The following is a 57,671-nucleotide window of genomic DNA, read 5'->3' on the forward strand; positions in this document are numbered from 1 at the left end:
CGTGTACTACGATGAATACGGTATTCCCCATATTTATGGTGAAAGTGAAAAAGATGCCTTTAGAACTTTGGGTTATGTGCATGCACAAGATCGTTTGTGGCAAATGGAGCTGTTGCGAAGAATCGCTAGTGGTGGTTTGTCAGAAGTTTTTGGTGCTGATTTAATTGGTACCGACAAATTCTTTTTATCTCTTGGTATTGCAGATGCTTCTAAAGTGTCCGCCACTAATGCAGATTTAAGTGATGCCGGAGTGATGTTGTCCAAAGCATACTTAGACGGCATTAATCAATTTATAAAGGAAGGACCAACACCTGTTGAGTTTTATCTTACTGGTATAGAAAAGAAAGAATTTGTATTAGAAGATGTTTATAATACTATAGGTTATATGGCTTTTAGTTTTGCTATGGCGCACAAGACCGATCCTCTTTTAACCACAATAAATACAAAACTAGGAGCCGAATACTTGAATGATTTGCACGTTGGCTCAAGTACAGAAACGGAGTGGATAAAAAATTATAACCCGTCGCAGTCAGACTCTATTCAAAATAATCTTACAGCAGCGGTCAATAAAGCATTGGGTGCATTAGATATACCGTTATTTGAAGGAAGTAATAGCTGGGTAATTGCTCCTGAAAAGACAAAGAATGGCAAAGTTATTTTAGCTAATGATCCTCACATTGGCTTTGCTCAACCGTCTGTTTGGTACGAAGCTCACATTGAAACACCGACGTACTCAAAGTACGGTTATCATATTGCGGGTATACCGTTTCCGCTATTAGGGCATAATAGAAAAATGGCTTACGGAATTACGATGTTTGAGAATGATGATGTTGATTTCTATTATGAGCAGAACAATCCAGAAAACGACAATCAATACTTATCTGAAAATGGATATGTAGATTATGAAATTATAACGAAGACCTTCAAGGTAAAAGATTCATCTGATGTTGAGTTTACATTTAAAAAATCAAATCACGGACCAATACTAAATGGAATAGCTGATCAAGTGCAGGGCGAGCGACCAATTGCTATGTCTTGGCTATACACTCAAATGGAAAATAGAGTAATTGATGCTTTATTCGGTTTAAGCCATTCTAATAATCTTAAAGAATTTAAATCTGCTTTACCAAAAATTCATGCGCCAGGTTTAAATATAATGTACGGAGACGATGAAGGTAATGTTGCATGGTTTGCTACTGCCCAACTTTATAAAATTCCAGATTCGATAAATACAAAATTGATATTTGATGTAGGAGAAGGGCTTCCGGTAGATAAAGAATTTATTAGTTTTAATGAGAATCCGCAGGCAATAAATCCCCCAAATAATTATGTGTATTCCGCAAATAATCAACCAGATTCTATCGCTGGTATGCTATACCCAGGTTATTATTTACCTGAAAATAGAGGCAAACGAATTGTGCAGTTATTAGAGCCAAAAAATGATTGGGATTTAAATGCTGCCAGTGAAATGATTACAGACGTTATTTCATCTGTCGATCCGCAAATTGTCACCAATTTATCTAAATATCTAGATGTATCATTATTGAGTGAAAATGGCTTAAAAGCAATTGATAGTTTAAAAATGTGGACGGGTGATTATGAATTATCTTCAGTAGAAGCAACTATTTACAATAGATGGGTGTATTACTTTTTAGAAAATACGTTTGAAGATGAATTGGATACGGAGCTATTTGATCAATTATTAAGTACCCATTTTACAAAAAGATTAATAGCACCATTATCTAAAGATGAAGAGTCTGTTTGGTTAGATGATGTAAATACGGCAGATGTAAAAGAAACCATGGCAGATATTGTGAACACCTCTTTTATGGAGGCAGTAGTTTCTTTGGAAAAAGATTTTGGCAATAATATGGATTATTGGCGATGGGAGCGAGTGCATAGTATTGAACACCCTCATCCTATTGGTCAAATCGCAGCCTTGCGGTCCTTTTTTAATGTTGGTCCTTTTCCGGTGAATGGTACTAGAGAGGTAATCAATAATCTAGCATTTTCTTATGATGAAACCGGATTTTACAAAACCACCTCTGGACCGTCTACTAGAAGGCTTATAGATTTTTCTGATATAGAGAATAGTATTAGTATTTTACCTACAGGGCAATCTGGTAATCCGTTTAGTAAACACTACAGAGATCAAGCGGAAATGTTTGTCAACGGAGAGTTTCGTAAAATGATGATGAATAAGGCTGAAATTCAAAAGAGTAAAGAAATCCTTACTTTTAAGCCAAAGGATTAAAAATGCTTACAAAAGTTTATGGGAGTGCAGTATTTGGTGTAGAGGCCACAACAATCATTGTAGAAGTAAATATCGATAAGGGAATCGGTTATCATTTAGTAGGGCTACCCGACAATGCTATCAAAGAAAGCAATTATAGAATAGCGGCTGCATTACAGAACAACGGTTATAAAATTCCCGGTAAAAAAATCACCATAAATATGGCGCCTGCAGATCTTCGAAAAGAAGGTTCTGCTTATGATCTTACATTGGCTATCGGGATTTTGGCTGCATCAAGTCAAATAAAATCTGAAGATATTGAGAAGTATATCATTATGGGAGAACTGTCTTTAGATGGCAGTTTACAACCTATTACAGGTGCTTTGCCAATAGCTATAAAAGCCCAACAAGAAGGATTTACCGGTTTCATTTTACCAACAGCAAATGCCAAAGAGGCTGCTATCGTTGGAGATTTGAAAGTTTACGGGATTGATAATATCAAACAAGTTTTAGATTTCTTTGACCAAGGCACGCCGCTTGAACAGACGATAATTGATACAAGAGAAGAGTTTTATAAGAATCTAGATTTTCCAGAATTTGATTTTTCTGATGTTAAAGGACAAGAAAGTATTAAGCGCTGTATGGAAATTGCCGCAGCAGGTGGTCATAATATAATTTTGATTGGACCACCAGGTGCTGGTAAGACGATGTTAGCAAAACGGTTGCCTTCTATTTTGCCACCAATGACGTTACATGAAGCTTTGGAGACTACTAAAATTCATAGTGTAGTTGGTAAGATTAAGAACATGGGGTTGATGAGTCAAAGACCATTCAGAAGTCCCCACCACACAATTTCGGATGTTGCTTTAGTAGGTGGCGGAGCTTACCCACAACCGGGGGAAATATCTCTTTCTCACAACGGAGTTTTATTTTTAGATGAACTGCCAGAATTTAAACGAGGAGTATTAGAGGTGATGCGTCAGCCGTTAGAAGATAGAGAAGTTACGATATCAAGAGCTCGTTTTACTGTTACTTATCCGAGTAGTTTTATGTTGGTGGCTAGTATGAACCCTAGTCCGGGTGGGTATTTTAATGACCCCGATGCTCCAGTAACATCTTCCCCTGCAGAAATGCAACGATATTTAAGCAAAATTTCTGGACCTTTATTGGATCGAATCGATATTCATATAGAGGTTACTCCGGTTCCTTTTGAAAAGTTATCCGAAGAACGAAAAGGAGAGAGCAGTGTCGATATAAGAAAGAGGGTTACGGCGGCAAGAGAGTTACAAACCTTAAGATTTGAAAGGATGGATTATGTGCATTACAATGCTCAAATGAATACAAAGCAGATTCGTGAATATTGTAAGTTAGACGATAAGTCTAAAGCCTTATTGAAAAATGCGATGGAAAGATTGAACCTTTCTGCCAGGGCTTATGATAGAATTTTAAAGGTAGCAAGAACTATTGCTGATTTAGCCGGTGAGCAGGCATTGAACGGTAATCATATTTCAGAGGCCATTCAATACCGTTCACTCGACAGAGAGGGTTGGTTGGGGTAAAATTTTGGGTTATAAAGAGGAATTCGTTTAAGAATATAGTTCCTCGTTATTAACATCGTCTTCATTATTTTTTGGTGCTGTAAATATATCTTTAAGTATGTAGCTGGTTACTATGGTTAGACCAAGCGTAAGGGTTGGTATAGAATAATCCCAATTTAATAATTGCATGAGACCACCACAGATAAGTGTAATTACGCCTATCACCATTACAAAATTCCATATAATTTCGGTTGTACTATTCTTGACATCACCATCTTTAGACATGAAATAGGCCGTTCCTTCCATTGCAAACCATACAATGAAGGTAAATGCAGTACCAATTTGAAAAAACAGCGTATGGGTAAAATCTAAAATTGTTAATAGTCCGTTGGTTGTCCAAAAAAGAACCAAAGCCATTTTAATTAAATCAACGGTCTTTTTTTCATCTTTTCTTGAAAAGCGAACTGCATATAAGACTAATATAGCAGCAAAGGAGATAAATATTATTCCTTCAGAAAAAGGCCAGTGAAGTATTCGCATTACCATACCAATCAATAGGGTTGCTATTGCTGCCCTAATGGGGTTTCTAAATGCTTTTTTAGAATTTTCCATGACTAGTTTTTTAGTTAATAACTTTAATGTTGGCTTTTAGACCTTGCATAATTCCGATAATATTGTTTACGGTTTCATTTAGGTAATACCGTACTACAATATGAGGAATTCTAATGGTTGTAAATCCATTTTTAAAGGAATGCATCGCTTCTTCTAAATTATTGATAGCCTCATGTTCGGTAAGCTTATCGTATTCAGAATCTATTTCGATATTAAGCTTTACACGAGAAATGGCGATATCGATAGATTTTTTACCATTCCACCATTCTAGCATTGAATTTACTCCTGCTTCTTTTAAAGCATAGTAGAGCTGAATAGCTTCTAAAGGTGTATTATGCTTATTTATCAATAACTTAATACGTTCGTGATGCTTCATGCACAGCTCAACGCCTGCACTTTCCATTGCATTTTTGTGATCTAAGTAACCGAGTTCTTTTTTACATTCTAAACAAATCATTAATAGGTTAAGTTTAAGGTTTGGGGATAGCTATAACCTAGTTATTTTAGGATTAGTATGTAATCTCGATGAATGACATCCAACTTTTAGACGAACTGCAATTTTTTAGATTAACTGCATTTTGAAATGTTAAAATTGTGGTGAAAATGATTCTGGGTATGGTGAGCAAAGTCATATTTACCAATTATATTTACAAGAACTATAATTTTACTAAATGTTTAAGAAATTAGGTCCGGGAGTACTGGTAGCTGCTGCGTTTATTGGTCCAGGTACGGTTACTGCATGTACCTTGGCAGGGGTCGATTTTGGCTTTAGTTTACTGTGGGCCATGCTGTTATCTATTATAGCGACTTATATTCTTCAAGAAATGTCTGCCCGTTTAGGTATTGTTACACAGAAGGGTTTAGCAGATGTAATCAAACAAGAGCTGCACAATCCTTGGATTCGCAATAGTGTTATTGCTCTTATATTTTCTGCCATAATAATAGGTAATGCATCTTATGAAGCTGGTAATATTGGTGGTGCTACCTTGGGTATGGAGGCATTGTTCGGTTTAGAATATAGTTCTATGTATCCTTTTATACTAGGTGGCTTGGCTTTTCTTTTATTATATCTCGGTAGTTATAAAGCCTTGGAGAAGGTATTCATAGTACTTGTACTTATTATGAGTCTGTCTTTTGTAATGACGGCGATATTAACAAAACCAGATATGTGGGCACTTATTAAAGGATTGTTTATACCTACAATTCCTGAAGATGGTATTCTTACTATAATCGCTTTGGTCGGTACTACCGTTGTACCTTATAATCTCTTTTTGCATGCAGCGCTTGTAAGTGAGAAATGGAAATCGAAGGATGATTTAAAACTGGCTAAGCGAGATACGTTGGTTTCAATCATTTTAGGCGGACTCGTTTCTATAAGTATAATTATATCTGCTGCAGCCATAAATTCATCTGAAGTAAATAATGTAATAGATATGGCTAAAGCCTTAGAGCCCTTGTACGGTTCTGCTGCTTTATATTTTTTAGGAATTGGTATGTTCGCAGCCGGTATTACCTCTGCAATTACAGCACCTTTGGCTGCTGCATATGTGGCGAATAGTTGTTTTGGATGGAATGCAGGTTTTAAAGATTCTAAATTTAGAATGATATGGATGATAATTTTAGCTCTTGGTGTTTTCTTTTTATCCTTCGGTATTAAACCTATTGAGATTATAAAATTTGCTCAGATTACCAATGGCTTGTTATTACCTATTATCGCAGTCTTTTTGTTGTGGGTAGTTAATAGAACGGGTGTGATGGGTAAATACAAGAACAATCTAATGCAGAATATTTTTGGAGCATTGATTATTATACTTTCTGTTTTATTAGGTGCTAAAAGTATACTAACAGTATTAGGTGTTTTATAGATGACGAAACAATTTATTGATATTAATTGTGATGTAGGGGAAGGGGTAGGTAATGAAGAAGAGTTATTTCCTTTGATAAGTTCTTGCAATATTGCTTGTGGTGGTCACGCGGGTTCAAAAGAGACTATTCAGTTGTGTTTAGAACTAGCAAAGAAATATGATGTTAAGGTCGGTGCGCATCCATCATATCCTGACAGGGAAAACTTTGGTCGTGTTTCATTGAACTTGTTCGACGATGAATTAATCCTCAGTATAAAACAACAAATGCAATTGTTCACGTCTATATGTAGTCAGATGGATGTTGAATTGCATCATATTAAGCCTCATGGTGCCCTTTATAATGATATTGCAAAAGACGAACGTTTAGCCATTACTTTTTTAACTGCTATAGAAGAGTTCAAGAAAGGGGTGCTAATATATGTTCCTTATGGTAGTGCTATTCAAAAACTGGCAATTAAAAACGGATTCAAAGTTTTGGTGGAAGCCTTCGCTGATAGAAATTACAACACTGATTTAAGTTTGGTTTCTAGAAAAGAATGTAATGCCTTATTAACTGATGGTAAAGAGGTGCTAAATCATCTTTTAAGAATGTACAAAGAAAATAAGGTAAAAACGGTAAGCGGAGATAACATTCCTATTATTGCAAATACCTTTTGTATTCATGGCGATACACCTTCGGCATTGCAAATTTTGGCGTATCTTTCAAATGAATTACCTCATCATAATCTACTAGTAAAATCGTGAATTCCCCTAAAATAAATATCAAACCATTTGGAGTACATTCCGTCTTAATTGAATGGCCAAATGAGGTCAGTGAAGTCATATTAGAAAAGATATTACATTTTGAACGGTTTTTAAACAAAGAGGTGTTTACGAATAAGGAGTGGGAGTTAGTACCTTCTTATAATTCACTTTTGATTATTAATAGGACAAAACAGATCGATTTTCAGAAATTATCTTCCGATATAAGCAACTGGTATGTACAACTAAAAGAATCTCCAAAACCAGATAGATATTTATGGCGGTTACCTGTTTCATATGATTTGGAATTTGGACTAGATCTTGAAGAGGTCGCAAATCATTTTCATAAAACAAAAGAAGAGATTATAGCCTTACATACGGGTGCTACTTATACCGTATTCGGTATTGGGTTTTTACCTGGCTTTATGTATTTGGGCGGTATTAATAAAGAATTAGAAATGCCAAGAAAAGCAACGCCTCGGGCTAAAGTGGTTAAAGGTGCCGTTGGTATTGCAGGTAAACAAGCGGGTATCTATCCGCAAGAATCACCAGGAGGTTGGAATATCATCGGAAATTGTGCAGTGCCCATTTTTGATGCATCAAAAGAGAATCCATGTTTTGTAAGTGTTGGCGATAAAATAGAATTTTATAAGATTTCAAAAGCAGAGCATGACCTTCATAGAATTGAGGCTGAAGTGGGAATATATAAACCTGAAAAAATTAAGATAGATGCTTAAAGTTCTAAAAGCAGGTTTTTACACCACGGTTCAAGACGCAGGTAGATTTCATTATAGAAATAAAGGGGTACCCGTGTCTGGTGTTATGGATGAAATGTCGGTTTTTAAGGTGAATTCTCTGCTTGAGAATGAAGAGTCTTCTGCCGTGTTAGAAATTACTATGACGGGACCAACTCTCATTTTTGAAAAAGAAACCTCTATGGCGCTTGGTGGTGCAAAAATGTCTGCCACACTTAATAATTTACCTATTCAGAATTATAAAGTCTATAGGATAGAAAAAGGTGATATACTTTCTTTTGGTCGTTTAGAAAAAGGGTTTAGATCATACCTAGCTGTAAAGGGTGGCTTCACATCTAAAGAAATATTGGGTAGTAGATCATTTTACAAACCTATTACCAAAGTCAATAGATTGATTGATAATGATAATGTTCCTTTTTCGCTAGTGGAAGATTTTCAGCCTAAATTATCAGAAATAAAGGTCGCTTCATTTTTAGATGAATCTGTTTTAGAGGTAAACAAAGCACCAGAATTTGATATATTGACGGATAAGCAGTTGGAAGAAATTTTCTCTAAAACATTTACTGTAGCTCATGAGAATAACAGAATGGCATATCAGTTATCAGAAACTATAACACCACATACGAAATCAATGCTTACTTCGGCAACTATACCTGGTACGGTACAATTGACACCTGCTGGAAAATTGATTGTGCTAATGAAAGATGGACAAACAACTGGCGGATATCTAAGGGCTGTTCAATTAACAGATAAGGCAATCTGTATTCTAGCACAAAAGAAGGGCGGAGACGTTGTTAGCTTTAAATTGGTGTAATATGATACTTTTTCAACCGATTTTGTTAAGGCGCGATTAATCACCCATATTTTCAGTACTATTGTAGTATGAAATTATTAAACCTACATATTGAAATAGTCATTGTCATTCCTATTTGAGGATGATATAGCTTTTCATAATATGGAAAAACCTGTATCAGATGTATTTGATGCAGGTTTTTTTATGGAAAAAGAATAATATCAGTCTGATTCAAAGTATTGAATATGGTATATAGTTGTTGTTTAAATATCTGATATACAGTTTTTTAGACATAATTTTGATAAAATGAATTTGTATTGTCAATTATTGTTAAAATTAGAAATTTTTATAAACTTTTATCTTTGATTAAGGAGTATTAAGAAATCAAGATAAGCATACGAGAATTATATTATGGAGTTGAACAAACATAGTAAGAATGTAACCCAAGATCCAACACAACCAGCGGCACAAGCAATGCTTTATGCTATTGGTTTAACTGAAGAAGATTTAAAGAAACCATTAATTGGTATTGGTAGTACAGGTTATGAGGGTAATCCTTGTAATATGCACTTAAATGATTTGGCACAAGAGGTCAAAGTCGGTGTCAATAGCAATGGCTTAGTTGGTCTTGTATTTAATACTATTGGTGTAAGTGATGGTATTTCTATGGGTACATACGGTATGCGTTACTCTTTACCTTCAAGAGATATTATCGCAGATTCTATGGAAACTGTGGTGCAAGCAATGAACTATGATGGTTTGGTTACTGTTGTAGGTTGTGATAAAAATATGCCTGGTGCGCTTATGGCAATGATCCGTTTAAATAGGCCTTCCGTATTGGTTTACGGTGGTACTATAGCTTCCGGTTGTTATAAAGATAAGACCTTAGATATCGTTTCTGCTTTTGAAGCTTGGGGAGAGAAGGTTGCCGGTACTATGAATGAAGATGATTACAAAGGTGTAATTCAGAACGCATGTCCTGGTGCAGGTGCATGTGGTGGTATGTATACTGCTAATACCATGGCATCTGCTATTGAAGCTTTGGGTATGGCTATGCCTTATAATTCTTCTAACCCTGCTATTGGAAAAGATAAGCAGTACGATGCTATAAATTCTGGTAAGGCTTTAAGAAACCTTCTAGAGAAAGATATTAAGCCAAGCGATATCATTACCCGTAAATCTATGGAGAATGCTATCCGTTTGCTGACACTTTTAGGTGGGTCAACGAATGCAGTACTACACTTCTTGGCGATTGCCAAAGCTGCCGATGTTGAATTTACTTTAGATGATTTTCAAAAAATTAGTGATACCACGCCATTCTTGGCAGATTTAAAACCTAGTGGTAAATTCTTGATGGAAGATGTTCACCGTGTTGGAGGTGTACCTGCCGTTATGAAGTTTATGCTAGAAAACGGAATGTTACATGGCGACTGTCTTACTGTTACTGGTAAAACAATTGCAGAAAACTTAGCTGAGCTTCCAGGTTTATTGGAACATCAGCAGGTTATTAAGCCTTTGAGCAATCCTATTAAGGCGACAGGTCATTTACGTATTCTTTATGGCAACCTTGCAACTGAAGGTGCTGTGGCTAAGATAACTGGTAAAGAAGGTTTGTATTTTTCAGGTCCGGCTAAAGTATATAATGACGAGTTTCTTGCCAATGCAGGTATCGGTAGAGGTGAAGTGAAAAAGGGAGATGTTGTGGTTATTCGCTATGAAGGACCAAAAGGAGGGCCTGGTATGCCAGAAATGTTGAAACCGACTGCAGCTATTATGGGTGCGGGTCTTGGTAAAGATGTTGCTTTGATTACAGACGGTCGTTTCTCTGGTGGTACGCACGGTTTCGTAGTAGGTCATGTGGCTCCTGAAGCACAAGATGGTGGTACAATCGGTTTATTAGAAGACGGAGATATTATCACTATTGATGCAGAGAAGAATGAAATATCTGTGGATCTTACAGACGAGCAATTATCAGAAAGAAAAAAGAATTGGAAACAACCAGAATTAAAGGTAAAAAGAGGAAGCTTATACAAATATGCACGTATGGTATCTTCGGCATCTAAAGGTTGTGTTACCGACGAGTTTTAAATAACACCGGCTAGATTTTAATTAGTTCTAGTAGGATTTTAATGTCAGGCTATTGTAACTCTTATATGCAATACTTGAATTTGATTATTAATTATGGAAACAGTAAAAGAGAAGAAAAAAAGTACAGATTCCAAGAAAACTATTAAGATTTCTGGAGCAGAGGCAATAATTCATTGTTTGTTGGCTGAAGGTGTGGAGACAATGTATGGCTACCCTGGTGGCGCAATTATGCCCGTCTACGATGAACTATATAAGTTTCAAGATAAATTAACGCATATTCTTACTAGACATGAACAGGGCGCTACGCATGCTGCTCAAGGGTATGCACGTGTTTCCGGTAAAGTAGGTGTTGCTATTGCAACTTCTGGTCCTGGTGCTACTAACTTAGTTACCGGTCTTGCAGATGCACAAATAGATTCAACTCCTATGGTTTGCATTACAGGTCAGGTTACTAGACAACTGTTAGGTACAGATGCTTTTCAAGAAACTGATATCATAGGTATTTCTACACCGGTAACGAAATGGAACTATCAAATTACCGAAGCTTCTGAAATACCAGAAGTAATGGCGAAAGCTTTTTACATAGCTAAATCAGGTAGACCAGGTCCGGTTCTAGTTGATATTACTAAAAATGCACAAATAGATACCTTCGATTTCTCTTACGAGAAATGTACTGCTGTTCGTAGTTATAAGCCGGTTCCAAAACCAAAAATGAGTGCAATTCAAGCAGCTGCAGATTTAATCAACAGCGCTAAAAAACCATTTATAGTTTGGGGGCAAGGTGTTATTCTTGGTCAGGCAGAACAAGAATTAAAAGCGTTGGTAGAGAAAGCTGGAATTCCTGCTGCATGGACTATAATGGGTGCATCTGCTTTAGATACCGCTCACCCTTTAAATGTTGGTATGGTGGGTATGCACGGTAATTACGGACCAAACTTAATGACCAATGAGTGCGATTTGTTAATTGCCATTGGTATGCGTTTCGATGATCGTGTAACTGGTAGATTAGAAGATTATGCGACACAAGCGAAAGTCATACATTTTGAAATTGATCCGGCAGAGATAAATAAAAACGTTCATGCAGATGTTGCCGTTTTAGGAAATTCTAAAGAAACATTAGGCCTACTATTACCATTAGTAAATGAAAATAAGCACGAAGCTTGGCATAATATTTTTAAAGAGAAATATCAAATTGAGTTCGATACTATTATAAAGAATGATATTCATCCAACCAAAGATGGCTTGACCATGGGTGAGGTGATAGAAGAAATTAATTTAGCTTCAAACAATAAAGCAGTTATCGTTTCTGATGTAGGTCAGCACCAAATGATCGCTTGTAGGTATGCTAAATTCTCTCAGTCTAAAAGTAATATTACTTCAGGTGGATTAGGTACTATGGGTTTTGCTTTACCAGCAGCTATAGGTGCCAAAATGGGCGCTATGGATAGGGAAGTGGTTGCTATCATTGGAGATGGTGGTTATCAAATGACTATTCAGGAATTAGGTGTAATTTTTCAACATAAAGTACCTGTTAAGATTGTTGTTTTAAATAATGAGCATTTAGGTATGGTTCGCCAATGGCAAGAGTTGTTCTTTGAGAAGAGATATGCATCGACTGTAATGGTGAATCCGGATTTTGTAAAAATAGCCGAAGGATATAGCATTGAGGCAAAACGAATTTCTGAACGCAAAGATTTAAAATCTACTATTCAGGAAATGATGGCTTCTAAAGAACCTTATTTCTTAGAAGTTAAGGTGGAGCAAGAAGATAATGTTTTTCCAATGATTCCTTCCGGAGCTTCTGTTTCTGAAGTTAGATTGAAATAATATCAAGAGAATAATTTCATGAACGATACTAACATACAAGACATTCCAAAAATACATACGGAGATTATCCGTAAATCTGAGGAAATCGGATTCACAATGCCGTCAGATTTGTATGTTGGTAGCTTTCTAAAAACCTTGATAGCCTCTAAGCCTAACGGTAGGTTTTTAGAAATAGGTACCGGTATTGGTCTTAGCCTTTCTTGGATGATAGAGGGTATGGATGCCGAATCTAAATTAATATCCGTAGATAATGATCAAGAGTTAATTTCTATTGCCACTAGTTATTTTGGCGGTGATGATAGGGTTGAGGTTATTTGTAAAGATGGTGCAGATTGGATAAAGAATTATACAGGATTAAAATTCGATTTAATTTTTGCTGATGCCTGGCCAGGAAAGTATAGTGAGATCGATGGGGTTTTGGATTTAGTTAAAGTTGGCGGATTTTACATTATCGATGATATGACAAAACAACCAAATTGGCCAGATGGTCATGAAGATAATGTCGTTGAACTGACAGCGTATTTAGAGCAACGTGAAGATTTGCAACTTACAAAAATGAACTGGTCTACCGGTTTAATAATGGCAGTTAAGAAGTAGTATAGAATAATAATAATGACACCATAAAATCCTTCTGTAGAAAGGAATAGGTAATTAAAGCTTATGGAAAATAAATGGTTTACAATATCGGTATATTCAGAGAATAATGTTGGATTACTGAACAGAATATCAGGTATATTTTTAAAGAGACATATTAATATAGAGAGTCTAAATGTCTCTAAATCAGAGATTGATGATGTTTCTAAATTTACGATTGTAGCACATACAACCGAAAAATGGGTGCATAATATCGTTGGCCAGATCGAAAAACAAATAGAGGTTATAAAAGCATATTACCATACTGATGATGAAACCATTTATCAAGAATCTGCTTTGTTCAAAATAGCATCGGGTCTTTTGTTTGACGAACGTCAAATTCAGAATATCATAAAAGATAACAATGCACAGATCGTCACCGTATCAAGAGACTTTTTCGTAATTGCTAAAAGTGGTAGAAGAAATGAAATTGATGAAATGCATGATCAATTAAAGCCGTACGGCATCATGCAGTTTGTACGCTCTGGTCGTATTTCGGTTACTAAAGATGAAATGAAAATTTCAGCGATACTAAAAGAATTTTAAATAAAGAATCTAAACAATAATCAAATAAAGTAAATACAAAATGGCCAATTATTTTAATACGCTATCATTAAGAGATAAATTAACGCAACTTGGAAAATGTCGTTTCATGGATTCGGCTGAGTTTGCAGATGGTGTAAATGCTTTAAAAGGCAAAAAAATTGTAATCGTAGGTTGTGGTGCACAAGGGTTGAACCAAGGTTTAAACATGAGAGATTCTGGTTTAGATATTTCTTACACACTTCGTGATGCTGCTATAAAAGAAAAGAGACAATCTTTTGTAAATGCATCTGAAAACGGATTCACAGTGGGTACCTATCAAGAATTGATTCCTACTGCAGATGTTGTTATTAACCTTACTCCAGACAAGCAGCATACAGCTGTCGTTAGTGCGGTAATGCCATTAATGAAAAAAGGCGCTACGCTTTCTTATTCTCACGGTTTCAATATCGTAGAAGAAGGTATGCAAATACGTGAAGATATAACGGTAATTATGGTTGCTCCAAAATGTCCGGGATCAGAAGTACGTGAAGAATATAAAAGAGGTTTCGGTGTACCAACTTTAATAGCGGTTCACCCAGATAACGATCCTCAAGGTAAAGGATTGGAGCAGGCTAAAGCTTACGCAGTTGGTACTGGTGGAGATAGAGCAGGTGTATTAATGTCTTCTTTTGTTGCTGAAGTAAAATCAGATTTAATGGGCGAGCAGACTATTCTATGTGGTTTGTTACAAACAGGTTCTATTCTTTGTTTCGATAAAATGATCGAAAAAGGAATTGACGCCGGCTATGCTTCTAAATTGATTCAATACGGATGGGAAACTATTACGGAAGGAATGAAATATGGTGGTATTACACACATGATGGATCGTCTTACCAATCCTGCAAAAGTTAAAGCTTTTGAATTATCAGAAGAATTAAAAGATATCATGCGTCCGTTGTTCCAAAAGCATATGGATGATATTATGACCGGTCATTTCTCTAAAACGATGATGGAGGATTGGGCTAATGATGATAAGAATTTATTAACATGGAGAGCGGCAACAGGAGAAACTGCTTTCGAGAAAACTCCTGCAGGTAGCCAAGAGATTACTGAACAGGAGTTTTATGATAACGGCGTGCTAATGGTTGCTATGGTAAGAGCTGGTGTAGAATTGGCTTTTGAGGCAATGACAGAATCAGGAATTATTGCTGAGTCTGCATACTACGAATCTTTACATGAAACTCCGTTAATTGCGAACACGATTGCTCGTAAGAAATTGTTTGAGATGAACCGTGTTATTTCTGATACTGCTGAATATGGTTGTTACTTATTTGATCATGCATGTAAGCCATTATTGACTGATTTTATGAAAGGCATAGATACTGATGTTATCGGTACAAACTTTTCTGAAGATATTGATAATGGAGTAGATAATGCGCAATTAATTGCGATAAACAAGGCATTACGTACACATCCGGTAGAAATTGTTGGTACACGATTACGTGAGTCAATGACAGCGATGAAGCCTATCGTATAGATTTATAATCTATTATAGTTATACCGATTGTCCGGTTGAGTGCATTCTAAAATTTGCAATCCTTTGTGGAATAGCAGTTTTTAAAGAGCTGTACTTAACCGGACAATTTAGGTTTTAAACTAGTTTTAAAATTTTAATAGTAGAATACAATTAATATGAAAGGGACTAAACCGGCATATTTTCCAGAACTAGATGATGTCTTACAGGCAGCACAGACTATTTCTGAAATTTCAGAGGTGACTCCGCTAACAGAAAGTATTCGTTTGTCTAAACAGTATAACTGTCAAGTTCGTTTAAAACGAGAAGATTTACAACGTGTACGTTCTTACAAAATTAGAGGTGCTTTTAATAAAATAAGCTCTTTAACCGAAGAGGAACGAGCAAAAGGTGTCATTTGTGCCAGCGCTGGTAACCATGCACAAGGAGTTGCTTTTGCATGTTTCCATTTAAAAATTAAGGGTACAATTTATATGCCATCGGTTACTCCAAAACAAAAAGTCGAGCAGACTAAACTGTTTGGTGGCGAATGGGTAGAAATCGTTCTGGAAGGAGATACGTTTGATGATGCCTCTCTAGCTGCTAAAGCCTTTGGTGATAGCACAGGTAAAATCTTTGTTCACCCGTTTGATGATCCTAAGATTATTGAAGGTCAAGCTACGGTTGGTCTTGAGTTGATTTCACAATCAAAAACACCTATAGATTATCTATTTGTATGCATTGGTGGCGGTGGTCTAGCATCTGGACTCATTGGTGTTTTTAGTCAGCTTTCGCCAAATACTAAAATTATAGGAGTGGAACCTAAGGGTGCTCCATCCATGAAAACATCTATTGAGGCAGGTAAAGTGGTTGCGCTTGATCATATTGATAAGTTTATAGATGGTGCTGCGGTTAAAAAAGTTGGTAGTTTAACCTATCCTATCTGTAATTATTACTTAGATAATATGATTACGGTAGATGAAGGTAAAGCGTGCCAGACTATTCTAGATCTTTACAATAGAGATGCCATAGTTGTTGAACCTGCCGGTGCGTTATCTATTGCAGCTTTAGATGAATATAAAGAGGAAATTGAAGGTAAAAATGTAGTTTGTATTATTGGTGGAAGTAATAATGATATTACGAGAACAGCGGAGATAAAGGAAAGAGCATTGCTTTATGGAAAACTAAAGCATTATTTTATCATAAGATTTCCTCAAAGACCTGGTGCCTTAAAAGAGTTTGTGGTAGATATATTAGGACCAACGGACGATATTACCCATTTTGAATATTCTAAGAAGTCTAGTAAGGAAAATGCACCAGCTGTAGTGGGTATTGAGCTTAAACATCCCGAAGATTTAAAACCATTGATCGAACGTATGAAAACTAACAATTTTTATGGCGATTATATAAATGATAAACCAGATTTGTTTGAATATTTGGTTTAAACTACTTTTAATATATCAGATTCAATTTCTAATTGTTTTTAGAAATCAATCCTAAGTACGATTATCAATCATAGTGTAAAATTAAAAAGAAATGAGTGATATTAAAATTCCAGAAGAATTTCAGATTACATCAACTATAGATCAAAAAAAGTATTTGGTCAACGGAGAATTGAAGGAGTGGAAAGGTGAAACTACAGCAGTATATTCTACTATTTCTTCGACAAAAGAATATAAGCCAACTTTACTTGGTAGTATTCCAGATTTGCAAGAGGCAGAAGCATTAGATGCCTTAGATGGTGCGTTAAAAGCATATGATAAGGGGCAAGGAGTGTGGCCAACCATGCACGTTAAAGATCGTATTGAATGTATGGAGGTTTTCGTTAAAAAAATGAAGACTAAAAGAGAAGAGGTAGTTAAATTATTAATGTGGGAAATAGGAAAGTCATTACCAGATTCTCAGAAAGAATTTGACCGTACAGTTGAATATATTGAAGATACCATTGAAGATTATAAGCAGTTAGATAGAGATGCAGCTAAATTTACAAAACATGATGGTGTCTATGCCCATATAAAAAGAGGTCCTTTAGGGGTTGTTTTATGTTTAGGACCATATAACTATCCGCTTAACGAAACATTTGCATTGCTAATTCCTGCAATTATAATGGGGAACACCACCATCTTTAAACCTGCAAAACATGGTGTTTTATTGATTACTCCACTTTTAGAGGCTTTTCAAACAAGTTTTCCTAAAGGGGTGGTAAATGTATTATTTGGTCGTGGTAGAACTGTTGCCGCACCAATTATGCAAACCGGTAAGGTAGATGTGTTAGCATTAATTGGTAATAGTAAATCTGCCAATGCTTTACAAGATCAGCATCCAAAAAGCAATAGATTGCGATTAGTTCTTGGGTTAGAAGCAAAAAATCCTGCTATTATATTACCTGACGCTGATTTGGACCTAACCATTAATGAATGTTTGGCCGGTACATTGTCTTTTAATGGGCAGCGTTGTACCGCTTTAAAAGTGGTTTATGTTCATGAAGATATCAGGGCAGATTTCAATAAAAACTTTGCAAAGAAAGTAGACGAGCTAAAGTTTGGAAATCCTTGGGAAGATGGTGTCAAACTTACTCCCTTACCTGAACCTGATAAAGCAGCTTACATACAAGGACTTATTGATGATGCGCTTTCTAAAGGTGCTAAGATCATTAATAAAAAAGGCGGTCAACATTTTGATAATTACATTTGGCCAGCGGTGCTATATCCTGTGACCAAAGAAATGCGTGTATATCAAGAAGAGCAATTTGGCCCTATTATTCCTATCGTACCTTTTACGGATATTGAAGAACCTTTAGATGACATGGCAGAAAGTAATTATGGTCAACAAGTAAGCTTGTTCGGTAAAGATGTGTATGCACTTTCTCCGCTGATAGATACCTTGGTGAACTTGGTATGTCGTGTTAACTTAAACAGCTCTTGCCAAAGGGGACCAGATGTTTATCCGTTTACCGGAAGAAAAGACTCTGCCCAGGCAACTTTAAGTGTGCATGATGCCTTACGCTCATTTTCAATAAGAACATTCGTTGCATTTAAGGATAACGAATTAAATACCGATATTATTGAAAATTTATTAGAGGCTAAACTGTCCAATTTTGTAAGTACAGACTATATCTTATAAGTTACCTTAATTGATTTATTTTAAGGAAAACCTCTTCTAATTTTTAGGAGAGGTTTCTTTTTTGCATTCTGTGGAAATGGCTTTTGCTCTTTCTAAACCAGAATATGGGTAGTAAGGTATGGTTTGTTCTTCTGCTTCAAATAATGTGATGGCACGTTCAATATCTTTACAAAATGGAACTGTTGATTTGCCAAAGAACTTAGCTGCGCCCATGTCCCATTCGGTTTTGCTTAAGACCACTCTTGGATTGTTTGGTGCAATACTTAAAGCTTTTTGATAAATTGCTGCATTCTCTCCAGACAAGGTCATACCATACTTAGCACCGTCAAAAGCTATATATGCTGTATTTAAGAGCGCATAGGATATCATGATTTCTGGATTGTTTTCTGAAATTGCCGATGCTGTATCTAAAAATTCTTTAGCCCTTGTGAGTTTTGTGGTCAATACCGTTTCATCCTTTAGCCCAAAGCTACTTACAATTTCAATTAAACCTGCATAATATGGTGGCAACCAATTATCGGTTTCTGCAGCTGAAATTCTTTCAAAAAGTTGAGATGCTTCGGTATTCTTTTGTTGGTCCCATAAAGCAAAAGCTTTGTTCATACCTTTTTCGTAAGACGTTTGTGCGGTAATGTTCATTGTGAAAATAAAGGTGATGACTAATAGTAAGGTTCTCATGGTATAATTTTTATATGTTATTTATTGTTTTCAAATATCTTTCTATTTAAATGTTATTAATAAAATAGATGACCCAGTTGTAGGTTATGGGTATTGAGTTGTAAGTATTAAAGGTTGTCTAGCTGGTTGTCATTTTTATTTTTACTGATTGTCCAGAAGAAACCAATGAAAAAGAAGCGGTCTGCGGCGGGTGTAATTGTTCTTCGGTCGAATATACCATCAGTATTTGGCTGATCCGTATATTGGTAACCATTTTTGTTTTTTGTACCCAGTACATTACTAACGGATAAGTACAATATTTTCTGCGGACTTATCAAATAGGCGTAGTTGAAGTTTAGTGAGTTGAAACTTTTGGCTTTTTCCGTTAAAAAACGGCCTGTGTTTGGGTCTGTATAACTACGACCGGATGCATAGTTGTAGCTGAATCCGATCTGACTTTTCCAATCTTCAACCCATCGTTTTACCACTAATGATGCATTATGCTTGCTGGCAAAATCTGGTGTAGCTTGGGTTGGGTAATTTTGATAATTTCTTTTCGTATCTAAATAAGAATAAGACATCCAATATTCTGTATTTTTTAATGTTTTGTTGTCTCTCCAGAAAATGTCCAATCCTTTTGCAAAACCATTACCGGTATTGTCATAAATTGATGTGGGTAAAGTGAAATCGGTATCGTACTTTACTAAACTACCATAGTCTTTGTAATACGCCTCGGCTCTAAAAATCTGTTTGTTTTTTACATATTGATAGTTGGCTATATAATGGGTAGTCTTTTCTGCGCTAAAATCAGTGTTGAATTTTAAATATTCATTCTTAGGATTTTGAAAGAACTCTCCGTATGCTAGAGAAAATTGTGCATTTTGCCCAGCTTTATAGGCTAGAGAGAGTCTCGGAGATAGATTAAATTCTTTTAATAATTGTGAATATTCACCTCTAAGACCCACTTTTGTCGCTAGATTTTTTGAGAAGAAAATATCTGCTTCGGCAAAGCCGCCTAAAAGGTTGTTGTTAAACTTGTATTCATTTTCAATAGTATTCGCAATGTAATCTTCTTTGAAGTCGGTTATAAAATATTCAGCACCAAAGTTTAATTTGTATCTACTGGAAAAGTATTTCTTTAGTGCTAATTTAAAATGGGCAGAATTTTCGGTGTCCGTAATATCTGCTGTGTCTAACTTTATTTTCGTTTGATCGCTAGCAAAGCTTATTCCTGTTGAAATACTCCAATCCTTTTCCATAAAATCTTGATAAGAAGTATTTAGATAATGGTTGTTATTGTTCAACCCAAATCTAACACCATTAACTTCATTGATGTCTTCTTGTGTTAAGTCAAAGTCAACAGCGCTGTAGGCACCATATACTTTTAGAAGTCCGTCGTTATTGAATTTATATCTATATACCGCTTCACCACCTAAAGATTCTACCGGCTTGTGCCATTCATTATTATCAGGATAGAGTTTTTGATAAGGAGCTAAATTAATGTAGGAGGTATTTAAACTAAGCGAACTTTTTTTCCATTTTTGAGTATTACCTAATCCAAGTCCAACGGTCATTATAGAAATTTCCGTTTTTTCTTCTTGTGGTTCACTTATGCTATTTAAAAGTAAAACACTAGATAAGGCTTGTCCATATTCTGCAGAATACCCACCCGTAGAAAAAGTTATTCCTTTGAATAAAAAGGGAGACAATCTACCTCTTGTAGGTATGTTGTTTGCAGAAGGGGAGTAGGGTGTAAAAACTCGCATACCGTCTACAAAGATTTGAGTTTCATCTGCATCGCCACCTCTAACAAACAACCTTCCGTCTTCGGCGACATTAGAAGTTCCTGGTAATGTTTGTAAAGCTCCTATAAAATCTCCTAGCGCTCCTGCTGTGGTTACAATATCTAGCGGTTTTAAGGCGGTCACCTTGGCATTGTCGCCAGCTTTGAACGTTCCGGCATTTACGGTTACGGCATCCAAGGTATTTACGTCATCTTTTAGTTTGATGGTAACATTCTTGAAGTTATTTATATCGGATGATTTTGAATAGGTTTCAAATGAAATTGATGAAGCAATCAATGTTTGCGTTCCAGTTGTGGTTGTTTCGAAGGTGAATAGCCCATTATCATTGGTAGCAGTACCATCATAAGTGCCGCTCAAATAAACATTTGCTCCCATTATAGGCGTTCCTTGTTGGTCGATTACTTTACCTGATATAGTGGATTGTGCGTGTAATTTGAAACATAAAAGTGTAAGTAATAAAAATAAAAGCGTCTTCATTGTTGATTATATTTTGATTGATGCCACAAATATGAATCGTTCTTGAAGGTTTCAATAAATTGGTTTTCTCAATTGCAGATTTTCTCTACTGAATTGGTGGAATTCACTATGAAGGGAAATCTAAGGAGGTTAATTTTTCACAGAAATATGGTAATTAATGTGAGTTGTTAACGACATATGCGTTCTAACTTTGCCTTTTTGATTGCGTGGGTTAAATAGATTGATGTAGAAAGAATTAAAATTTGAAGTATGGAAAATTTAAAATCAAATAAAAAAGCATTATTTGCTTTAGCTATAGGAGGTTTTGGGATAGGACTTACCGAGTTTGTTATCATGGGAATTTTAACAGAAGTTTCCGGGTCTTTGGGAATAACCATTCCTCAAGCAGGACATTTTATTGCAGCGTATGCATTGGGTGTTGTAGTAGGTGCACCATTGTTAACTGGATTAGGTTCTAAATTAAGTCCTAAGAAAATGTTGTTCTTGTTAATGATTTGGTTTACGGTATTTAATACTTTTTCTGGTTTGGCAACAGGGTATAGTAGTTTGTTGTTCTTAAGATTTTTATCTGGTATACCTCACGGTGCATTCTTTGGTATTGGTGCGGTAGTTGCTACAAAGTTGGCTAAAAAAGGTAAAGGTGCACAAGCAATTTCCATTATGTTTTCTGGTCTTACCGTTGCAAATGTAATAGGTGTTCCCATTGGTACATATTTAGGACAACAATTCAGCTGGAGTGTTTCCTTTTACCTAGTTGGTTTTGTTGGCTTGCTAGCATTAGGAAGTATTTACCTGTGGATGCCTAAAATTGAAGTAGAGCAAACTGAAGAGAAGGTTACCGTTACCCAAGGTCTAAAGAATACTGAATTATGGGCATTGATTGCATTGACTACAATAGGTACAGGCGGATTTTTTGCTTGGTACAGTTACGTAGCCCCATTAATTACAGACGTTGCTGGTTTGCCAAATCATTTTGTTGGCTATGCAATGATGTTGGCTGGTTTAGGTATGGTGGTAGGTAACTTTTTAGGTGCTAAGATGGCAGAGCTATTTTCGCCTTTGAAAGCGGTAATAATTAGTTTGTCCGTAATGTGTGGTATTTTAGTTTTGAATATGTTTATAGCAACCAATCCGTATTTATTAATGATATTGACCTTTGTGATAGGAGCCATATCCTTTACCGTTGCAACACCTATTCAGATGGCGATAATCAATACATCTAAAGGTTCTGAAATGTTGGGTTCTTCAATGAACCAAAGTGCCTTTAACATGGGTAATGCTTCTGGTGCTTATCTAGCCGGATTGCCAATTGCATTTGGGTATGGTATTATCTATTCTAGTTTAGTTGGTGCTGCACTTGCATTATCAGGTGTTGCCATAGCTGTAGCTATTTTAGTAATTAGAAAAAGAAAAGAAATTAAATATCGAAAAATGGCGATGAGCTGTTAAGATGTTGATTTAATTATTTGCAAAAAGGAACTTGGGACAAGTTCCTTTTTTTATTGCTTAAATATTTGGGCTGACACATATTGTCTTTCTATTCTTATGTTTAATAATTAGTTGACTTGGATGTTAAATTTTTAATTTTACGTAGTTCGTCGGTAATTTTATTCACTTTATCCCGTTAATAAAGTACCAAAACCTACAATGCTGTGTCAAGTACCAAACTATTTTTTGGAGCCATAATTATGGTTCTTTTACTTTTTGTTCTTACGGCCTCTTCATTTAAGCCAGAACATTCTAAAGCGATTATTTCTAATCCGAACCCCATTAAAACTCTTGCAGAGAAAAGGGAAATCAAACTTTATAATATACGTCAAAAAGCATTGAACGAAGCTTTGACAGATTACTTCAATAAAGCTATAACCTCTGGCGATATCGTTGGTGCAGGTGTAAGTATTGTTAGTGGAGATTCTGTTATTCTTTCTGATGGATATGGTAAACGAAGCTTCAACAGTAAAGAAACCGTTGATGGAGAAACCTTATTTAGATTAGGTTCTATTTCAAAAGGATTTACAGGAGTTTTAGCTGCCAATTTAAATAGTGAAGGTAAATTAAACTTTGATGATAAAGTGGCTGATTATTTACCTAATTTTCATTTTGGTAATCAACAGAATACACAAAAAATAGAATTGGCCCATTTACTATCTCATACTACAGGTACTCCGTATCATAGTTATACAGATTTGGTAGAGGCTGGATATACGATGTCTTCGATAAGCGAAAAATTCAATAGAATAAATCCAATAGCCGAACCTGGTGCTCAATATAGCTATCAAAACGCTATGTTTTCTATTTCACAAGAAGTGATGTTAAAAGCAACGGGAAAAGATATTCAAACCCTATTAACGGATAAATTTTTTAAACCTTTAGGTATGAATTCTGTTTCTATGGATCATAAAACATTGATGAATACAGATAATATTGCTTTACCTCATGTAAGAAGAGGGCATAGTTTTAAAACTGTTTTACCAAGAGATAACTACTATAATGCTATTGCTGCCGGTGGAATTAATGCTAATTCTACAGATATGGCAAAGTGGATGCGGTTTTTACTAGGTCATAATCCTGATGTGATGTCTAAAGATGATATGGCTCAAGTATTTAAACCTTTTGTAGAATTAAATGGTCATCGCAAGTATTATCAAAAATGGCCTGGACATGTAAGTTCTGGTTACGGATTTGGCTGGAGAATACATACTGTAAAAGAGAATGAGAATGCCCCTGAGGAAACTATTTGGCACCATGGCGGTAGTGTAAACAATTATAGAAATGAAATTGCTCTTTTTCCTGATTCTGATTTAGGCATTTGTGTATTAATCAACGGACCATCCAAATTGGTTAAAACCGTAATTCCTGATTTAAGATCGATTATAAAAAGTATTTATGAACAAGAAGTTGCAATAGCTACGAGTATATAGAGTATACTCAAACTACTAGATATAAAAAATCCCTTTAATCGAAGATTAAAGGGATTTTTTATTTTTAAATAATTATTCTTTAAATGTTGTTAGCTAACCAATCACCAACTTCACTTGTTTTATAGCTTTTACCACCATCGGCAAGATCTTCGGTAACATAACCTTCAGCTAAAGATTTGTTCACTACACGTCTAATTTCTTCAGCTTCTTCTGTCATGTTCATGTCTTCAAAAAGCATGACTGCAGAAAGTACAGTAGCTAAAGGGTTAGCGATGTCTTTACCAGCTGCTTGCGGGTAAGAACCGTGAATAGGCTCATATAAAGATACTTTGCTACCAACAGAAGAAGAAGGCATAAGCCCCATAGAACCTGCAATTACGGAAGCTTCATCGGTTAAAATATCACCGAATAAGTTTGCTGTAATGATTACATCATAACCTTTTGGCCATTGAATTAATCGCATTGCAACGGCATCGATAAACTCATAAGAAACTTCAACCTCAGGATAATCTTTTTCCATAGCTTGTACCGTTTCTCTCCATAGTCTAGAAGATTCTAAAACATTAGCTTTATCAACACAACATAATTTTTTTGAACGTTTCATAGCGAATTCAAAACCTTTTTTAGCTAATCTTTCGATTTCAAAACGTTGGTAGGTCATGGTATCAAATGCAGTATTACCGTCATCTTTTCTTCCACGCTCACCAAAATAGATTCCTCCGGTCAACTCTCTTAAAATAATTAAATCTGTACCTTCAATACGGTCTTTTTTTAATGGAGATTTGTCGATTAGAGAAGGAAACGTAAAGGTTGGTCTTACGTTAGCAAACAAACCTAGTTTTTGTCTCATTTTTAACAATCCCTGCTCTGGACGAACTTTTGCTGATGGATCATTATCAAAACGAGGGTGACCTATAGCACCGAAAAGAACTGCATCGGCATTTGCACAAATCTCATGTGTTTCATCTGGGTAAGGTTCTCCAACAGCATCAATGGCTGCAGCACCAGTTAAAGCTGGTTTCCAAATAATATTATGATCGTATTTCTTAGCTACGGCATCACATACTTTTACTGCTTGGTCAATTACTTCAGGTCCGATACCATCACCGGCCAATAAGGCAATATTTAATTTCATTTTACTTGTTTGTATGTTGCTCGTTTTCGTCATTGCGAGGAACGAAGCAATCTGTTTAATTTATTCTTTATTTTATCTCGTTTATTATACGCTTTCGAAATCTAGCTATATATTGAGCATTTAGCATTTAGCATTTAGCGAACAGCGCATAACGTCTATATAATATTCAACATCTTCTCCGTTGCCTTTATAGCACTTACCGTTTGGTCAGAATCCAGCCCTCTTGAGGTGAATTCTTTTCCGTCCAATTCCCAAGTAATAACAGTTTCGCATAATGCATCAGAAGTACTACCTGGTGGTATTCTTACTGCGTAATCGGTTAATTTTGGTAATGGAATTTTCTTTCCGACGTACACTTTTTTAAGAGCGTTCATAAAAGCATCATACTGCCCGTCTCCTTGTGCATGTGCCTCAATCACTTTTCCGTCTATTTCAACGGATAGCGTAGTGGAAGGCATTAATCCTTTTGCATGGGTTAATACGTACGATTTTATAAATACTTTCTGCTTATAATCTGCAGTATCTAAAACATCGGAAATAATAAAAGGCAGGTCATCTTTTGTAACGCGTTCCTTTTTATCTCCTAATTCTATAATTCTAGCAGTAACTTTTTTTAATTCTTCGTTGTTCAAGGTTAATCCAAGTTCTTGCAGGTTTTTTTGTATGTTGGCTTTACCAGACATTTTACCTAATGCATATTTACGTTTTCTTCCAAAACGTTCTGGCATAAGGTCACTGAAATATAAATTGTTTTTACTGTCACCATCGGCATGTATACCGGCGGTTTGGGTAAATACATTATCTCCTACAATAGGTTTGTTGGCTGGTATGGTAAAACCTGTAAAGGCAGAAACCAACTTACTTACCTTATATAAAGAAGTCTCGTTTACATTAATTTCAACCTCAGGCAAAAAGTCGTTGATAACAGCTACGGCGCTAGCCATTGGTGCGTTACCGGCTCTTTCGCCCATACCGTTTACGGTAAGGTGTAAACCGTGGCAACCGGCTTTTACAGCTTCCATAATATTGGCAACTCCTAGATCGTAATCATTATGGCCATGAAAATCGAAGTGTAAATTCGGGAATTTCTGTATGATTTCAGAAAGGTATGCATAGGTTTCCGTATGTGTCAAAATACCTAAAGTATCTGGCAATAAAATTCGTTTTACGTTTTGGGTAGAAAGAAATTCTAAAAACTCAAAAACATATTCTTTTGAATTTCGCATGCCGTTACTCCAATCCTCTAAATAGATATTATTGATAATACCCCTTTCTGTGGCTTGTTTAAAAATTTCGGCAATTTCAGAAAAATGTTGCTCTGGAGTTTTCTTTAACTGATACTTTAAATGGTTCATTGAACCTTTGGTAAGTAAGTTTTGAGAAATAGCTCCAGATTTCTGCATCCAATCTAATGAAATGCCTCCATCTACAAAAGTTAGTACTTCTACACGTTCTAAATAACCCTTTTCTTGAGCCCATTCCGTAATCTTTTGAACAGCTTCTAGCTCTCCATCAGAAACGCGAGCAGATGCAATTTCAATTCGGTCTACTTTTAGTTCTTCTAAAAGTAGTTTTGCCAAGGTCAGTTTTTCTGATGCAGAAAAGGATACGCCCGAAGTTTGTTCACCATCCCTCAGGGTGGTATCCATTATTTCTAACTTTCTTTTTTTCATGTGTTGTAAATGCCCTTTTTCAATTCAAAAATGGCATTGGGTTAGTTAACGTAAATGCTTTGTACTGTTTTGATGTATGAGTTTATAACGGAGTGTTTTCTGCGAATGTCTCAATATCTTTTTTGATATTTAATAAGTAATCAATATCATCAAAGCCGTTAAGCATGTTGTTTTTCTTATAATCATTAATATCAAAAGATTCACTTTCACCTGTTGGTAGTAAAGTAATTTTTTGCTCTTGTAGATTAACCTCTAACTCTGTAGTTGGGTCAGCTTCGGTAGCGTCAAAGATTTTTTGTAAAAAATCGGCACTTACTTGTACTGGTAATACGCCGATGTTCAAACAGTTACCTCTAAAGATATCTGCAAAGAAACTTGAAACTACACATCTAAATCCGTAATCATAAACTGCCCATGCAGCATGCTCACGAGATGATCCTGAACCAAAGTTTTTACCACCAACTAAAATTTTCCCGCTGAATTTATCTTGGTTCAATACAAAATCTTCTTTCAAAGTATTGTCTTGGTTGTAACGCCAATCTCTAAATAAGTTGTCACCAAAACCAACACGTTCGGTAGCCTTTAAAAATCGTGCAGGTATTATTTGATCTGTATCTACATTCTCTATTGGTAAGGGAACTGCAGTTGATGTTAATATGTCGAATTTATCGTATGCCATTTTTTATAGCTTTTTGCTTTTTGCTTTTGGCGTTTAGCCATTAGCTTGTATTATTATAATTGTTACTGTGCTAAAAGCCAGCGGCTAATAGCGAAAGGCAAACTTGTTACACAAGTTCTACCATTAATTCTCTTGGGTCGGTTACTTTACCGGTAACGGCAGCTGCAGCAGCAACTAACGGACTGGCTAATAACGTTCTTGATCCAGGTCCTTGTCTTCCTTCGAAGTTTCTGTTTGATGTACTTACCGCTAATTTACCAGCAGGCACCTTATCATCGTTCATCGCTAAACAAGCAGAACAACCAGGCTCACGAAGCTGGAATCCAGATTCGGTTAAAATATCAAGGATTCCTTCTTCTTTAATAGCTGATTCAACCTTATGTGATCCAGGAACTAACCATGCCGTAACATTATCAGCTTTCTTTCTTCCTTTTACGATAGAGGCAAAAGCTCTAAAATCTTCAATACGACCATTTGTACAACTTCCTAAGAAAACAAAATCAATAGGCTTGCCCATCATACTATCGCCTTCATTGAAATCCATATACTTTAATGATTTCTGATATGTAGTAGCGCCACCTTGTACGGCATTTGCCATAGGTATGTCATTAGATATTCCCATTCCCATACCAGGGTTGGTACCGTATGTAATCATAGGTTCAATAAGCGAACCATCGAAAGTCAATTCTTTATCGAAAATAGCATCTTCATCGGTATATAATGTTTCCCAATATGCCATTGCTTTATCCCAATCTGCACCTTTTGGAGTAAACTCACGATCTTTTACATATTCAAATGTTTTTTCATCAGGAGCGATCATACCACCACGGGCACCCATTTCTATACTTAAGTTACAAACGGTCATACGACCTTCCATACTCATCTCTCTAAAGATCTCACCTGCATACTCAACAAAGTATCCTGTTGCACCAGAAGTGGTTAATTGAGAAATGATAAATAAAGCAACATCTTTAGGTGTAACACCTTTGCTCATTGTACCGTTAATATTAATACGCATTCTCTTTGGCTTAGGCTGCATAATACATTGTGTAGCCAATACCATTTCAACTTCAGATGTACCAATACCGAAAGCAATTGCACCAAAAGCACCGTGAGTAGAAGTATGTGAATCTCCACATACTATGGTAGCACCTGGTTGTGTAATACCATACTCAGGACCTACAACATGTACAATTCCATTTTTTGCATGACCTAAACCCCAATAAGAAATACCATGCTCATTAGCATTTTCTTCTAGCATTTTTAATTGGTTTGCAGATAGTGGATCTGCTACCGGTAAATGCTGATTAATTGTTGGTGTATTGTGGTCAGCTGTTGCAAATGTTTTCTCAGGATGCATTACAGGAATATTTCTATTCTTGATGCCTAAAAAAGCAACAGGACTTGTTACTTCATGAACCATGTGCCTGTCAATGAACAGTACATCTGGACCATCTTGTATTTTATGTACTACGTGGGAATCCCACACTTTGTCAAATAATGTTTTTGTTGCGCTCATATTCTTTCTAATGTAAGTACGACAAATCTATTAAAAACAAGGGTTTTTTAGAAATTAACACTCTTGAAAATTACGATGTTCAACGGGAAAGTTGTGATATTTTGACAGATTGATAGTACCGCTTATAAGGGTAAAATGTCTTTTTGTCTAAAGTTTGTTTTATTGTGTTTCATACTTCTTTTTTTAGTGCTAAATTTCTGACATGAAAAAACTGACTTTATTAGTATTTGCCATTTTGTTTATTTCTTGTAGTGATGACTTTGTAGATAATGATTTAGATGCCAAATCAAGCTTTAGGGTTATAGGTAATTTTTATGATTTAAGTGTTAACGGAGGTACACAGGGTAGAGAACTATATGAACATGAAAATAATGGAGAAGAATACGACCCTAATTCTTACATAAATTTATTTTCTGAATTTGGACTACCTCTAACGAATTACGAAAATTATTACTCAGATGAAGATGGGATTACTATTATGGAAAATGCAATTGGTCGTGACAATTATACTTTTCACTATAAAAGTTATAATTCTAATGAAATTTTTAAGATAGACATACCTTATTTTAATCCATACGAATGGTCTTATTGGCATTACCGTGAAAGAATCTATTTTCAGTATAGGGACTTTAATTCTTTTGATTCCATTAATGGTACTACGGAATACAAAATAAAAATAATTGATGTCAGAACTAATCAAGAAACAGAATTAAACCTTGGGAAATTTAAAACGACAGCAAATTCAAAATTGGAATCACTATATGTTGGGAAACATGCTTATTTTCTTTGGTATGAGGATTCATTTAATCCTGAGGCGGAAAAATCTTTACTAGTTATGAGTTTAAATGAATCAGAAATAATTGACATTAAAACAATTTTAAAAGATGATACTTATAATTTAGTAGGTGACCGTAATGGAAATTGCTATTTATTTGGTAGAGATGGGGTTAACTATCAATATGATGTTGATTCTTCTAATCTATTTGAAATAAATATACCAGGAGAAGGTGGTCAATTTCAAGCTGGTTATAAAAGTAATAAGAATCCTCAAATTATTATTGATGATGTATTTTTTGGAACTAGAACAGGCGCATTTCCAGGAACAGGTTCTTTATATCCCGTGATTTATAATTTAAAAACAGGTGAAAGCGTGTTCATTGATGTATTTGATAATATAACTAAATTTGAAAGTGATGAAGTAGAATGGCAACCTTTTGTTGAGTGCTATGCGATTGATTATGAGAGTAAAGTGGTTTTACTTGGGGTTTCTAGTTTTAGTCTTGGGGGACAGTTCAAATCACAAGGAATATTCACAGTTGATTTTAATGGTAATGTTTTAGACAAACAAAAATTGCCAATAATCCCGATTCAAATAATTAAATAGTATGAAAATAAAACTGACCTTAATAATATTTGCCATTTTGTATATTTCTTGTAGTGATGATTCTGTTGACCCCATAACACCAGATGTTGTTGAGGAAGAAATTATTGAAGATGAAATTGTTGAAGATGAAGAAGTGGTTGAAGAAGTTTCATTTCCTACCTTGGTTGCAATCAGTAAGAACGTTGGATATTATTATGCGATGGAGGTAAATTCTCTTGCGGATAATATTGAAATAACAAATTTGTCTGAAACATTGGATTTAGGAAATTTTGGATCTTCAAATGTTAGTTTTTATGATGGTATTTTTACACATGGTTCATTAAAATATAATATGGATACCGGATATCAAGCTAAAATTTCACAATTTAATTTTATTGAATCCAATACTTTTGTATTAGATGCTTTCTGCGACCCTTTAAATCTTCCTGCTTCTAGTCAGGCTGGTCTAAGCGGCTCTAAAAATTATTTTGTACATACCTACTTAAACTCTTTAAATAGTGTTGATGCACCTCTTTATTTGAATTCTTGGAATAATACGGATGAAAGTTGTAATGAGTTTTTATTAGGGAACGGACCACTTTATGATTCTAAATTATTTGGCAATTACTTTCTTGGTTTCAAGTTTAGAGAGATGCAAGACGAGAATTTTACTTTAAACAGTGAATTATGGTTAGTTGATTTAGATAGAAATCAAGAACCATTAATGTTCGAAATGGACTCAAGTTTCAATTTTGCAACCATAAACTCAGACACGCTTTACTTAACATATATCAATGGTGATTATAAAGTATATGATATTAAGACCAACACATTGATTAATGAGGGAAATAACAATGCGTTCTCAGAGTATAATGGAAATTATATATTTAAAACTTCTTTTTCCGAAAATCAAATGGTTTTTTATAAACCTAGTTTAGAGTTCACTACTTCGTCTGCATTTACACCTATATTATTCAATTTTAGCGAAAATAAAATTGTTGATTTGAATGTTAAATTTGAAGAAATATTCACTCATTTAGTTGAGAAATACAATGAATCATATTCGGTAATTAATATTTCTTTAGATTTTAAGAATGAATTAGTTGTTATGGGGTACGATAATTCTAGACCTGATGATATAGGTTTATTGGTCTATTGCAATTTTTATGGTAATATTTTAAGAGAAGTAGAATTGCCTTATTCACCAGATTTCGTCAATATAATTAACTAATATACGTCCAGATATTCTTATGTTTCACTAACTGGGCGTACATATGTCTAATAATTAGATTCTCTGGTTTACTTAATGAAGGGTCTTCTTTTAGTAATTGTAATGCGTGGTAGCGAGCAGATTTTAAGATGTCATTATCCTTAACAATATCGGCTATTTTTAGATTCAATAGTCCGCTTTGTTGTGTACCCATAATATCTCCTGGTCCGCGAAGTTTTAGATCCACCTCTGCAATTTCGAATCCGTCGTTGGTGGCTACCATGGTTTCTAGCCTAGTCTTAGCTTCGCTAGATAATTTATGGCTCGTCGTAAGAATACAGAAACTCTGATCGGCACCACGACCAACACGCCCGCGCAATTGATGTAGCTGTGATAATCCAAAACGTTCAGCGCTTTCAATAATCATTACTGAAGCATTAGGTACGTTTACACCAACTTCGATAACGGTTGTGGCTACCATTATTTGTGTTTCTCCTTGAACAAAACGGTTCATTTCAAACTCTTTGTCCGCCGGTTTCATTTGTCCGTGTACAATAGATATTTGATATTTTGGCTGTGGAAAGTCACGTGCAATACTCTCATAACCGTCCATTAAATCTTTATAATCCATTGCTTCAGATTCTTGAATTAATGGGTATACCACATATATCTGTCTCCCTTTTTCAATCTCATCACGTATAAAACGAAAAACCTTTAATCGGTTGGCATCATAACGGTGAACAGTTTTTATAGGTTTACGACCAGGTGGCAATTCATCAATCACAGAGATATCTAAATCGCCATATAAACTCATTGCTAAAGTTCTAGGTATAGGTGTTGCGGTCATTACCAAAATATGTGGCGGAAACTCGTTTTTATGCCATAATTTAGAACGCTGAGCTACACCAAAACGGTGCTGCTCATCAATAATCGCTATTCCTAAATTCTTGTATTTTACTTTATCTTCTAGAAGAGCATGGGTGCCAATAAGTATATTAAGCTCTCCATTTTCTAACTGTTCGTGAATTGGTTTACGTGCCGATTTCTTTACGGAACCAGTAAGTAAAGCGCAAGTAATCTCCGTTCCTTCCAGCAATTCAGAAATGCCTTGAAAATGCTGATTGGCTAGAATTTCTGTTGGTGCCATTAAGCAAGCTTGAAATCCGTTATCAATCGCCAAAAGCATGGTCATTACGGCAACAATGGTTTTGCCTGAACCTACATCGCCTTGCAATAGGCGGTTCATCTGGGCATTACTTCCTAAATCTGAGCGTATTTCTTTAATTACCCGTTTCTGTGCTCCGGTAAGCTCAAATGGTAATTTGTTATTGTAGAAATCTTTAAAATAATCTCCTACCTCGCTAAATGGGAAACCCTTTATCTTTTTTTTACGAGAAACGTTTTTTCCTATGAGCTGTAATTGAATGTAAAAGAGTTCTTCGAATTTTAAACGCCATTGCGCTTTGGCCAATAATTCCTGATTTTTAGGAAAGTGGATATTGAACATTGCTTCGCTCTTGTTAATGAGCTTAAGGTCATATAATAATTTGTCCGATAGGCTTTCTGTGAATTTGCCGTTGATTTCAATAAAAACCTGTTGCATCAATTTACTGATGACTTTATTGGTAATCCCTTTGTTGCTTAGCTTTTCGGTAGATGGGTACACTGGTTGCATATAGACCTTTGTACCTTGTTCGTGTGCTTTTAAAGGTTCCATTTCTGGATGTGGCATTGAAAATGTTCCATTGTACCAATTACATTTTCCGAAGATTACATAAGGTACGTTCAGTTTTAGATTTTCTCGCAACCACTTTTGACCTCTAAACCATACTAATTCTATTTCACCGGTATCATCTTTAAAACGGGCTACTAAACGCGAACCTCTCTTTTGCTCGACCGTTTTTAAATGAACTACCTTACCTATAATCTGAACGTCTGCACTGCTACGTTGTAGCTGACTAATTTTATAATATTGGGTCTTATCGATATAACGATTGGGGAATAAATTCAGCAAATCTTGATAAGTTTCTACCCCTAATTCGGACTTTAAGGTTTCGGCCCTGTTCGGACCAACACCTTTAAGGTATACAATAGGAGTTTGCAAGAAGTTTGCGTTCATGGCACTAAAATAGGCTTTAGGTAGAATTGCGACAAACTAAAGTATTAAATTTGAAATTCTACAAACTTAATAACCTACATGAAAAAAATAGTTCTAGCCTTTGTTCTTTCTTTTTGTTTCTATTCTTATGGGCAACATCAAGATAAAGTAGACTTTATTAAGGCTAAGCTTTACTTAAGCCCAGTACCTAAAGAAAAAACGATTAAAGGTGGGGTAATCTATCGTTTTAATGTTTTGAAAAATGTTGACTCTGTATTTCTTGATGCTAAGAATATGGATTTTTTAAAAGTAGAGCTAGATGGGAAAAAGGTAGATTTTACTACGAAAGAAAAAACGATTTCTATTAACCACAAATTCAAAAAAGGAGAGTCTCATAAACTGATTCTTGAATATATAGCCAAACCGAAGCAAACGGTTTATTTCATTGGTTGGGATGATGATGTGGAAGGGAATGAGCAGATATGGACGCAAGGGCAAGGAAAATACACTAGCCATTGGCTTCCTAGTTTTGACGATATGGAAGAAAAAATAGAATTCGAACTGAGGATTGAAGCTGATAAAAAGTATCAAGTAATTGCGAATGGTAATTTACTTTTAAAAACTGATAATGATGAGGAAGATGCTATTTGGTTATTTGATATGAAAAAACCAATGAGTAGTTATTTGTTGGCTTTCGCGATTGGTAATTACGATAAACAAGTATTGAAATCTAATAGTGGTGTTGATATTGAAAACTATTATTATCCTGGTGACAGTCTAAAAGTGGAACCTACTTATAGATATACAAAAAGGATATTTGATTTTTTAGAAAATGAGATAGGCGTCGCTTATCCTTGGCAGAATTATAAGCAAGTGCCAGTTCATGATTTTTTATACGCAGGTATGGAAAATACGAGCGCTACTTTTTTCTCTGATGCTTTTGTTATTGATTCCACTTCTTTTATTGATAGAAATTATGTGAATATTAATGCTCATGAATTGGCACATCAATGGTTTGGTAATTTGGTAACAGAAAAGAACAGCGAGGATCATTGGTTACATGAGGGTTTTGCTACTTATTACGCATATGTAGCTGAGAAAGAAATTTTTAGTGATGATTATTTTTATTGGAAGTTATTTGATACAGCAAAAGTGTTAAATGATATTTCTGAAAAGGGAGAAGGGGAGAGCTTGTTGAACCCTAAAGCTAGTAGTCTTACTTTCTATGAAAAAGGAGCTTGGGCTTTAGCTATGCTTAAAGATGAAATAGGAGAAGAGAAATTTAAAACGGGAATTAAGAATTACTTAATCAAATATCAGTTTCGAAATGTGACTGTTGCAGAATTTATTGCTGTAATAGAGGAGGCAAGTGGTCAAAATCTGAAAAATTTTAAAGCGATTTGGTTAGAAAGTGATGTATTTCCGATAGATGTTGCGAAGAATTATTTAATAAAAAATAGTTCATCATTAAGAATGTATTATGACCTAAAACATTATTCTAGAACATTTTCAACTATTGAAATATTAAAGGACCCAAAATTAACCACTGAACTAAAGCTAGAATTACTTCAACAAAAAGGGGATTCAATAGCATTGGATTTGTCTCCTTTAATTACCAACGATGATATAAGAATAAGGCAATTTGCAGCTCAGAAGATGAATAAAATTCCGGAGGGTCTAAAAGAATTTGCTGAACCATTATTGTTAGATGATAGTTATATTACAAACGAATTAATGCTTTATAATCTATGGTCTAGTTTTGATTACGATAGAACTGTCTTTTTAGAAAAAACGAAGGATATCGTGGGGCTACCTAATAAAAATGTCCGTTTGCTTTGGCTTACTTTGGCATTGTTTACTCCAGATTATAATCCTACAGAAAGTGTTTATTACCATAGCGAACTTGTTGGTTATACAAGCCCTATTTATAATCCTGAAGTACGACAAACGGCGTTTCAATATCTCTCTGAAATAAAAGTTTTAAATGATGATGTGTTCATGAATTTGATAAAGGCAACGAATCATCATTCTTGGCAATTTAGAAATTATGCCAGACAGTTATTTGATACCTTATGGAATGATGAAGAACAGAAAAAAGAAATTGAAAAGGTAGCAAATCAACTAAATTCATCAGATTTGCGTTATCTTAAAACGAAATTAAAGTTATAATGAAAGCATTGGTTATTTCGGGTGGTGGCAGTAAAGGAGCCTTTGCAGGTGGTGTTGCCCAATATCTTATACAAGAAGAAGGTAGAAAATATGATATTTTTGTAGGTACTTCCACCGGAAGTCTTCTTATTTCTCATTTAGCGTTGGGTAAATTAGATAAAATCAAAGAAATATATTCTAATGTTAATCAGAAAAGCATCTTCAATAACTGTCCGTTTTTGGTCAAAAATATTCGAGGCAACGAAGAAATTTCTATAAACCACTGGAATGTTCTTAGAAACTTTATGATTGGGAAAAAGACCTTTGGCGAGAGTGAAAATTTGCGCAAGCTTATTGAAAACAGTCTAACCATTGAAGAATTTGAAACGCTAAAGAATGGTGATTCTGATGTTGTTATAACCGTTTCTAACCTGTCTTTAAATCAAGTAGAGTATAAATCGATTAAAGATTGTACTTATGAAGATTATTGCGATTGGATCTGGATTTCAGCTAATTACACCCCATTTATGAGTTTGGTTCGTAAAAATTCTTGCGAGTATGCTGATGGTGGTTTAGGTAGTATTGTGCCTATAGAGGAAGCGATTAAAAGAGGAGCTACAGAGGTAGATGTTGTGGTTTTACATACTGAGGTAAACTATATGAATAGGGTGGCGTCTCGTAATCCGTTCGAGTTGATTACTACCATGATGAGCTTTATTCTAGATAGAATTGAAAACCAAAACATCAGAATAGGAAAATTAGTAGCCAATCAAAAGAATGCGATTATCAATCTATTTTATACTCCCACAATATTAACGACCAACTCTTTGATATTCGACAAAGCAAAAATGACGTTGTGGTGGAAGAGAGGTTATCTGTACGCTAAAAATAAGAATGAAGAAACAAACCCAATTGAGCCTAATGAGCATGAATAGTGCTTTTTGAGAAATATGCTTTGATCAATAGCTACAACAAAAAAAATGCTTTCCCTCTGGAAAGCATTTTTTTTATTTTAATATCATTTTAAATTCTACCATAAATCACCAATTTCTCTTTTTACAAAAGATAGGGCAGTAGCTGATGGAGAAGTTTTGTCCATGGTTTCATTTAAAATATCTTCTCTCAGTTTATCGGCAGTTTCTGTATTGCTCATCGCTGCTTTTCTGATCATTTGAATTGTTGCGCTTTTTGCTGCTTTAATAATATTCCAACATTCATCGGTCATATAAATTTGCTGCGATAGGTTATGGTCAAATTCAGTTTCAATACTTTTTACCAATAAATTCTCATATGCATTTTTGTCATCACTTTGTGGAGCTACACGAACAACCAAGCTGGGTATAGCGATACGTTCTAAAAATAATGCCATTCTTTCGTAAGCTTGTAAGCGAACCGGTAGCGTATCTTTTTGAGAATCTTTATGTAAAAGAAAACGTCGTCTACCTTCTTCATTATTAGTGTGCATTCTAAAGAAATAGAAAGCTATTGCACCAGTAACAACTGAAGGTATTAAATAAGCGAAAAGTTGAAAAATTTGGTCGGAGTTCATTTTTAATTAGTTATTAATTACGAAATAAGAACGTCCAAATTTCTCAATTAGTATAGTGTCTTATCGATGAAATACAAGTATTTAGTTTTTAGCGTCTCCCTTCGCCATATCATAAAATGCTTTATAATCTGGTTGAAACTTTATTTGTAGTGATTCTCTTAAGCCACCATCTTGAGCAACAGCTATAATTCGCTCGCCATTAACTCCAAAATCTTTAATTAAAATACTTGCAATTGCGGTCGCTTGTTGTAGGGCGATATTCATTTCGCCGGTGATATTTAAACTAGCAATGGTAATTACACTGGTGGGATTTGCATTCGCAACCTTTGCTACATTCTCTATCCACCCGATTGATTCGCTAGATACATTGACACCAACACCGTCAGTAAAAAAATAGTCCAATTTTTCAGAAATAATTACAGAGCCATCGGCTACACCAACTTTTGCATTTTCACCCAAAACTTGCTTCGTATTGGTCAAAATTACAACAGCAGTAGAGTCATTACTCGCAACTGCATCTGTAACACCTTTAAGTTGCTTTTCTTTTCGTTCTAAAGCGGCCATGGTTTTATTGATGTTCTCTGAATTTTGGCTAGACAAGGCTGCAAAACTATTTAAGTTTTTCATTAAAGTAGCATTTGCATCTTGCAACTCCATTACTTGAGATTGATATTCGTCTGAACGTTGATTTGCTAATTTTTCATTTCTTTGAGATGTACTCACCAGTCTAGATATAGAATCTAGCTTATATTTTAAATCTTGATTCTGTTCGATCAGTTCGCTTTTTTTCTGAGCTTGGGTAGTATTTAATCCCAGAAAAAATAGGGCTGAACATAAAAAAAATTGTTTCATATGAAAATGCATTAAATAGGTTAATCTAAATTTTGCCGCCAAGATACGAACAGTCTTTTAATTGTTGAACTCCTGCAAACGGTACTTTTGCTTTATTATAGCCGTATGTTGAGGCTAAACTTTTATTAAGGTCGTTATCGTCAACGTTTACTTGCACATCGTCCATTGTAAATTGACTAGGGTGTTCATAGCCCGCAGCATGGGTAATTTCTAGAAATTCTTTTCTAAACGTATTAAAATATTGCGCTAGTCTATCTGATTTTAAAGGTACATTAATACCTTTTTGTAACCATTTACTTTGTGTTGCTATACCTGTAGGGCATGTATTTGTATGGCAAACTTGTGCTTGAATACAGCCAATACTCATCATTGCTTCGCGGGCAACATTAATACAATCTACGCCCATTGCAAATGCCATGGCGGCTTTTGCCGGGAAACCTAATTTACCTGAACCTATAAATACAATGCGGTCAGTAAGATTTCTATTTAAGAAAACTCTATACAAACTAGAGAATCCGTAAACCCATGGTAGCGATACGTGATCAGCAAATGATGGGGGAGCGGCACCGGTACCACCTTCACCACCATCTACGGTAATGAAATCAGGGCCTTTACCAGTCTCTACCATTATATCTGCCAATTCTTCCCATTGATCTAATTTTCCTATTGCACCTTTAATTCCAACTGGTAAACCTGTTTCATTGGCGATATTTTCAATAAGTGCCATTAACTCGGTTACATTAGAAAATGCTTTATGTGTCGCTGGCGATAATACATCTTTGCCAACTTCAACACCTCTAATTTCAGCAAGTTCAGGAGTAATTTTTGCTCCTGGTAAAACTCCGCCTTTTCCAGGTTTCGCACCTTGAGATAATTTTATTTCAATGGCCTTTATACACGGATTGTCCACAACCAGTTTTTTCATTTTCTCCATAGAGAAATTACCATCTTCAGTTCTTACGCCGAAATAACCGGTACCAAAGTGAAATACAATATCACCACCATGTTTATGATAAGGGGATAAGCCGCCTTCGCCGGTATTATGATAAGCACCGGCTTTTTTAACTCCTTTGTTCATAGCTTCTACCGCCGCAGCTGATAATGATCCAAAGCTCATAGCAGATACGTTTACAATACTACCTGGTCTAAATGGTTTTCTACGATTGTTGTGCTGCCCCATGACTTTTGCACATGGTATAAAGTTGGGTTCTGTATCATTTGGGTGCCCTGAAGGAACTTCGTAACCCATCATTCTATTTTTAATAAATATGTGCTGATGCGCATATAAATCTCGGTCAGAACCAAAACCTTCATAATTGTTTTCCTTTTTTGCCGAAGCGTAGATCCAGCCTCTTTCGATTCTATTGAAAGGAAGTTCTTCTCTGTTATTAGCAACAAAATATTGACGCATTTCTGGACCAATACTTTCTAGCCAATAACGCAAATGACCTACAATAGGAAAGTTATGCTTAATGGTATGTCGCTTTTGAATAAAAATATCCCAGATAGCAACAATGAAAAGAAACAAAAATATCCAAGTCCACCATGGCGGACTTGGAATAGTATTAAAGAATTCGTTCATCAAAATTATCCTTTTGGTTTAATATCTAAAAGCGGAGTTTGTTCGCTATTTAAATAATCTAGACTCATTTCGGTAAGTGTGCGTACTCCTAAAAGTAAGCCGCTATCATCGATTAAAAAATCTGGTGTGTGGTGCGGAAATGATTCTGTAGTACCCGGAGTCATTCCTCCTAAGAAAAAGAAAAATCCTGGAGCTTCTCTTTGAAAATAAGAGAAATCTTCAGCACCGGTAACTGCTTTTTGAAATTGTACATTTTCATTTCCGGCAACCCTTTTAATAGTAGGTAACATTTGTTCTACCAATTCTGGGTTGTTATACGTAATATCTGTAGCATCTGTTATTACACATGTAGCTTCGCCGCCATATGCCTTGGCAATATCGCTTACCATTTCGACCATACGCTTATTAAGCTTGTCTTTCATGTCATAATCTAACGTTCTAATCGTACCGATCATCTCAGCAGATTCTGGTATAATATTAAAACGAACACCGCTTTTAATTTTACCAACTGTAATTACTGCAGCTTCATTGGTAAGCTCTGTTTCTCTACTGATGATTGTTTGTAGACCGTCAATAATTTTAGCGCTGATCAAAATGGGATCAACACCTGACCAAGGCTGAGAACCGTGAGATTGTTTTCCTTTTACATTTATAACAAACTGTTGGGCGGCGGCCATTGTTCCACCCGATTTGTATTTGATAACCCCTACAGGAGTTTGAGAATTAATGTGTAAACCGAAAATCGCATCTACCTTAGGGCTGTTCATGACACCTTCTTTTACCATTAATAGAGCTCCACCTTCTTCTCCTGGTGGCGGTCCTTCTTCGGCTGGTTGAAAGATGAACTTCACAGTTCCTTTAATTTTATCCTTGTTTTTAGACATTATTTCTGCAACGCCCATTAAAATTGCAGTATGCGTATCATGCCCGCAAGCATGCATAACACCTACTTTTTCACCCATAAATTCTGAAGTAACATTAGATCTATATGGCAAATCATTACGCTCTGTAACAGGTAAGGCATCTATATCTGCTCTTAATGCTACTACTTTACCAGGTAAATCTCCCTTAAGAAGACCAACTACGCCGGTATGCGCAACACCAGTTTGAACTTCTATTCCTAAAGACTTTAAGTGCTTGGCAATTTTTTCAGCTGTTTTGAATTCACGATTCCCTAATTCCGGATTTTGATGAATTTCTCTTCTCCAATCAACTACTTTGCTTTCTATAGCTTTGTAGTCTTTTTCAAGATTTGGTCCTTGTGCCTGAACGGTAAAACCGAAAAGAACGAGGGTCAATAAACCTAGTTTTCTCATAATCAGTATTTAATATTAAATTGTTCTCTATGTTTCTGTCGATCATTTAAGACTCAAATGTATCGCTCTGTAAACTCTTTCTGCGGAATTAAAGTTTAAATATATTCAAAATGAAAAGAAATACCATCCATTGTTTACAAATCTAAATCACTTCACTTTTACTATCCCTCAATAATGGCTAAATTTACATCACTAAAAGAAAGAAAATTTGAGCTCATTTATAGATGAATTGAACGATGCCCAAAAGGCTCCTGTTTTGCATAAAGACGGACCTTTAATGGTTATTGCTGGTGCTGGATCGGGTAAAACTCGTGTACTTACATATAGAATTGCACACCTTATGGCACAGGGTGTAGATTCTTTTAATATTTTATCATTGACATTTACCAATAAAGCGGCACGTGAAATGAAAGCACGTATTGCTAGTATTGTAGGTAATGCTGAAGCAAAAAACCTTTGGATGGGGACTTTCCACTCAGTTTTTGCAAAATTATTACGTATTGATGGTGATAAACTAGGGTATCCGGCAAATTTTACTATTTATGATACGCAAGATTCTCAGCGGTTATTGGCTTCAATTATCAAGGAAATGGGGCTCGATAAGGATATTTATAAATACAAGCAGATTCAAAATAGAATTTCTTCTTTTAAGAATAGTTTAATTACGGTAAAGGCTTACCGAAATGATCCAGATTTAGTCGAACAAGATGCCATGGCAAAAAAGCCAAGAACAGGTGATATTTATGAAAATTATGTAGACCGTTGTTTTAAAGCAGGGGCGATGGATTTTGATGATTTACTATTAAGAACCAATGAGCTGTTAACACGTTACCCAGATGTGTTGATGAAGTATCAAGATAGATTTAGATATATATTGGTCGATGAGTACCAAGATACCAATCATTCTCAGTATTTGATCGTAAAGGCTTTGGCTGATCGTTTTCAAAATATATGTGTGGTAGGTGATGATGCACAAAGTATTTATTCTTTTAGAGGGGCGAATATTAGTAATATTTTGAATTTTCAAAAAGATTACGATAACGTAGGTATGTATCGTTTAGAGCAAAATTACCGTTCTACACGAAATATTGTAAATGCTGCGAACTCTGTAATCGGAAAAAATCAAAATCAAATTGAAAAAGTAGTTTGGACAGATAATGACGATGGTGCCGCTATAAAAATACATAGAAGTACTACAGATGCTGAAGAAGGTAGGTTTGTAGCAAATTCTATTTGGGAGCATCGTATGCAGCAGCAAATGAACAATGGTCAATTTGCCGTGTTGTATAGAACAAACTCACAGTCGAGATCTATTGAAGATGCTTTGCGAAAAAGAGATATTCCTTATCGTATTTATGGTGGTTTGTCTTTCTATCAGCGTAAAGAGATTAAAGATGTGCTTTCTTACTTGCGTTTGGTAATAAATCCAAAAGATGAAGAAGCGTTGAAAAGAGTGATTAATTTTCCTGCTAGGGGAATAGGGGGTACCACGCTAGATAAGTTAGTGGTTGCGGCTAACCACTACAACCGTTCTATTTTCGAAGTGATGGAAAATATTGACAGAATTGATCTAAAAATCAATTCTGGTACAAAACGTAAACTGCAAGATTTCGTTACCATGATCAAAAGTTTTCAGGTCATGAACGAAACTACAGATGCATTTGCATTGTCTGAACATGTTGCTAAGAAAACCGGTATTCTTTTAGAGTTTAAAAAGGATGGGACTCCAGAAGGTATTGGTAAAATGGAGAATATTGAAGAGCTTTTAAATGGTATAAAAGATTTCGTTGAAGGTCAAAGAGAGATTGATGAAGCAACAGGAAATATAAGCGAGTTTTTAGAAGATGTTGCTCTTGCTACAGATTTAGATAATGATACCGGTGATGATGATAGGGTTGCTTTGATGACTATTCACTTGGCAAAGGGCCTTGAATTTCCATACGTATATATTGTTGGTATGGAAGAAGACCTTTTTCCATCTGGTATGAGTATGAGTACTCGAAGTGAGCTTGAAGAGGAACGAAGGTTGTTTTATGTAGCCTTGACAAGAGCTGAAAAACAAGCATATTTAACGTATACTCAAAATAGATATAGATGGGGTAAATTGATAGACGCAGAACCAAGTCGATTTTTAGAAGAGATTGATGAGAAATATGTTGAAAACCTTACTCCTGTAGATGGTGGCTACCGCTATAAATCACTTATAAACGCTGATATTTTCGGAGAAGTCGATAAGAGCAGATTACGTCAAGAGAAACCAGTAAGAGGTACACCTCCGATTGTAGGGCAGCCTAATACCGGTCAACTAAAAAAATTACGTAAACTAAAACCGCAATTAGCAGAACCAGTAGGTAATACTAATACAATTGATCCAAATCTTGCAGTAGGTTCTTTAATTAACCATACTCGTTTTGGTCGTGGTAAGGTAGTAAAAATTGAAGGTTCAGGTAATGATAGAAAGGCAGAAATAATGTTCGATAAAGGAGATATTAAAAAACTATTGCTTCGTTTTGCGAAGCTAGAGGTATTGGGATAGTTTTATTATATTTAATATCGACAAGGTTTTTTACACCTAAATGCTATGGCAGAATTCATTAAAATATACGAAGATAACCCTAACCCTAAAGAGATAAAGAGGGTAGTGGAAGTATTGCGTAAAGGTGGCTTGGTTATTTATCCAACAGATACCGTTTATGGTTTAGGTTGTGACATAACAAATACTAAGGCATTAGAGAAAATTGCTCGTATAAAAGGTATAAAATTGGCGAAAGCGAACTGGTCGTTTATCTGTACAGATTTAAGTAACCTTTCAGATTATGTTAGGCAAATTGATACTGCTACATTCAAAATATTGAAAAGAGCTTTACCAGGCCCATATACATTTATTCTGCCGGGTAACAATAATTTGCCGAAAGAATTCAAAAAGAAGAAGACGGTTGGTATTCGTGTGCCAGACAATAATATAGTTAAAGCTTTGGTCGAAGAATTGGGTAATCCTATAGTTTCAACTTCTATACGTGATGAAGATGATGTATTGGAGTATACTACCGACCCAGAATTGATTTATGAGAAATGGGATAACCTTGTGGATATTGTTATAGATGGTGGTTACGGCGGTAATGTCGGTTCTACGATCATAGATGTTTCTACAGGCGGTTTACCTGAAGTTATTCGTGAGGGTAAAGGAAGTTTAGATATAATTTAAATAGTCTTTTATCTAGGTCATAAGCATAAAAAAAGCGGCTCAATTGAGCCGCTTTAATTTTATAAACCAATTAGGTATTATTTGTTGATTGCAGGATCTTTCATTCCTTCTTCAATCATGCTGTAGAACTGATCAATTTTTGGAAGAACAACGATACGAGTTCTTCTGTTTTTAGATTTTTCAGTTGCAGAAATTGGAACATATTCTGATCTACCAGCAGCAGTCATACGCTTAGGATCTACATTGAAGTCATTTTGAAGTATACGTACAACAGCAGTAGCACGTTTAACACTTAAATCCCAGTTGTCTAATAAAGAACCGTTACCTCTATAAGGTACGTTGTCAGTATGACCTTCTACCAAGAATTCAAAATCAGGCTTGTTATTAACAACTTTAGCAACTTTACCTAAAACTTCTTTAGCTCTGCTAGTAACGTTGTAGCTACCGCTGCTAAATAATAATTTGTCTGAAATAGAAACGAAAACTACACCTTTTTCAACACTGATTTCGATATCCTCATCATCCAAGTTTCCTAAAACACCTTTTAAGCTCTGTACCAAAGATAGGTTTACAGAATCTCTACGTGTAATAGCATCATTTAACTTACGAATAGTTAAATCTTTTTCTTGTAAACTCTCTAAAGATTTCTCTAGGTTCTCAGCACCTTTGGTAGTCAAAGTTGTTAAGTTACCCATATTGTTAATCAACTCTTGGTTGTTTGCCTTTAAAAAAGAATTCTGATCTTCTAAAGTTTGAAGTCTAGAAGAAGCAGTTGCTTTTTCTTCTAAACAATCATTTAATTTTACTGTCGCTGAATTCAATAAATCTTGTGCACTTTTGTGCTTAGCTTCAAGATCTGCGTACTTTTTTGAAGATACACAAGATGAAAGTAAAAGCGTTACTCCAAGACATCCTAATAATACTTTTTTCATAATTCTATTCTATTATATTTATTTAGTGGTTTACTCAATTTTTCGCATCTAAGCGACTTCAAAATTATATAATTACAAAGTTACTTATATGACATGATAGTTAATCTTTTACTAAAATGTTAAAATTGCTTATTCTATGTACGAAGTAAGACCATACAATGGACTTCGTAGCGTAGTATTTTCTGAGAAATTGCGTTTTTTCTCTCTTTTTATACATTTTTCTAAACTTCATGTAAAAACTTAAGTGTGCCCTAAAAATAGCGAAAAAGTGTTTGAATCTTAACTGGAAAAGAAATCGTATTGCCGCAATACCATCTAAGAGTAATCTTAAGAAAATAATTATAAAAGCTTTTCTTCTAGGAAGGTTTTTAGTGATGGAGAATAATGTATTTCTGAAATTGAGATATGTTTTTTTAGGGTTCATGTTACTTAGTGTAGAACCACCTAAGTGATAAACACTAGATGTGCCAACATAAAATATTTTATAGCCATGGTTTTTTGCCCGCCAGCATAAATCAACTTCTTCTTGATGGGCGAAGTAATCTTCATCAAAACCATTTAACTCATGAAAAACTTCTTTCTTGATGAACATACAGGCTCCTGTAGCCCAAAATATTTCTCTTATGTCATCGTATTGACCTTCATCTTTTTCTAAGGTCTGAAAAACTCTGCCTCTACAGAAAGGATAACCTAGTTGGTCAATAAAACCACCAGCGGCACCAGCATATTCAAAATGATCTTTTTTAAGCAGATCTAAAATCTTGGGTTGAATAATAGCTGCTTCGGGTACATTGTTAAATGTATCTTTTATGGGAGTAAGCCAATTAGGAGAAACTTCTACATCTGAGTTTAGTAAACAATATATATCTGCATCAACATGTTTTAATGCATCGTTATAACCCTTGGTAAAGCCCCCATTTTCAGTGTTTTGAATAATCTTAACTGTTGGGTAGTTTGCCTTAACATAGGCTACAGAACCGTCAGTTGAAGCATTATCTGCCACATATATATCTGCATCAGGAGAATAATTGATAACAGAGGGTAAGTACCTTTCTAAAAGCACTTCACCATTCCAGTTTAATATGACTACGGCTATCTTCAAAACGATCGCAAATTAACGGCTAAAATCAGGAATCTCTTGCATAAATTCATATTTTTCCGCAACAAAGTCTGTTTGACAGTAATAATGTAAGAGTCCGTTCGTGACCATTAAGTAGGTAGCATTCAATTTAAAATTGTATTGAGCAATTTGATCGAACGTCATTTGAGATATTGAAACTTCGGGTGCTTTGCACTCTACTAGTATATGTAGTTCACCATTTGGTTTAAATACGACTACATCATATCTTTTCTTTAAACCATTAAGTGTTAGTTGCTTTTCAACGTTGATATGACTTAAAGGATATTTCTTTTCTTGTATTAGAAACTGAACTACATGTTGCCGAACCCACTCTTCGGGAGTGAGTATCAAAAATTTTTTACGTATAGCGTCAAAGATCAAGGTTCTATTTTCGCTATTTTTGACCCTGAAAGTGTAGCTAGGGAAATTTAGTGGCTGCATTATACAAAGTTGATGATTTTTTCTGAATGGATGAAGCCGTACAAATAGTCAATGCAATCAAGAAAGGGCAAATCAGCCCTATTTATTTCCTGTATGGGGAAGAAGCTTATTTCATTGATAAAATTTCTGATTATATAAGTGCTAATGTGTTGACCGAAGAAGAGAAAGGTTTCAACCAAATGGTACTTTATGGTCGAGATGTATCTATTGAAGATATTGTTGGCAATGCCAAACGATACCCAATGATGGCCGAGAGACAAGTGGTTATTGTAAAAGAAGCGCAACATCTTTCACGTACTATAGAGAACCTATGTGCTTATGCAGAGAATCCCCAGCAATCTACAGTACTTGTCATTTGTTATAAATACAAGAAACTAGATAAGCGTAAAAAGCTACACAAGATTATTAAAAAGAACGGGGTAGTTTTTGAAAGTAAAAAATTATATGAAAATCAGGTTAGCGATTGGCTAAGAAAACATTTAGTAAGCCGAGGATATACGATATCTCACAAAGCTGCTTTATTACTCGTTGAGTACTTAGGTACCGACTTAGGTAAGATTAGCAAAGAACTTGACAAGCTAAAACTAGTTCTTCCCAAACAGACCGAGATAAACCCTCAGCATATTGAAGAGCATATCGGTATAAGTAAAGATTATAATAATTTTGAGCTGAAAAGAGCTATTGGTGATAGAGACATACTTAAAGCGACTAAGATTATCAACTACTTTGCTCAAAACCCGAAAGACAATCCGTTTATACTAACGATTACTTTGTTAAATTCATTTTTTACGCAGTTGTTGCAATATCACGGACTTTCTGATCATTCGCCTAAAAGTGTGGCCAGTGCATTACGTATTAACCCTTATTTTGTAAGCGAAATACAAACTGCGGCACGAAATTATCCTATGAAGAAAGTAAGCGGAATCATTTCAAGCCTCCGTGAGATGGATTTAAAAGGAAAAGGAGTAGGGGCAACACCAATGAAGGAAGCCGATCTACTTAAAGAACTACTCTATAAAATAGTATAGCGATTACTTTTTGTCTATTCCGAATTTACCTGGACCTACCAATGAAATGGTAATAAAGGCAACTAAGTAAAATAATGCCTTTTCTTTTGTTCCAAAATCATCTGCACCATGAGTGATAAATGCAGCGACTGCCATAGTTATGGCTACTGGTATTGCTGCTAGACGAGATTTAAAACCTATAATAATCAAAATAGGACAGATAAATTCACCGATTACAGCTAAAAATAATGAGGGAGTTTCACCTATACCAAAGGGATCTGCAAATTTAAAATCGCCAGAAATAAGCTTTTGGAATTTTGGAAGACCATGGGTTAACATCATGGCTGAAACTGCTATTCTAAAAAAGGCTAGACCAATATCTTTTAACAAAGTGTTTTTCATGAATACTCATAATTTCCTTTAAAAGTATAGAATTTTTTTGTTTTTCTGAGAAATGTTTCTGTATGATTGGTATTTAATCAATTATTTTTAGAATGAAATACGGAGGTAGTTTAGTTTTCAGTGGGTTAGAGGATTGTGAGCTTTCGTTAAATTGTTTAAATATTTTTAAGAGAGAAATAAAGGCACAAAAAAATCCCAAAATACATGGGATTTTTCTTACCTAAAAGTTTCTGTATTATCGTAATTTCGGATAGTCATCAGGATTTACTTCATGCATTATAGCATAAACCTTTTCAAAAATATCTTCTCTATTCGGTTTAGAAAAATAGTCACCGTCAGTACCATAAGCAGGTCTATGTGCTTTTGCACTTAAAGTTTGTGGTGAACTATCTAAATACTTAAATGCACCTTGTTTTTCCACGATTTCATTTAAAAGATAAGCTGAACATCCGCCTGGTACATCTTCATCTATTACTAACAATCGGTTTGTTTTTTTAACGCTTTCTAATACTTCCATTTCAATATCAAATGGTAATAACGTTTGAGCATCTATTACTTCAGCATCAATACCAACCTCAATTAATTCTTTGGCTGCTTTTTCAACGATACGTAATGTTGATCCATAAGAGACCAAGGTAATATCGCTTCCTTCTTTCATAGTTTCAACTCTACCAATAGGAGTACAAAATTCACCGAGATTTTTAGGTTTCTTTTCCTTTAATCTGTAACCATTTAGACTTTCAATAACCAGTGCAGGTTCGTCACTCTTTAAAAGTGTGTTATAAAAACCGGCAGCTTGTGTCATGTTTCTTGGAGCCAAAATATACATACCTCGCAGTAAATGTATTAATCCGCCCATTTCTGATCCAGAATGCCAGATCCCTTCTAGTCTATGACCTCTTGTTCTAATGATTAACGGCGCTTTTTGTTTACCGGCTGTTCTGTATAATAATGTAGCTAAATCATCTGTAAGGGTAGATAGTGCGTAAAAAATATAATCTAAATACTGAATTTCAGCAATAGGTCTAAGTCCTCTCAAGGCCATTCCAATTCCTTGACCTATAATCGTTGTTTCTCGAATACCGGTATCTGCTACACGTATTTTACCGTATTTCTCTTGCATACCTTCAAGACCTTGGTTAACATCGCCAATTGCGCCTGTATCTTCCCCGAAAATTAAGGTATTAGGGTATTTTTCAAATAGCTTGTCAAAATTATCTCTAAGAATAACCCTACCATCTACTTGCTCTTCACCGTCATTGTATTCAGGGATGATGGCCGTAATGTTTGTAGCTTTATTATCATTCTCACTATATAAATATGAGCTATATTTATGCTGAGATTCATTTAGAAAGGTGGAAGTCCATCGTATTAATTCTTGCTTTTCTTGCGTATTTTCTCCTAATAAATAGCGTAAAGATTTTCTTGCTGAAATTGCCAAATCTTTTCGAAGCGGCTCTTCGACCGCAATTAAATCATTTTTTAGCTTATTTAGAAAATTTTTGTTGGCACTTTTAGAAGCTGCTTTTTCTATTATGTTGATCAATACAGACTTCTCGGTTAGATTATCTTTTAAATACTCATCCCAAGCTTCTTTCTTCGCTTCTCTAACGGTACGTTTAATTCTTTTTTCAATGGAGTCTAATTCATCTGAAGTTGCAATGCCAGATTCTAAAATCCATTCTTTAAAACGTTTATTACAATCATGGTCACGTTCCCATTCTAAACGCTGATTATCTTTATAGCGCTCATGTGACCCTGATGTAGAGTGACCTTGAGGTTGTGTTAATTCATTTACATGAATTAATACCGGTACATGTTCTTGTCTTGCGATATCTGCTGCATTTTCATAAGCATGCATTAATGCAGTATAGTCCCAACCTTTCACTCTTAAAATCTCATAACCTTTTTCAGTTTCAGTTCTTTGAAAACCAGATAGAATTTCTGAAATATTTTCTTTTGTAGTATGAAATTTTGCAGGTACAGAGATGCCATATTCATCGTCCCAAATACTAATTACCATGGGTACTTGTAAAACACCTGCGGCATTAATAGTTTCAAAAAACATTCCTTCACTAGTACTGGCATTACCAATAGTACCCCATGCAATTTCGTTACCTTCTACAGAAAACTTGGCGCTATCTAAACCTTTTTGATTTCTATATACCTTAGATGCTTGGGCCAACCCCAAAAGACGTGGCATTTGCCCAGCAGTACATGAAATGTCTCCGCTACTGTTTTTTTGTTTTGTTAAATCTTTCCAGCTGCCATCTGCGTTCAAACTATGTGTTAAAAAGTGACCGCCCATTTGCCTGCCGGCACTCATAGGTTCCTTTTCTATATCAGTTGTTGCATATAATGCGTGAAAGAACTCTTTGGGCTTTAAAAGACCTAAGGCCATCATGAACGTTTGATCTCTATAATAACCACTTCTAAAATCGCCATTTTTAAAAGATCGGGCCATTGCTAATTGTGGTAATTCTTTTCCGTCTCCAAAGATGCCGAATTTAGCTTTACCAGTTAGGACTTCTTTTCTACCCAATAAACTACAGGTTCTGCTTAAAAAAGCAATTTCATAGTCATTGATAATTTGTTCTTTGAAATCTTCGAAAGAAATATCATTACTGGTTTTAGAAGAAACATCCATGTATTATATGTGTTTATACAAAATTACCGAATCAAGTACTTTTTAGCAACGCTGTAACCAGTTAATTTATTCCATATTTTTCAACAAATTTGGTATTTTTTTGAAAATATCTGAATTTAAGCTAAAAAAATTACTATACGTATTGAGAATTGATAGTTTAAAACCATTTTCTTGTAAATAATCCTGTTAAGGTTTTAGGACTCACCGTAATGATAAAACGTATTTTTTCACCGTAATTGGGTTGTGAGATTTCCCAACCGTTATTTGAGTGAATGGGTAGATATAGTTCAAAATAATCGGTTACTAGATTTAAACGCACACCAGAGTCATAAACGAACTTGCCATCAAGACCTTTATTTTTCACTAAACCAGCATCTCCGTATAATTCAATCCATTTCCAAATGTTGAAACTACCGTTGACCGTCGCCATCCAATCATTAGAAAATCTGTAACGCTGGTCTAAGAACGATTTAAATCCGCCTTCGGCGATAATAATCTGTTGACTGTAAATACCAGAATCTTCTGATCGTCCTAAATACCCATAATCAAAAAGATAATCTGTAGGGCGATCTAAGGCAAAGCTGAAGAAATCTGTCTCTGTATTGTTGCTAAGAAATTTACCTGCGAAAAATCGAAGATTTAATTGTCTGTTATTTTCAAATAGCTTTCGATATTCATATTCAAAGGATAGTTTAGTAAAACTACCTGCTAATTGAAAATCTAAGAACCATGAGTTGTAATCTAATATACCGTTGTTTCTACTAGAATATCGCGTATTAAAAACACTATAATCTGGATTTTCAGGGTCATTTGATAAGCTTACCAATGCTGGGTCAAAATCTCTGAAAATGTTTACATATCTAAAGGATAGAAAATCTCTTTTATTCGATAACAAATCTGCGGGTCTAAAACCAAAACTTAATGATGGTGTTATAGAAGAATATCTTGAGTTTTCATTGAAGTGAGACGTGCCGGCACCAATATTATATTGAGCTACATACAATCCGCTTTTACTGAGGTATTTTCTATAACTGAACTTTCCAGAACCTACAAAGGCTTTTTCTTTAAAGGAGTAGGAGGGTGAGAAATCATATACAAATGGTCTTTCTAGCAAGGTTTTATTATACAAACGCATACCTGGTGTCCATCCATCATAAACATTAAAACTTAAAACGGGAACATAGAAAACTTGATTGTAATACGGGTTTTCAGCATCTTTAAAGAAGGTGAACTTTAATTTCTTGTTACTCGATAAAAAACCTTTTAAGGATTTCCAATTGTCACGTTGATTGAATTCAGGTATTTTTTGATCATAGTTTAATACCAGTCTATCTTCTTCATTATTAGCAATAGTGAAGGTTTCTTCAAGCTCTATATCTTTAAACCAATATTCAGAAACCACAGAATCTTTTTTTAGACCAAATACAGAAATGGGTACATTGGTACCTTCCTTGTTCCTTATAGTTACATGTAATGAGTCTAATTCTTTCTTTACTTTTTTAATTTTAAAATCAATTTTTCGATCGGTAGAAACATAGTCTTTAAAAAACCAATTAATATCTTGTTCGGTTGAACGTTTTAAAATCGATTCAAAATCATGAACCTTTACCGTATTTAGTTGATAGTACTCAAAAAATGTCTTAATACTTTGGTCTACATGTTCTTTGCCAATGTAATCTGTCAAATATGCCAAGCCTAAACCAGCCTTATATTTATTCGCTATTTTCTGATTGAATTTTATAAGTGAATCGTTTGATGTTTGAAGCGCTTGATCTAAATTTTTTCTAGCAGTAAGATTATATAAAAAAGCGTACTGATCATTAAAATCCATCTTAGCCAGTTCAAAACTTCTAAAGCCCCATAATTTAGAAAGCTTACCCATTAATTTTTGGTCTGGGTAATATTTTTCTATATACGCTATCATTAAATAATTCGCTATAGCGCTGTTCAACCATTGTTCTTTTCTTGGGTTTAAGAACATAGTTTCTCTTAGAATACTGTTGATTGAAGTTTTTAAGAATTTCATTTCAAACTGAAACTGTTCTTCGTAAGGTCGGATAAAAGAGGGGAGTTGATTTAAGCCGTAAAGAGGGTCTTTGTTATAGTCTATTTGACTAACCAAAATCTTTTCATGAGGGTAATCGCCAAGGTTGTTATGTATAAAATTGGCAACTTTATTTATGGATAAACCTTGACCAATTGGGCTATATCTAGGGGCACTAAAATCTGTTACGAAGGTCATGTAAGGTGTTCGGTGTGTGTAGAAATTTTTCTGTGTATTCAGAATAATTTCTCCGCCACGTTGTAAATTTCCTTTTAATTGGGCAAACTGCCCGTTAGGAAATTTCGATTCGGTACTTATATCAAAATTAGAGGCTAGGTATAAGCTATCGGGAAATTTGAAATTAATAGTGGTATTGGTTTCATTCATATAAAGATCCTCAAGATTTTTATTTGAATATAAATGCCATTTGCCGTCGTACACGGCAGGTGTTAAATACCAATCTTTTAAGTAATAATCTCCTCTGCTGCCGAAGCCGTATGGAGTATATTTATTTGGTGGTAATTTTACCTTATAGGTAATGAAAATTTTTGTTGATGTATTTGGGGGTAATAAATCGTCTAACGTAACCTTTAAAATGTCTTTACCTTTTGTACGGCTCCATTCTAGACCATTATAAGAATCATCGACAACAGAAATTATAGTAGTCTTACCTCGTTCATCTGCTTTTGCTAGATGAAGAGATTTTTTAAATTCTTGGGCAAACCTCTTTGCTAGTCCTGTATTTTTATCTGAATAGGCATTTGCCCAGTCATTAAAATAAATTACACCTAGATTGTAGTTGGACTTGTTGTAATAGGTAAACTCTTGACGAATATCTAATTCTTTGGCATACTCGTTTAAACTAACGGTAAGGTTAGTTTCATACTGTGCATAGCAAGTAGTTACATTGGTAACCAAAGTTACTATGCACAAGTAGAAAAGTAATTTTAAATTGTGTGTCAAGGCGAGGATTAAAAATTAGGACTCATGCTGTGTCCTTTGTAAAATGAATCTATAATTTCAACAACCTCTTCTTCTGTATCAACTATTTTAATAAGATTTAAATCTTCAGGACTAATAGTTCCCATTTTAAGCATAGTTCCTTTTATCCAATCCATAAGTCCGGTCCAGAATTCACTGCCCACTAAAATAATCGGGAATTTTCCTATTTTATGTGTCTGTATTAATGTGATGGCTTCAAATAGCTCATCTAACGTTCCGAATCCGCCAGGCATAACTACAAAGCCTTGAGAGTATTTTACGAACATTACTTTTCTTACGAAGAAGTAATCGAAATCTAAACTCTTGTCATTATCGATATACGGATTGTCATGTTGTTCAAAAGGTAAGTCAATGTTTAAACCTACGGATGTACCACCAGCTAGGTTTGCACCTCTGTTACCAGCTTCCATAATACCTGGTCCACCACCGGTAATAACTCCGTAACCAGCTTCTGCAATAGATTTTGCAATAGATACTGCAAGCTTGTAGTAAGCGTCTTCTTCTTTTGTTCTGGCAGATCCAAAAATAGATACACATGGTCCAATTTTGCTCATGCGTTCAAAACCATTGACAAACTCGCCCATTATCTTGAAAATCGCCCAAGAGTCATTGGTCTTTATTTCGTTCCAGCCTTTATGATGTTTTTCTGATCTCATTCTTTGTTTTATATTCTTTTAGATAGATTTTTATCTAAAATTACTTTAATTCTCTCTTTAAAAATTTTGCGGTGTAGCTTTTCTTGTCTTTTGAAACCTGTTCGGGAGTTCCTTTTGCTACTAACTGCCCACCTGAGCGTCCGCCTTCGTAACCAATATCTATAATGTAATCTACCATTTTAATTACATCCATATTATGCTCAATAACTAATACGGTATTTCCTTTGTCAGCTAAAGTATTCAAAACTTCCATTAATACCCTAATATCTTCAAAATGAAGTCCGGTTGTGGGCTCATCTAAAATATAGAACGTATTGCCCGTATCTCTTTTAGAAAGCTCGGTAGCCAATTTTATTCGTTGCGCCTCACCACCAGAAAGAGTTGTAGATTGCTGTCCAAGTGAAATATATCCTAAGCCAACATCCTGTATGGTCTTTAACTTACGATGTATTTTAGGAATAAGTTCAAAAAATGACACTGCTTCGTTAATGGTCATTTCTAAAACATCTGAAATGGACTTGCCTTTATAGCGTATTTCTAATGTTTCTCTATTGAATCTTTTACCGTTACATGTTTCACATTCAACGTAAACATCTGGTAAGAAGTTCATTTCTATAACACGTAATCCTCCACCTTGACAAGTTTCACAACGTCCACCTTTTACATTAAAACTGAATCTACCCGGTTTATAGCCCCGTATAGATGCTTCTGTAGTCTTTGCGAACAGCGAACGTATTTCACTGAAAACACCAGTGTAGGTTGCTGGGTTTGATCTTGGGGTTCTACCAATAGGTGATTGATTGATATCGATAACTTTATCGATATGCTCTAACCCTGTAATTTTTTTATAGGGCATCGGTATTTTAACGCCATTGAAATAATGAGCGTTCATAATTGGGTAAAGTGTTTCGTTGATCAAGGTAGATTTACCACTACCTGAAACTCCTGTTACGCCAATCATTTTACCTAAAGGAAATTTGACGGTCAAGTTTTTTAAGTTATTACCTGTACAACCAGATAATACTATTTCTTTGCCATTACCAGGTCTTCTATTTTTCGGGACTTCAATTTCCTTTACACCGGTCATATAATCGGCAGTAAGGGTATGCACATTTTTCAATTCTTCTGGCGTACCCTGAGAAATAATCTCGCCACCATTTTTACCTGCCTTCGGACCAATATCAATAACATGATCTGCTCTTTCTATCATATCGCGGTCATGTTCGACTACGATCACAGAGTTGCCAATGTCTCGTAAAGACTCCAACGATTTAATCAATCGTTCATTATCTCGTTGGTGTAAACCAATACTTGGCTCATCTAAGATATAAAGTACACCTACCAACTGCGATCCAATCTGGGTAGCTAATCGAATACGTTGTGCTTCACCACCAGAAAGCGATTTAGAGCTTCTGTTCAGTGATAAATAATCGAGACCTACATCTAGTAAAAATTGTATTCGAGTACTTATCTCTTTTATAATTTCTTCAGCTATTTTAAGCTGATTGCCAGTAAGTTTTTTGTCTAAACAATTAAAGAAAGCTGCTAGTTCAACAATGTCTAAATTAGCTAACTCTGCAATATTTTTATCTTCTATTTTAAAGTAAAGCGATTCTTTTCTAAGACGGAAACCTGTACATGACGGACACGTAATTCTGTCCATATACTCTTTTGCCCACCGCTTTATAGATGTTGATGCAGCTTCTTCAAACTGATTTTTTATGAAATTAGAAATTCCTTCATAATCAATTTTATAAGTGCGTTTTACACCTAAAGTTTTAGAGTCTACTTCGAAACTTTCTTTGCCGCCATTTAAAAGAATTTCTATGGCTTCAGCAGGTATAGTTTCTATGGGGTCCGTTATTTGAAAATTATAACGTTCTGCTATAGTTTCGATCTGTTTAAATGCCCAAGATTTTTTATAGTCTCCTAATGGGGCTATACCGCCACCTTTAATAGAAAGTTTCTTGTTAGGGAAGATCTTCTTCTTATTTACTTCATAGACATGACCTAAACCACTGCAATAGGGGCACATGCCTTTTGGTGAGTTAAATGAAAAAGTATTAGGTTCTGGGTTAGGATAGGAGATACCCGTTGAAGGGCACATTAAATCTCTACTGAAATATCTTGGTAGATCGGTACCTTCTTCTAAAACCATTAATACATTGTCGCCACTATACATGGCCGTATTTATAGTTTCAGATAAACGTTTATGAAAATCATCGCTTTCTACTACTTTTAAACGATCGATGACAATCTCTATATCGTGGGTCTTGTAACGATCCACCTTCATGCCTTTAACAATATCTTTTACTTCACCATCAACTCGCACTTTTACAAAACCTTGTTTGGCAATTTGCTCGAAAAGTTCACGGTAATGACCCTTTCTAGATTTAACTACCGGTGCAAGTATGTTTATTTTCTTCCCGTTATACGATTCAATAATCAAATTTTTAATTTGTTCATCGCTATAACTAACCATTTTTTCGCCTGTATTATAACTATGCGCGTCTGCTGCACGGGCAAAAAGCAATCTTAAGAAATCATAAATTTCAGTAATAGTACCTACTGTGGATCTTGGCGATTTCGATGTGGTCTTTTGTTCTATTGCAATTACAGGAGATAAACCATCAATTTTATCAACATCTGGTCTTTCTAGTCCTCCTAAAAATTGTCTTGCATAAGCCGAGAAGGTTTCAATATAACGTCTTTGTCCTTCGGCGTATATGGTGTCAAAAGCCAACGAAGATTTACCACTACCAGATAGACCGGTTATAACAACCAGTTTGTCTCGGGGAATGGTAACATCAATATTCTTAAGGTTATGAACGCGTGCGCCCTTAACTTCTATATTTTCTTCAAAATTAATCATGTATTCATAGCAAAGTTGCAAAAGTACGATTTTGAGTGCTAATTACATACGTTCTTATGTTCTTTGAAAAAGCTGAATGTCTTAAATTATTGATGCAATCGCGAAATAGAGGT

Annotated in this window: 43 protein-coding genes (1 of these 43 only partly in view); 22 read left to right on the forward strand and 21 right to left on the reverse strand. The window is 35.2% G+C overall.

What is annotated here, in order from left to right:
- Both DFQ03_RS14135 and DFQ03_RS14140 read left to right on the forward strand, forming a co-directional pair.
- On the forward strand, positions 1-2,254 hold the 3' portion of the coding sequence (locus DFQ03_RS14135; RefSeq protein ID WP_133673820.1) for a penicillin acylase family protein. The gene continues 140 nt to the left of window position 1, outside the view; only the last 2,254 of its 2,394 coding nucleotides appear in the window; the start codon falls outside the window, past its left edge; the stop codon is at positions 2,252-2,254.
- A 2-nt stretch (positions 2,255-2,256) separates the two neighbouring features.
- On the forward strand, positions 2,257-3,792 hold the full coding sequence (locus DFQ03_RS14140) for a YifB family Mg chelatase-like AAA ATPase (RefSeq protein WP_133673821.1): 1,536 nt from the start codon (positions 2,257-2,259) through the stop codon (positions 3,790-3,792).
- 27 nt (positions 3,793-3,819) lie between these two features.
- Here DFQ03_RS14140 and DFQ03_RS14145 read toward each other — a convergent pair whose 3' ends face one another.
- Both DFQ03_RS14145 and DFQ03_RS14150 read right to left on the reverse strand, forming a co-directional pair.
- Positions 3,820-4,383, reverse strand: coding sequence for a hypothetical protein (locus tag DFQ03_RS14145; RefSeq protein ID WP_133673822.1), 564 nt, complete (start codon positions 4,381-4,383; stop codon positions 3,820-3,822).
- Between the two features lie 10 nt (positions 4,384-4,393).
- Positions 4,394-4,840, reverse strand: coding sequence for a hypothetical protein (locus tag DFQ03_RS14150; RefSeq protein WP_133673823.1), 447 nt, complete (start codon positions 4,838-4,840; stop codon positions 4,394-4,396).
- Between the two features lie 214 nt (positions 4,841-5,054).
- Between DFQ03_RS14150 and DFQ03_RS14155 the strand changes: the two genes are divergently transcribed.
- From DFQ03_RS14155 to DFQ03_RS14205, 11 genes are all read left to right on the forward strand, one after another.
- Positions 5,055-6,248 carry an Nramp family divalent metal transporter gene (locus DFQ03_RS14155; protein WP_133673824.1) on the forward strand — a complete coding sequence of 398 codons (1,194 nt, stop codon included), beginning with the start codon at positions 5,055-5,057 and terminating at the stop codon, positions 6,246-6,248.
- A complete protein-coding gene (gene pxpA / locus DFQ03_RS14160; protein ID WP_133673825.1) occupies positions 6,249-6,992 on the forward strand; it encodes a 5-oxoprolinase subunit PxpA in 744 nt (247 codons plus the stop codon).
- On the forward strand, positions 6,989-7,726 hold the full coding sequence (gene pxpB / locus DFQ03_RS14165; protein ID WP_243834510.1) for a 5-oxoprolinase subunit PxpB: 738 nt from the start codon (positions 6,989-6,991) through the stop codon (positions 7,724-7,726). The genes pxpA and pxpB overlap by 4 nt, the downstream gene beginning before the upstream one ends.
- The gene (locus tag DFQ03_RS14170; RefSeq protein WP_133673827.1) at positions 7,719-8,558 is read left to right on the forward strand and encodes a 5-oxoprolinase subunit C family protein; all 840 of its coding nucleotides are present in this window, start codon (positions 7,719-7,721) and stop codon (positions 8,556-8,558) included. The genes pxpB and DFQ03_RS14170 overlap by 8 nt, the downstream gene beginning before the upstream one ends.
- A gap of 390 nt (positions 8,559-8,948) precedes the next feature.
- On the forward strand, positions 8,949-10,625 hold the full coding sequence (gene ilvD, locus DFQ03_RS14175; protein WP_133673828.1) for a dihydroxy-acid dehydratase: 1,677 nt from the start codon (positions 8,949-8,951) through the stop codon (positions 10,623-10,625).
- A 93-nt stretch (positions 10,626-10,718) separates the two neighbouring features.
- Positions 10,719-12,452 (forward strand): biosynthetic-type acetolactate synthase large subunit, encoded by a 1,734-nt coding sequence (ilvB, locus tag DFQ03_RS14180; RefSeq protein ID WP_133673829.1) that lies wholly within the window; start codon positions 10,719-10,721, stop codon positions 12,450-12,452.
- Positions 12,453-12,470: 18 nt separating this feature from the next.
- Positions 12,471-13,049: an O-methyltransferase gene (locus tag DFQ03_RS14185; RefSeq protein ID WP_133673830.1), complete on the forward strand. Its 579-nt coding sequence runs from the start codon at positions 12,471-12,473 to the stop codon at positions 13,047-13,049.
- A gap of 63 nt (positions 13,050-13,112) precedes the next feature.
- Positions 13,113-13,631: an acetolactate synthase small subunit gene (ilvN, locus tag DFQ03_RS14190; protein WP_036153906.1), complete on the forward strand. Its 519-nt coding sequence runs from the start codon at positions 13,113-13,115 to the stop codon at positions 13,629-13,631.
- Between the two features lie 40 nt (positions 13,632-13,671).
- Positions 13,672-15,147 (forward strand): ketol-acid reductoisomerase, encoded by a 1,476-nt coding sequence (gene ilvC / locus DFQ03_RS14195; protein ID WP_133673831.1) that lies wholly within the window; start codon positions 13,672-13,674, stop codon positions 15,145-15,147.
- Positions 15,148-15,302: 155 nt separating this feature from the next.
- A complete protein-coding gene (gene ilvA / locus DFQ03_RS14200; RefSeq protein WP_133673832.1) occupies positions 15,303-16,568 on the forward strand; it encodes a threonine ammonia-lyase in 1,266 nt (421 codons plus the stop codon).
- A 91-nt stretch (positions 16,569-16,659) separates the two neighbouring features.
- Positions 16,660-18,246: an NADP-dependent glyceraldehyde-3-phosphate dehydrogenase gene (locus DFQ03_RS14205; RefSeq protein ID WP_133673833.1), complete on the forward strand. Its 1,587-nt coding sequence runs from the start codon at positions 16,660-16,662 to the stop codon at positions 18,244-18,246.
- 36 nt (positions 18,247-18,282) lie between these two features.
- On the opposite strand, the gene DFQ03_RS14210 is transcribed toward DFQ03_RS14205, so the two are convergent.
- On the reverse strand, positions 18,283-18,924 hold the full coding sequence (locus tag DFQ03_RS14210) for a tetratricopeptide repeat protein (protein WP_099191981.1): 642 nt from the start codon (positions 18,922-18,924) through the stop codon (positions 18,283-18,285).
- 107 nt (positions 18,925-19,031) lie between these two features.
- The gene (locus DFQ03_RS14215) at positions 19,032-21,185 is read right to left on the reverse strand and encodes a TonB-dependent receptor (protein WP_133673834.1); all 2,154 of its coding nucleotides are present in this window, start codon (positions 21,183-21,185) and stop codon (positions 19,032-19,034) included.
- Positions 21,186-21,434: 249 nt separating this feature from the next.
- On the opposite strand from DFQ03_RS14215, the gene DFQ03_RS14220 reads away from it, so the two are divergent.
- Positions 21,435-22,634 (forward strand): MFS transporter, encoded by a 1,200-nt coding sequence (locus DFQ03_RS14220; RefSeq protein ID WP_133673835.1) that lies wholly within the window; start codon positions 21,435-21,437, stop codon positions 22,632-22,634.
- A gap of 203 nt (positions 22,635-22,837) precedes the next feature.
- Complete coding sequence (locus DFQ03_RS14225; RefSeq protein ID WP_243834511.1) at positions 22,838-24,106, forward strand: serine hydrolase domain-containing protein; 1,269 nt, start codon at positions 22,838-22,840, stop codon at positions 24,104-24,106.
- Positions 24,107-24,185: 79 nt separating this feature from the next.
- Here the strand turns inward: DFQ03_RS14225 and leuB are convergent, their stop codons facing one another.
- From leuB to leuC, 4 genes are all read right to left on the reverse strand, one after another.
- Positions 24,186-25,241 (reverse strand): 3-isopropylmalate dehydrogenase, encoded by a 1,056-nt coding sequence (gene leuB, locus DFQ03_RS14230; protein WP_133673836.1) that lies wholly within the window; start codon positions 25,239-25,241, stop codon positions 24,186-24,188.
- A gap of 155 nt (positions 25,242-25,396) precedes the next feature.
- Complete coding sequence (locus DFQ03_RS14235; RefSeq protein WP_133673837.1) at positions 25,397-26,914, reverse strand: alpha-isopropylmalate synthase regulatory domain-containing protein; 1,518 nt, start codon at positions 26,912-26,914, stop codon at positions 25,397-25,399.
- Positions 26,915-26,996: 82 nt separating this feature from the next.
- The gene (gene leuD, locus DFQ03_RS14240; RefSeq protein ID WP_133673838.1) at positions 26,997-27,593 is read right to left on the reverse strand and encodes a 3-isopropylmalate dehydratase small subunit; all 597 of its coding nucleotides are present in this window, start codon (positions 27,591-27,593) and stop codon (positions 26,997-26,999) included.
- Between the two features lie 106 nt (positions 27,594-27,699).
- Complete coding sequence (gene leuC, locus DFQ03_RS14245; protein ID WP_133673839.1) at positions 27,700-29,112, reverse strand: 3-isopropylmalate dehydratase large subunit; 1,413 nt, start codon at positions 29,110-29,112, stop codon at positions 27,700-27,702.
- Between the two features lie 202 nt (positions 29,113-29,314).
- Between leuC and DFQ03_RS14250 the strand changes: the two genes are divergently transcribed.
- Complete coding sequence (locus DFQ03_RS14250; protein WP_133673840.1) at positions 29,315-30,496, forward strand: hypothetical protein; 1,182 nt, start codon at positions 29,315-29,317, stop codon at positions 30,494-30,496.
- 1 nt (position 30,497) lies between these two features.
- Complete coding sequence (locus tag DFQ03_RS14255; protein WP_133673841.1) at positions 30,498-31,706, forward strand: hypothetical protein; 1,209 nt, start codon at positions 30,498-30,500, stop codon at positions 31,704-31,706.
- Here the strand turns inward: DFQ03_RS14255 and recG are convergent.
- Positions 31,699-33,804 (reverse strand): ATP-dependent DNA helicase RecG, encoded by a 2,106-nt coding sequence (recG, locus tag DFQ03_RS14260; RefSeq protein ID WP_133673842.1) that lies wholly within the window; start codon positions 33,802-33,804, stop codon positions 31,699-31,701. The two genes, DFQ03_RS14255 and recG, sit on opposite strands and share 8 nt — an antisense overlap.
- Before the next feature lie 78 nt (positions 33,805-33,882).
- Between recG and DFQ03_RS14265 the strand changes: the two genes are divergently transcribed.
- A complete protein-coding gene (locus tag DFQ03_RS14265; RefSeq protein ID WP_133673843.1) occupies positions 33,883-35,952 on the forward strand; it encodes a M1 family metallopeptidase in 2,070 nt (689 codons plus the stop codon).
- The gene (locus DFQ03_RS14270) at positions 35,952-36,866 is read left to right on the forward strand and encodes a patatin-like phospholipase family protein (protein WP_133673844.1); all 915 of its coding nucleotides are present in this window, start codon (positions 35,952-35,954) and stop codon (positions 36,864-36,866) included. Before DFQ03_RS14265 ends, DFQ03_RS14270 begins: the two co-directional genes overlap by 1 nt.
- Positions 36,867-36,961: 95 nt before the next feature.
- On the opposite strand, the gene DFQ03_RS14275 is transcribed toward DFQ03_RS14270, so the two are convergent.
- The 4 genes from DFQ03_RS14275 to DFQ03_RS14290 form a co-directional block, all read right to left on the reverse strand.
- Positions 36,962-37,480 (reverse strand): DUF7935 family protein, encoded by a 519-nt coding sequence (locus DFQ03_RS14275; RefSeq protein ID WP_133673845.1) that lies wholly within the window; start codon positions 37,478-37,480, stop codon positions 36,962-36,964.
- Between the two features lie 81 nt (positions 37,481-37,561).
- Positions 37,562-38,332, reverse strand: coding sequence for a hypothetical protein (locus DFQ03_RS14280; RefSeq protein ID WP_133673846.1), 771 nt, complete (start codon positions 38,330-38,332; stop codon positions 37,562-37,564).
- Positions 38,333-38,357: 25 nt separating this feature from the next.
- Positions 38,358-39,914 (reverse strand): FMN-binding glutamate synthase family protein, encoded by a 1,557-nt coding sequence (locus DFQ03_RS14285; RefSeq protein ID WP_133673847.1) that lies wholly within the window; start codon positions 39,912-39,914, stop codon positions 38,358-38,360.
- A 5-nt stretch (positions 39,915-39,919) separates the two neighbouring features.
- The gene (locus tag DFQ03_RS14290; RefSeq protein ID WP_133673848.1) at positions 39,920-41,230 is read right to left on the reverse strand and encodes an amidohydrolase; all 1,311 of its coding nucleotides are present in this window, start codon (positions 41,228-41,230) and stop codon (positions 39,920-39,922) included.
- Positions 41,231-41,438: 208 nt separating this feature from the next.
- On the opposite strand from DFQ03_RS14290, the gene DFQ03_RS14295 reads away from it, so the two are divergent.
- On the forward strand, positions 41,439-43,766 hold the full coding sequence (locus DFQ03_RS14295; RefSeq protein WP_133673849.1) for an ATP-dependent helicase: 2,328 nt from the start codon (positions 41,439-41,441) through the stop codon (positions 43,764-43,766).
- Between the two features lie 45 nt (positions 43,767-43,811).
- Positions 43,812-44,435 (forward strand): L-threonylcarbamoyladenylate synthase, encoded by a 624-nt coding sequence (locus DFQ03_RS14300; RefSeq protein ID WP_133673850.1) that lies wholly within the window; start codon positions 43,812-43,814, stop codon positions 44,433-44,435.
- A 77-nt stretch (positions 44,436-44,512) separates the two neighbouring features.
- Here DFQ03_RS14300 and DFQ03_RS14305 read toward each other — a convergent pair whose 3' ends face one another.
- From DFQ03_RS14305 to DFQ03_RS14315, 3 genes are all read right to left on the reverse strand, one after another.
- Positions 44,513-45,367, reverse strand: a complete 855-nt coding sequence (locus DFQ03_RS14305) for an OmpA family protein (RefSeq protein ID WP_133673851.1) — start codon at positions 45,365-45,367, stop codon at positions 44,513-44,515.
- Positions 45,368-45,467: 100 nt separating this feature from the next.
- Entirely contained in the window at positions 45,468-46,469 is a 1,002-nt protein-coding gene (locus DFQ03_RS14310; protein WP_133673852.1) for a glycosyltransferase family 2 protein, read from the reverse strand.
- 12 nt (positions 46,470-46,481) lie between these two features.
- Complete coding sequence (locus DFQ03_RS14315; RefSeq protein ID WP_133673853.1) at positions 46,482-46,928, reverse strand: type I restriction enzyme HsdR N-terminal domain-containing protein; 447 nt, start codon at positions 46,926-46,928, stop codon at positions 46,482-46,484.
- A 26-nt stretch (positions 46,929-46,954) separates the two neighbouring features.
- Here DFQ03_RS14315 and holA point away from each other — a divergent pair, with 26 nt between their 5' ends.
- Positions 46,955-47,956: a DNA polymerase III subunit delta gene (gene holA, locus DFQ03_RS14320; protein WP_133673854.1), complete on the forward strand. Its 1,002-nt coding sequence runs from the start codon at positions 46,955-46,957 to the stop codon at positions 47,954-47,956.
- Positions 47,957-47,959: 3 nt separating this feature from the next.
- Here holA and DFQ03_RS14325 read toward each other — a convergent pair whose 3' ends face one another.
- From DFQ03_RS14325 to uvrA, 5 genes are all read right to left on the reverse strand, one after another.
- Positions 47,960-48,337 carry a DoxX family protein gene (locus DFQ03_RS14325; protein WP_133673855.1) on the reverse strand — a complete coding sequence of 126 codons (378 nt, stop codon included), beginning with the start codon at positions 48,335-48,337 and terminating at the stop codon, positions 47,960-47,962.
- A gap of 235 nt (positions 48,338-48,572) precedes the next feature.
- A complete protein-coding gene (locus DFQ03_RS14330) occupies positions 48,573-50,984 on the reverse strand; it encodes an alpha-ketoacid dehydrogenase subunit alpha/beta (RefSeq protein ID WP_133673856.1) in 2,412 nt (803 codons plus the stop codon).
- A 157-nt stretch (positions 50,985-51,141) separates the two neighbouring features.
- Complete coding sequence (locus tag DFQ03_RS14335; RefSeq protein WP_243834512.1) at positions 51,142-53,961, reverse strand: metalloprotease; 2,820 nt, start codon at positions 53,959-53,961, stop codon at positions 51,142-51,144.
- 38 nt (positions 53,962-53,999) lie between these two features.
- Positions 54,000-54,686, reverse strand: a complete 687-nt coding sequence (locus DFQ03_RS14340) for an LOG family protein (protein ID WP_133673857.1) — start codon at positions 54,684-54,686, stop codon at positions 54,000-54,002.
- A 40-nt stretch (positions 54,687-54,726) separates the two neighbouring features.
- Positions 54,727-57,558 (reverse strand): excinuclease ABC subunit UvrA, encoded by a 2,832-nt coding sequence (uvrA, locus tag DFQ03_RS14345; RefSeq protein WP_133673858.1) that lies wholly within the window; start codon positions 57,556-57,558, stop codon positions 54,727-54,729.
- Positions 57,559-57,671: the final 113 nt, after the last annotated feature.

Origin of the sequence: Maribacter caenipelagi (assembly GCF_004364175.1) — a bacterium.
GTDB classification, from domain to species: Bacteria; Bacteroidota; Bacteroidia; order Flavobacteriales; family Flavobacteriaceae; genus Maribacter; species Maribacter caenipelagi.

What these genes read in the sequence shown, in the direction of transcription:
- DFQ03_RS14140 (WP_133673821.1), top strand. Translation starts at nt 2,257, where the DNA reads ATGCTTACAAAAGTTTATGGGAGTGCAGTATTTGGTGTAGAGGCCACA.
- DFQ03_RS14145 (WP_133673822.1), bottom strand. Translation starts at nt 4,383, where the DNA reads ATGGAAAATTCTAAAAAAGCATTTAGAAACCCCATTAGGGCAGCAATA.
- DFQ03_RS14150 (WP_133673823.1), bottom strand. Translation starts at nt 4,840, where the DNA reads ATGATTTGTTTAGAATGTAAAAAAGAACTCGGTTACTTAGATCACAAA.
- DFQ03_RS14155 (WP_133673824.1), top strand. Translation starts at nt 5,055, where the DNA reads ATGTTTAAGAAATTAGGTCCGGGAGTACTGGTAGCTGCTGCGTTTATT.
- pxpA (WP_133673825.1), top strand. Translation starts at nt 6,249, where the DNA reads ATGACGAAACAATTTATTGATATTAATTGTGATGTAGGGGAAGGGGTA.
- DFQ03_RS14170 (WP_133673827.1), top strand. Translation starts at nt 7,719, where the DNA reads ATGCTTAAAGTTCTAAAAGCAGGTTTTTACACCACGGTTCAAGACGCA.
- ilvD (WP_133673828.1), top strand. Translation starts at nt 8,949, where the DNA reads ATGGAGTTGAACAAACATAGTAAGAATGTAACCCAAGATCCAACACAA.
- ilvB (WP_133673829.1), top strand. Translation starts at nt 10,719, where the DNA reads ATGGAAACAGTAAAAGAGAAGAAAAAAAGTACAGATTCCAAGAAAACT.
- DFQ03_RS14185 (WP_133673830.1), top strand. Translation starts at nt 12,471, where the DNA reads ATGAACGATACTAACATACAAGACATTCCAAAAATACATACGGAGATT.
- ilvN (WP_036153906.1), top strand. Translation starts at nt 13,113, where the DNA reads ATGGAAAATAAATGGTTTACAATATCGGTATATTCAGAGAATAATGTT.
- ilvC (WP_133673831.1), top strand. Translation starts at nt 13,672, where the DNA reads ATGGCCAATTATTTTAATACGCTATCATTAAGAGATAAATTAACGCAA.
- ilvA (WP_133673832.1), top strand. Translation starts at nt 15,303, where the DNA reads ATGAAAGGGACTAAACCGGCATATTTTCCAGAACTAGATGATGTCTTA.
- DFQ03_RS14205 (WP_133673833.1), top strand. Translation starts at nt 16,660, where the DNA reads ATGAGTGATATTAAAATTCCAGAAGAATTTCAGATTACATCAACTATA.
- DFQ03_RS14210 (WP_099191981.1), bottom strand. Translation starts at nt 18,924, where the DNA reads ATGAGAACCTTACTATTAGTCATCACCTTTATTTTCACAATGAACATT.
- DFQ03_RS14215 (WP_133673834.1), bottom strand. Translation starts at nt 21,185, where the DNA reads ATGAAGACGCTTTTATTTTTATTACTTACACTTTTATGTTTCAAATTA.
- DFQ03_RS14220 (WP_133673835.1), top strand. Translation starts at nt 21,435, where the DNA reads ATGGAAAATTTAAAATCAAATAAAAAAGCATTATTTGCTTTAGCTATA.
- leuB (WP_133673836.1), bottom strand. Translation starts at nt 25,241, where the DNA reads ATGAAATTAAATATTGCCTTATTGGCCGGTGATGGTATCGGACCTGAA.
- DFQ03_RS14235 (WP_133673837.1), bottom strand. Translation starts at nt 26,914, where the DNA reads ATGAAAAAAAGAAAGTTAGAAATAATGGATACCACCCTGAGGGATGGT.
- leuD (WP_133673838.1), bottom strand. Translation starts at nt 27,593, where the DNA reads ATGGCATACGATAAATTCGACATATTAACATCAACTGCAGTTCCCTTA.
- leuC (WP_133673839.1), bottom strand. Translation starts at nt 29,112, where the DNA reads ATGAGCGCAACAAAAACATTATTTGACAAAGTGTGGGATTCCCACGTA.
- DFQ03_RS14250 (WP_133673840.1), top strand. Translation starts at nt 29,315, where the DNA reads ATGAAAAAACTGACTTTATTAGTATTTGCCATTTTGTTTATTTCTTGT.
- DFQ03_RS14255 (WP_133673841.1), top strand. Translation starts at nt 30,498, where the DNA reads ATGAAAATAAAACTGACCTTAATAATATTTGCCATTTTGTATATTTCT.
- recG (WP_133673842.1), bottom strand. Translation starts at nt 33,804, where the DNA reads ATGAACGCAAACTTCTTGCAAACTCCTATTGTATACCTTAAAGGTGTT.
- DFQ03_RS14265 (WP_133673843.1), top strand. Translation starts at nt 33,883, where the DNA reads ATGAAAAAAATAGTTCTAGCCTTTGTTCTTTCTTTTTGTTTCTATTCT.
- DFQ03_RS14270 (WP_133673844.1), top strand. Translation starts at nt 35,952, where the DNA reads ATGAAAGCATTGGTTATTTCGGGTGGTGGCAGTAAAGGAGCCTTTGCA.
- DFQ03_RS14275 (WP_133673845.1), bottom strand. Translation starts at nt 37,480, where the DNA reads ATGAACTCCGACCAAATTTTTCAACTTTTCGCTTATTTAATACCTTCA.
- DFQ03_RS14280 (WP_133673846.1), bottom strand. Translation starts at nt 38,332, where the DNA reads ATGAAACAATTTTTTTTATGTTCAGCCCTATTTTTTCTGGGATTAAAT.
- DFQ03_RS14285 (WP_133673847.1), bottom strand. Translation starts at nt 39,914, where the DNA reads ATGAACGAATTCTTTAATACTATTCCAAGTCCGCCATGGTGGACTTGG.
- DFQ03_RS14290 (WP_133673848.1), bottom strand. Translation starts at nt 41,230, where the DNA reads ATGAGAAAACTAGGTTTATTGACCCTCGTTCTTTTCGGTTTTACCGTT.
- DFQ03_RS14300 (WP_133673850.1), top strand. Translation starts at nt 43,812, where the DNA reads ATGGCAGAATTCATTAAAATATACGAAGATAACCCTAACCCTAAAGAG.
- DFQ03_RS14305 (WP_133673851.1), bottom strand. Translation starts at nt 45,367, where the DNA reads ATGAAAAAAGTATTATTAGGATGTCTTGGAGTAACGCTTTTACTTTCA.
- DFQ03_RS14315 (WP_133673853.1), bottom strand. Translation starts at nt 46,928, where the DNA reads ATGCAGCCACTAAATTTCCCTAGCTACACTTTCAGGGTCAAAAATAGC.
- holA (WP_133673854.1), top strand. Translation starts at nt 46,955, where the DNA reads ATGGATGAAGCCGTACAAATAGTCAATGCAATCAAGAAAGGGCAAATC.
- DFQ03_RS14325 (WP_133673855.1), bottom strand. Translation starts at nt 48,337, where the DNA reads ATGAAAAACACTTTGTTAAAAGATATTGGTCTAGCCTTTTTTAGAATA.
- DFQ03_RS14330 (WP_133673856.1), bottom strand. Translation starts at nt 50,984, where the DNA reads ATGGATGTTTCTTCTAAAACCAGTAATGATATTTCTTTCGAAGATTTC.
- DFQ03_RS14340 (WP_133673857.1), bottom strand. Translation starts at nt 54,686, where the DNA reads ATGAGATCAGAAAAACATCATAAAGGCTGGAACGAAATAAAGACCAAT.
- uvrA (WP_133673858.1), bottom strand. Translation starts at nt 57,558, where the DNA reads ATGATTAATTTTGAAGAAAATATAGAAGTTAAGGGCGCACGCGTTCAT.